Source organism: Schaalia georgiae DSM 6843 (genome assembly GCF_000429245.1).
Classification (GTDB): domain Bacteria; phylum Actinomycetota; class Actinomycetes; order Actinomycetales; family Actinomycetaceae; genus Pauljensenia; species Pauljensenia georgiae.
The window spans coordinates 1-57,171 of the sequence record NZ_AUBM01000010.1 but is presented as its reverse complement, the minus strand read 5'-3'; the positions used below and the strand labels follow the sequence as shown (position 1 = coordinate 57,171).

Genomic DNA, 57,171 nt, shown 5'->3' with positions numbered 1-57,171 from the left:
GTACTTCGTCCTGGGCGCCTTCTCCTCGGCGTTCATGCTCATGGGCGCGGCCCTGCTCTTCGGCGCGTCGAACTCCCTGACGATCTCGGCCCTCGCCCAGGCGATCGGCGCCTCCGTGGCGATGGACCGCCTGGTCCTCATCGGCGTCCTGTGCGTCATGACCGGCCTGCTGTTCAAGGTGGGCGCGGCGCCCTTCCACGCGTGGGCCCCAGACGTGTACACCGGTGCGCCCACGCCGGTCACCGGGTTCATGGCGGCGGCCGTGAAGGTGGCGGCGTTCGGCGCGCTGCTCCGCTTCTACCAGGTGGTGGCGGGCCTGTTGTCGTGGGACCTGCTCCCCGTGTTCCTGGCCGTCGCCGCAGCCACCATCGTGGTGGGCACCTTCGTCGGGCTCGTCCAGTCGGACGTGAAGAGGATGCTCGCCTTCTCGTCGATCGCGCACGCAGGGTTCATCCTCATTGGCGTGTTCTCGCTGGTCAAGGGCAGTTCCGGCCATGTGCTGCTCTACGTGCTGTCCTACGGCCTGGCCACGGTCGGCGCCTTCGGCGTCGTGACACTGGTGCGCACGCGCGACCAGGACGGTGCGGTGGGAGGCGAGGCCAACCAGTTGTCGCGCTGGGCGGGCCTGGGGCGGACGAACCCGTGGGTGGCGGCTTCCATGCTCGTGTTCCTGCTGTCCTTCGCGGGCATCCCGCTCACGGGCGGTTTCATCGGCAAGTTCGTGGTCTTCTCCGACGGCGCCGCCGGGGGCCTCGCCTGGCTGGTCGTCGTGGCCCTGGTCGCCTCGGCGATCACGGCCTTCTACTACTTCCGCCTCGTGCGCCTCATGTTCTTCACCGAGCCGGAGGGGGACGCGGTGGTGGTGCGCAGTGAGGGACTGACGGGGATCGCGGTCGCGATCTGCGCTGTGGCGACCATCGCACTCGGCGTATTCCCGGGCCCCGTGTTGTCCCAGCTGTCGAAGATCGTCATACTTCTTCCGTGAGCGTTTCAGCAGCAGATCTTCATGTTCCCGGCCTCGAGTCCCGCATTTCCCCGGGGCTCGAGGCCGTTGAACGCCAGCTGACCGGGGCGGTCTCCTCGTCCCGGGGCCTCGTCGACGAACTGACCGCCCACTTGTCGGCGGCGGGGGGCAAGCGGCTGCGCCCGCTGCTCACCCTGGTGTGCGCCCAGCTGGGACGCCCCGAACTGGCGCTCGGCGAGCGCGTCATCACAGGCGCCACGGCGGTGGAGCTCACGCATCTGGCGTCCCTGTACCACGACGACGTCATGGATTCGGCGCCCACACGGCGCGGCGTCCCCTCCGCCCAGCGGCTGTGGGGGAACAACAGGGCGATCCTGGCGGGGGACGTGCTTTTCGCGAGGGCGTCGAAACTGGTCGCTTCGCTGGGCCCGGAGATGGTCACGCGCCACGCCGTGACTTTCGAGCGCCTGTGCGCGGGGCAGCTGAACGAGACCTTCGGCCCGGTCCCAGGGGAGGATCCAGTGGAGTTCTACCTGCGTGTCCTCGCCGACAAGACGGGGTCCCTGGTGTCCTCGGCGGCCGCCTTCGGGGCGCTGCTGGCGGACGCGGGGGCTTTCGTGGGCGATGTGGTCGCCGAGTTCGGCGAACGGGTGGGAGTGGCGTTCCAGATCGCCGACGACGTCCTGGACCTGGCGTCCTCTGGGGGCCAGTCGGGCAAGACCCCGGGAACGGATCTGCGCGAGGGCGTGGACACGCTGCCGGTGCTGCTGCTGCGCAGGCGCGAGGCGGAGGGCTCCCTCGACGACGCGGGCAGGCGCATCCTGGAGGGCCTGGGCTCGGATCTGTCGTCCGACGAGACGCTGGGCGACGTGGTGTCGATGCTGCGCGTCCACGATGTGCTCGACGAGACCCGCTCTTTGGCGCGCGCCTGGGCCGCTGACGCCATCGACTGCCTCGAGGCGCTGCCCAAGGGCGAGCCGAAGGCGGCACTGGCCGCTTTCGCGCACCTGATGGTGGACAGACTCGTCTGAACGCGAGTGGGGCTCGTCTCAGATGGGCCAGCCCCTCTCCTCGGTGGATACACTTGCGTGGGGCGCCCAACGGTGCGCCCGCCCCGCGCCCGCATCGGGGCGCGACGCCCCTGGGCACTGTGCCCTGGGAACATAGAAGGAGGAACTGGGGTGGCCCCACTCAATGTTGCCGTCATCGGCGCCGGCCCCGCTGGAATCTACGCGTCCGACATCCTGGCGAAGTCGGGGCTCGAGGTGAGCATCGACCTGTTCGAGCGCCTCCCCGCGCCCTACGGGCTGGTCCGTTACGGGGTTGCCCCCGACCACCCGCGCATCAAGCAGATCATCGTCGCCCTGTACAAGATCCTCCAGCGCGGGGATATCCGCCTGCTGGGCAATGTCGAGGTCGGCCGCGACGTCACCATTGAGGATCTGCGCGACCACTACGACGCGATCATCATCGCCACGGGCGCCGACAGGGACGCGCCCCTGCCGATCCCCGGCATCGACCTGCCCGAGTCATACGGCGCCGCGGACTTCGTGTCCTGGTACGACGGCAACCCCGACTACCCGCGCACCTGGCCGTTGGAGGCCAAGGAGGTCGCCGTGATCGGCGTGGGCAATGTTGCCCTCGACATCTCCCGCGTCCTGGCCAAGCACGCGCCCGACATGCTGCGCACCGAGGTCCCCGCCAACGTCGCCGAGGCACTGGCCGAGAACCCGGTCACAGATATCCACATCTTCGGCCGGCGCGGTCCCGCCCAGGTGAAGTTCACGCCGCTGGAACTGCGCGAGCTGGGCAAGGTCCCCGACGTGGACGTCATCGTCTCGGAGGAGGACTTCGACTTCGACGACGGCTCGCAGCGGGCGCTGCGCGAGTCCAACCAGCAGCGCCAAGTGGTCAAGGCACTCACGAACTACGCGATGGCGGACCCGGATGAGCGCACGGCGTCGCGGCGCATCCACATCCACCTCTTCCAGTCGCCCGTGGAGGTCGTCGCTGACGGAGACGGGCACGTCAAGGCGCTGCGCACCGAGCGCACGCAGCTCAACGGCGACGGCACGGTGTCGGGCACGGGAGTCATCACGACGTGGCCCGTGCAGGCCGTGTACCGCGCGGTCGGCTACTACTCGTCGCCGATCCGGGGCCTGCCCTTCGACACGCGGGCGGGCGTCGTGCCGAACGTGGAGGGCCGCGTCATCGATTCGGCGACCACGAAGGACCAGTCCGCCCCCGTGGTCCCCGGCGTCTACGCGACCGGGTGGATCAAGCGCGGGCCCGTGGGCCTGATCGGCTCCACGAAGTCCGACGCGCAGCAGACCATCGCCCACCTCGTGGAGGACGCGGGCGAGGGGCGCCTGCACGCCGCCACGCGGGCCGTCGGCCACGAGGCGATGGTCGCGCTGCTGGAGGAGCGCGGCATCGAGTACACCACCTGGGAGGGCTGGGAGCTGCTGGACGCCTACGAGCAGGCGCTCGGGACGGCCTACGGCGAGCTCCCCGGCGGCCGGGGGCTGCGCGAGCGCGTCAAGGTGGTGTCCCGGCGCGCCATGACGGATATCTCGAGGGGCCATGACGTCGATGCCGCGGGGGCGGACCTCATCGGGCAGATGGGGGAGATGGGCGTGCCCACGGCCCCCGAGCGCTTCGACGACTACACGGGGCCCGGCCGTCGCCACTGAGCGCCTCGGCGCGGCCTGCGCGGCGCCGCTCGCCCGGTGGCCGGACCGGGTGCGGTGCCAGGCTGCGGCCGCCCGGCGCCGCCCCTGCGGGCCAGCGTCGGCGGGCGTCGGAGATTCCAGCCGGGTATCCGGGTTCTCCCAGGAGCTTTACAGGTAACCTCCGTAGGCTGGCGCGCATGAGCCACCGGAGTTATCACAACGGACTGAAGACAGTCCTGTTGCTCGGAGGCATGTGGGCCCTGTTGCTCGCCGTCGGCGCTGTTATCGTGGCGGGCACCGGCAACCGGCTCTGGATCTTCGTGTTCGCGGTCATCGGCCTCGTCCAGACGGGATTCTCCTACTGGAACTCGGCGTCGGTCGCGCTGCGTTCGATGGACGCCTACCAGGTGGACGAGGCCGAGCAGCCCGTCCTCCACGCCATCGTCCGCGAGCTGGCCGAGCGGGCCGACCAGCCGATGCCGACGATCTGGGTGGCCCCTACGCGCACACCGAACGCTTTCGCGACGGGGCGGGATCCAGAGCACGCCGCGGTGTGCTGCACGGAGGGGATCTTGGAGATCCTGGGGGAGCGGGAGCTGCGCGGCGTGCTGGGGCACGAGCTCATGCACGTGTACAACCGCGACATCCTGACCTCGTCGGTGGCAGCGGCCATGGCGGGGATCGTCACCTCGATCGCCCAGTTCTTCATGTTCTTCGGCGGCTCGCGCAGGGACGGCGAGGAGGGGGGCCTCGGTTTCCTCGGCGCCATCGCGATCGCGCTCCTGGCCCCCGTCGCCGCCTTCCTCATCCAGTTCTCGCTGTCGCGCACGCGCGAGTACGACGCCGACGAGGACGGGGCGGAGCTCACCCACGATCCGCTGGCCCTCGCCTCGGCGCTGCGCAAGCTGGAGGCGGCGACGGACCGCGTGCCCATGGCGCCGACCCCGGCGAACCAGAACGTCGCGGCGATGATGATCGCGAACCCCTTCCGGGCCGGGGGGCTCGCGAACCTGTTCTCCACCCATCCGCCGATGGAGGAGCGCATAGCCCGCCTGGAGCGGATGGCGGGCTACTAGCGCCGTCGACTCCCGTCGGCTCAGCGGTAGTTGACGAACTGGAGGGCGACGTCGAAGGCCTCCCCTTCGGGGCCCTTGAGCAGGGCGATCACGGTCTGCAGGTCGTCGCGGGACTTCGAGGACACTCGGAGCGCGTCGCCCTGGATCTGGGGCTTGACGCCCTTGGGGGCCTCGTCGCGGATGAGTTTGGCGATCTTCTTCGCGGTGTCCTGGGGGATGCCCTCCTTGAGGGGGCACGTGAGCGTGAAGAGCTTGCCCGAGGCCTTGGGTTCGCGGCCCGCGTAGTCGAGGACCTTGAGGGACAGGCCCCTGCGGATGAGCTTGCTCTGGAGCACGTCGAGGACCGCCAGGACCCGGGAGGCCGAGTTCGCTGTCATGGTGATGGAGTCCCCGGACAGGGCGATGGAGGCGTCGACGCCCCGGAAGTCGTAGCGGTTGGCGATCTCCTTGGCGGTCTGGTTGACGGCGTTGTCGACCTCTTGGCGGTCGAGGGTGGAGACGATGTCGAAGGAGGAATCTGCCATGATGATGCCTTTCGTTGGAATCCTGCCGTTCCCCGTGCCGATTGGCGTTGCGGGGACCTTTGGTGCTATTCTTCCACGGCACCGCAAAACGGTGCATGGCAGGTTACCAAAGCGGCCAAATGGATCTGACTGTAAATCAGACGCTTCGTGCTTCGGGGGTTCGAATCCCTCACCTGCCACTCTCCCGGCGGCCAGTCGTCGGGAGGCGCGTGTGAGTTCCTTCTCAGGGAATCGGATTGCCCGCAGCGTCCGCCTTGGGATAGAGTTTCCGGCGTTGCCCCGATAGCTCAGTAGGCAGAGCGTCTCCATGGTAAGGAGAAGGTCAAGGGTTCGATTCCCTTTCGGGGCTCTGGTCGCGGCCCAGGCCGCAACCGCTGCGGCGGGGTAGCTCAGCTGGTCAGAGCGCACGACTCATAATCGTGAGGTCGCGGGTTCGAGCCCCGCCCCCGCTACCGATAACCGACAGGTCGCTCGCGACACCAACAGCAAACGAGGGAAGTACCGTGGCAAGCAAGTCCCAGGACGTTCGCCCCAAGATCACTCTGGCGTGCTCGGAGTGCAAAGAGCGCAACTACATCACGAAGAAGAACCGCCGCAACACGCCCGACAGGCTCGAGCTGGCGAAGTTCTGCCCGCGCTGCAGGAAGTCGACGCGCCACCGCGAGACCCGCTGAGCGCGTCGTGCACCGCCCCGAGGAGTGATTCTCCTCGGGGTTCTTTTATCGGAGGATCGTGGGGCGTCTCATTTCCTCTGCTTCTGCCTGTCGGTCCTCCGGCTGTGTCCGCGGCGCTGGGGCGAGGGGTCCGGGCCGTCGGCCGTTGGGGGCGGCGTCGGTGAGGGAGAGGAGAGCGGGAGGTAGTGGTCGTCGATAGCCTCTTTGTAGGCGTCGTCGTCCCCCGACTCGCAGGCGCGCAGGATCGCCGCGTGCGCCTCGGCGCTGGCCAGGAGGTGCTCCTTGCTGGCCGTGTCCAGTCGCGGGGCGCGCGCCTGGTGGATCAGCCACATCGCCGAGACGAGCTGCGACATCAGCGGGTTGTGCAGGGGCTCGAGCAGAGCGGAGTGGAAGGCGATGTCCTCGGCCGGGCAGGTCCTGCCCGCTTGTGCTTTAATGCGCATGGCATCGACGAGGTCCCACAACCGGGGGTCGCGGTTGCCCTTCATGGCGGCCAGGAGCCCGGGCGCGATGCCGAGGTCCAGGGCGCGGCGGGTGTCGATGATCGAGCGCAGGGACTGGATCCCGTTGATCTCGTCGAGGGCGGAGCGCAGGACCAGTGTCTCGACCAGGGGCTGCAGGGACATGGCGCCGACGTAGGAGCCCGAGCCCTGCCGCACTGTGACGATGTCGAGGGCCTCCAGTTTGCGCAGGGCCTCGCGCACGGAGGAGCGCGATACGCCGAGGTCGGCGCACAGGGAGGCCTCGGTGGGCAGTCGGTCCCCGGTGCGCAGGCCGTGCTGCAGGATGTAGGCCTTGATCGCGTCCATCGTCGCGGTCGAACGCGTGTCCGCCGCAGGGGCGTTATCGTTCTGCAACCGTATCGACGCGATTGCGGCCTCTATGGCTTGCGTTGATTTGTCTGACAACATACGATCATCCTAACGGAGCGGGAACGCCGCACATCCACCTTTCTCGAAGATGAGGAGAGAAAATGCGAATCCGCAAGTCCCTCGCATCAGGTGCGGCCGTCGCGGCAGCGGCGGCGCTGGTGCTCACTGCCTGCGGTGGCGGACAGACTTCGTCCACGCCTCAGAGTAGCGGTGGAGGGCCTACCGGCGAAATCAACGTCGGCGTCGCCTACGCGACCAACGACTACGGGCCGGTCACCACATCGGCCCTGGCGCTGGGCACCAACTGGCACGTGCTGGAGGGGCTCTACGCGTTCAACATGGTCGACTACTCGATCCGGCCGGCCCTGGCCAAGGGCGATCCCGTGGAGGTCTCCCCCACCGAGTACGAGGTCGCCCTCCGCGACGGGGCGAAGTTCTCCGACGGGACCGCAGTCACGGCCAACGACGTCGTCGTCTCCTACGAGAGGGCCGTGGATCCCACCTCCATCTACAAGCAGTTCTTCACCTTCGTCGACTCCGTCACCGCCAAGGACAGCGCCACGGTCACCATCAAGCTGAAGCACCCCTTCTCAATGCTCAAGGACCGCTTCGCCAATGTGCGCGTCGCCCCCTCCTCCATGGACGCGAACACGCTCAAGAAGCAGCCGATTGGCTCGGGCCCCTACAAGTACGAGAGCGTCTCGCCGACCGAGGTCACCGCTGTCCCCAACGACCAGTACAACGGGTCCGTGCCCGCCACCGCCGCCAGACTCCGCTGGCACGTGCTCAAGGACGACTCCGCGAGGCTCTCCGCGGCCGTTGACGGCACGGTGGACATCATCGAGGCCGTCCCCGCCAGCGCCGCCCACCAGCTCAGGGCGGCCGGGTGGACCGTCGAAGCGGTCCCCGGGTACAACAACCCCTTCCTCATGTTCAACACAACGAAGGCCCCCTTCGACAAGCCCGAGGTGCGCCAGGCGGTCCTCAGGGCCATCGACCGCCAGAAGCTGGTCGATGGCCCGATGGAGGGCCAGGCCGACGTCGCCACGTCCTTCCTGCCCGAGTCCAGTCCCGCCCACAAGAAGCCCTCCACTGACCTGGGCTACGACCCGCAGTCGGCCATGAAGCAGCTGGCCGACGTGGGCGCCGTGGGAACCGAGATCACCCTCACCACCACCGATCACCCATGGATCGCGAACCTCGTCCCGCAGGTGAAGGCGGACCTGGAGGCCCTCGGCCTGACCGTCAAGGTCGACCCCCTCGCTGACCTCTACAGCAGCGTGACCGACGTCGACGAACCCAGTTACGACATCGTCATGGCCCCCGGCGACCCGTCCGTGTTCGGCATGGACCCCGGCGTCATCATGTCCTGGTGGAACGGCGACAACATTTGGACCCAGAAGCGCGATTCCTGGGCGAAGACCGCGCCCGACGCCTTCAGGTCCTTCCAGGCCATCGTCGACGAGACGGTGCAGCTGAAGCCCGACGACCCCGCCGCGCTCGCCAAGTGGGGCCAGGCCCAGGACCTCCTGGCGGAGCAGGCCGTCATCTACCCCCTGTTCCACCGCAAGATGCTCACGGCCTACAAACCGAACAAAGTGGCGGACTTCAGCCCCATCGCCGCCACCGGCCTGCAGCTGCTCGGTGTGAGCGCCAAGTGACGCCGCTCGAAACCCGTGCCCGCGAGTTCCGGGGCGTGTTCGACACGAATGAGATGCCCCGCCTGGTTGCCGCCCTGGACGGCGGGTGGAAACAGCGAGTGGGCCGCCCCAGTGCTCCGGGGTGCGGGGCTGTTGGCCGGTTGACGAAGTCGGGGCGGGGGCAGTGCCGCCCCTCGCCCCAGGAGCACAGGAGGAAGCAGTGATGGAGGCCAGTGGAGGCGCCCCGCCGGCGCGGGGGCCGTGGGAACTGGAGGACGAGGCGAGGGGGCCCGCAGAGCGCCAGCTGCTCGCCCTCGACATAGGGGGGACGAAAGTGGCGTGGGGCCTGGTCCGGGTCCGCGCCCGCCGCCTCAGCGCCTCCCAGCGGGGCGCGGTCCCCACCTCGGCCTGGGAAGGGGGCCCCGGGGTGGCGCGCCGCGTCACAGAGCTGGCCCAGCGCCTCGTCGCGGACAACCCGGGCATCGATGGGATCGGCGTGGCCAGCGCGGGGGTGGTCGATCCCGCCTCGGGCGCCATCGTCTCGGCCACGGGCACGATGCCGGGCTGGGCGGGCACGCCCCTGGGGGGCGCGCTCGCCGGGGCGACGGGCCGTCCGGTGGCCGTCCTCAACGATGTGCACGCCCACGGCCTGGGGGAGGCGGTCCTGGGCGCGGGGCGAGGCTTCGGGACTGTCCTGTCCTTCGCGGTGGGGACCGGGCTGGGGGGCGCGCTGGTCCACCACGGGTCAGTGTTCCAGGGCGCCCACCACATCGCGGGCCACTTCGGGCACATCCACCACCATTTCGCGCCGGATATGGAGTGCTCCTGCGGGCGCTCGGGCCACATCGAGGCGTTCTGCTCGGGTTCCGGCATCGTCCGGTGGTACAACTCCCTGCGCGGCGGCGCCGACCCGGAGGCCTGCGACGGGCGGGGCCTGCAGGAGTTGGCCGACGGCGGCAACGCCTTGGCGGCCACGTGCTTCGAGCGCTCGGGCTACGCCCTGGGCGAGGCCATCGCCTCGTTGTCGAACTGCGTGGATCCCGGTGCCGTCGTCCTGTCGGGGTCGATGACCAGGTCGGGTCCGCGCTGGTGGGATGCGCTCCGGCTGGGTTACGCGGCGGGGGCGATGACGCCCTTGGCGGGCGTCCCGCTGCTGCCCGGCGCCCTGGGGGGAGACGCCCCCCTGCTGGGGGCGGCCCTCGAGTTGTTGTCACGTGGGCAATAGTGGCCGCAAGGCCAATCGTGGAAGAGAGAAGACCATGACACATCCGTTGATCGCTTCGCTGCGCGGCCGTTTGATCGTTTCCGTGCAGGCGTACCCCGGTGAGCCCATGCGCCACCCCGAGACGATGGCGCAGATCGCGCGCGCCGCCGAGATCGGGGGTGCCGCCGCGATCCGCTGCCAGGGGCTGTCGGACATCTCGGCCATCAAGGGCAGGGTGCAGGTGCCCGTCATCGGCCTGTGGAAGGAGGGGCGCGACGGCGTCTACATCACCCCGAGCCTGCGCCACGCGCGGGCGTGCGTGATGGCGGGCGCGGATGTTGTCGCCATCGACGCCACCGACCGCCCCCGCGCCGACGGGCGCGACTACGCCCAGACCGTCGCGGAGTTGAAGCGGGAAGGGGCCCTGGTCATGGCGGACTGCGGGTCCTTGGGGGACGCCAGGCGCGCCGTCGAGGCGGGTTCCGACATCGTTTCGACGACGCTGGCGGGTTACACGGGGGACCGCGAGAAGACCGAGGGGCCGGACTTGGAACTGCTGGCCAGCATCATCCAGGAGTTCCCCGGTGTGCCCGTGATCTGCGAGGGCCGCGTCCACACGCCCGGGGACGCCGCGGCGGCCATCGGGGCGGGCGCTTTCGCCGTCATCGTCGGCACGGCCATCACGCACCCCACGTCCATCACCGGCTGGTTCAAGGCGGCGGTCGAGGGGGCCCGGGCCTGATCCCGTGGCGGCGGTCGAGGGAGCTCGGCCCTGCCTCCGCGTCCGCCGGAAAGGGGCTGCCGCGCCACCGCCACTGCCCGTATTCGTGGGGGCGGCGGCGGTGGCGCGTATATCGCCCAGTGGAGCCTGGGTTGGGGAGCACTTGCGCGTGTGACGGTATCATTCCCGAGGCTGATGTCCTACTCGTCCGGTATGTGGGATGTGGTTCGGTTGTCGGAGTGCGGTGGGTAAGTTGGGGGCACGTGCCTGTCGGCGTCGCAGGAGCGGGTCTGGAGTGTGCCGGATCCTGCTCTTCGCGTGGTGCGGTGAGCCGCCACCTGGCATGAGGAGTATCCGATAGCGGAGAGGGAGGGCATCATGGCGGACATCTACGTGGAAGCCGGCGACTTGGAGAGGCTGCGCAGCGGAGTGGACGCGGTGGCCGACGGGCTGGCGCAGGTGCGTGTGGGGGACACGGCGGGGTACCTGCCCGCCGGAATGGTCGGCAGTGATAGCGCCTCCGTGGTGATGGGGGCGTGCAACACGATTGATGGGCTGGTTGAGGGTGTTGTCGAGGCTTTGCGGGACTATTCGTCTCACGTCGGTGAGACCATCGCGCAATTCGCCGCCACGGAGGACGCCAATACTCTGACGTTCCAGAACGTCGCTAACTCTGCGGGGGTGAACTGATGGTCGCGTGGAGTGACGTCCTGCTTTGGCGTGCGGCGCACATCGAAACGGTCCAGGACGACGCTTCTGCTGCTAGGAAGGCGGCCAGGGAGCATGTGCGGGAGTTGGAGGTCTATTACAGCCGCATTGCTTCACAGGGATTGGCGATCGATGCTATGCGGCAGGCCCTGTCGCGTGTGCAGGACGAGCTGGATCATGCGGTCAATGCGATCAGCGCGTACATGCTGGCGTGCGCGGAGGCCATTGACGGCGTCCGCGTCGTCGAGGCGAAGGTGAGGAGCGCGTTGGAGATCTCCGAGGAGATCGGCTGCACCATACACGACGACGGCAGCGTCAGCATTCCTTACATCGATTTGAGTGACGCGGTGAGATACGGAAAGGCAGATGTTCTGCTGGGTAAGTACTCCGACTTGCGCATGTGCATTGCTGCTGCTCTGTCGGTCGCCCGCAAGGTGGACGAGGAACTGCGCAGGAAGCTGCAGGAGTTGGCCGAGGACAAGTTCGAGCAGAACGGTCCCAAAGAGGGGCGCCACTCGGCGTCCCCGGGCCTGCCCGACGACGCGGACGAGTCGTGGTCCCCATCCGAGGTGAGCGCGTGGTGGGCTGCCCTGACCGATGAGGAGCGCCAGGCGTGCATCGAGCGCGATCCTTTGAAGTACGGCAACTTGGACGGGATCGACATGGCGTCGCGGGACAAGGCGAACCGGATGGCCTTGTACGGCTATGACACGGGCGGGAACGCCAGCATCCGGTTGGGGAGCACGGGGCTGTTGCAGCAGGCGCAGGACAAGTTCGACCAGGCGCAGGCCGCGTACGATGATTGCGTGGGCGCGCACGGCGAGGACAGTGACGAGGCCAAGGCCCTCAAGGCGGAGCGGGACCGCGCCGAGCGGGATCTGAAGGATTTGCAGAAGATCGACGAGCGATTGCGCAAAGGCGCCGGGAAGGACGGGGAGCCCGTGTCTCTGCTCGCCTTGGACACGTCGGGGGAGCAGGTGAAGGCGGCTGTGGCTGTGGGGGATGTGGACCACGCCCAGCACGTCGCGAACTTCACCCCGGGCATGGGCACGAATGTGCGCGACTCGTTGGACAACTACGTGGATGTCGCCGACCGCATGCGCGACAACACAGCGGATAAGGTCGGCATAGGAAAGTCTGATGTCGCTGTGGTGGCGTGGTTGAACTACGACGCCCCGACGGACGTCACGAAGACCTGGGACTTGGATGTGGCCAGTACGGAGAAGGCGCACGCGGGGGCCGACCGTTTGGCGGGGTTCCTCACGGGTGTGCGTTCGTGGCGCGATGAGCAGGGTGGGTCTTTGCATTTGACCAGTGTGTCCCACTCCTACGGGTCCACCACTGCTGGGCTGGCGATGCGGCAGATGGGTGAGGGGGTTGTGGACGACCACGTCTACCTGGCTTCCCCGGGCAGTGGGGCGTATTCGGTGGGGGCGTTGGGGGTTGATCCCTCCCACGTGTGGGTCTCCGCCGTGCCCGAGGGCGACATGGTGCAGGGGATGGGCCCCGATGGCACATTCGGGCGGGATCCCCAGGAGTTGGAGGGCATCCAGCACCTGTCGGGGGACGCCACGGGGGCACAGGGGTACGATCCCCAGCCTTCGTCGCCTGTCGCGAACCATTCCTCCTACTTCGCTCCGCCCAAGCCGGGGGAGGAGAATGAGGCGTTCAACGACGTCTGCCGGGTCGTGGGGGGCGCGAAGTGAGTGGTCGTGTGTTCGCCAGGGCCGCTGGCGTGCTTGTGTGTGCGGTTCTGTTGGTGTCGGGGTGTGGGTTGGTTCCTCGGTCGCAGAGCCCGCAGGAGGCGTTGGGTTTGCCGCAGGCGGAGACGCCGTTTGCCCAGCGTGAGCCGATTGAGGAGTATCTGCGCACGGTGGAGCCTGTGATGAGGCGGTTCGTGCACGCGCTGGCGGAGAAAGGCGGCGGGGTGATCGGGGTCGATGATCGGCGGTACTTCAATGCGTGCACTGACCTGGGTCCTGGTAAGGAGGAGGGCTGGGCGTTCGGGACCGAGCGGCTATTCATTTCATCGTTGACGGATGAGGACATTGAGGACGCTGCGTCGCAGTACTTGTCGGTGTTGCCGTCGTACAAGGGTGGGCGTGGGAAGACCCAGAAGGACGGGTCGCGGGAGTACCGCAGTGACGATGGTGCCAATGGCGGTGAATTGCAGGTGGACTACTTTCCGGATGATCGTTCCTCCATGCACTATGAGTCTGGGTGTGTGCCGTCGGATGGGTCGATGGGGGACCTCAACGAGTACGTGCTGCCGTCGGTCGAGGAGGCGTTCCCCGATATGGTGGTCTACCCGGCGTTCGACAAGGACACGAAGCAGCCGAACACGCCCCCGCCGCCCCGAAATGCTTCCGGCCAGTCCGGGCAGTCGGGCCAGCCAGCCCAGTCCGGCGACGGGTCGGGGGAGGGCCAGTGAGCGCGCGCTGGATACGAGGGCGCGGAGGGCCGTTGCTAGCCGCCGCACGGACTTCCGGCCGCTGTGCTTCCGTCCGCGCCGCAGCGCTCGAGCTGCTGTGTTTCCGCCCGAGCCGTGTTCTGGTGAGAGGAAGCGCGAAGTGAGTGGCCGTGTGTTCGCCAGGGCCGCTGGTGTGCTTGTGTGTGGGGTTCTGTTGGTGTCGGGGTGTGGGTTGGTTCCTCGGTCGCAGAGCCCGCAGGAGGCGTTGGGTTTGCCGCAGGCGGAGACGCCGTTTGCCCAGCGTGAGTCGATTGAGGAGTACTTGCGCACGGTGGAGCCTGTGATGAGGCGGTTCGTGCACGCTCTCGCCGAGAAGGAGGGTGTGATCGGGGTCAATGATCGACGTTACTTCAACGCATGCACTGATAGGGGACCCGGTAAGGAGGAGGGCTGGGCGTTCGGGACTGAAGTGTTCTACATTTCATCGTTGACGGATGAGGACATTGAGGGCGCTGCGTCGCAGTACTTGTCGGTGTTGCCCTCGTACAAAGGGACGAGAGGGGATGTGCAGAAGGACGGCTCTTTCGTCCTGCGTAGCGGGGATGCTGGCAATGGCGGTGAGTTGTCGGTCTACTATTTCCCGGATGATCGGTCCTCCATCCGCTATGAGTCTGGGTGTGTGCCGTCGGATGGGTCGATGGGGGACCTCAACGAGTATGTGCTGCCCACTGTTGAGGAGGCGTTCCCCGATATGGTGGTGTACCCGGCGTTCGACAAGGACACGAAGCAGCCGAACACGCCCCCACCGCCTCGGGGCGGCTCTGGCCAGTCCGGGCAGTCGGGCCAGCCAGCCCAGTCGGGCGGGTCCGGTGACGGGTCGGGGGAGGACCAGTGAGCGCGCGCCGGAAATGGGGCGTGGTCCTCGCCACCCTGCTCCTGGTCGGGTGCGCGCCGCTCTCGCCGCACGAAGGCCCATCGACCGCGCCACCGACGACGGGGACGCCGTCCGCCTCGGGCACTGCGGGGACGGACGATGGGCAATCGGCCGGGCAGGGGGACACCACCGGGGATGTGATGCGCGGGATCACCCTCGACGGCGTCGATGACCTCGGCGCGGCGGAGCGGGCTATCGACGCGCTCCCCTTCACTGCCACGGTCCGCTTGGTCACCGACCCCGAGCGCGGCCCCGAGGACTACCGGGACGCGATCACCGCGCTGTCCTCCCGGGCGCGCCTGGTCGTGCAACTGGTCGATTCCACCGCTCTGGCCGGTCTCAGAGTCGAAGAGGCCCGGTGGAGGGCGCGTGCCTTCGTGGAGCGCTACGCCGGGCAGGTCGAGGTGTGGGAGGTCGGCAACGAGGTCAACGGCGCTTGGGCGGGCACTGGACCCCAGGAGATCAACGCGAAAGTGCTGGCGATGGCGGAGCAGGTGAGGGCCGCCGGCGAGTCTACGGCGATCACCGTGAACCTGTGGAGCCGCCCTGACTGCTACGAGCAGGAATGGGAGGGCGAGGCCGCCTACCTCGCCACGGTTCCCGCGTTTCTGGCCGGAGCCATCGACTACGCGTTCCTCAGCGCCTACGAGACTGCTTGCGACCCCGTTCAGCGCCCCAGCGCCGCTGAGGTCGGGGACGCGTTGGAGGCCCTGGGCGCCGCGTTCCCGAACGCCCGGCTCGGCATCGGCGAGATCGGAGCCCAGCGCGGCGAGGACAGTGACAGTGGGCATAGCGTCTCCGAGCCGACGCGGGACGAGAAGATCGCGGTCGCGAGGCGGTGGATCGGCATGAACGGCCAACTCGCGCAGCGCTTCGGCGACCGGTACGTGGGCGGCTGGTTCTGGTGGTACTTCCGCCAGGACGTCGCCGAGGCGCCCGCGGGCGAGTCGATAGGCGGGGAGCTGGCGGATCTGCTAGGCGCCCTGTGATTCCGTGACTCCGAGGCGCCCACCGCTCTTGTGGGCGATCCGCCGTCCCCGTTGGGCACCGGTTGTTCCTACTGGGCGGCTCGCCGTCCCGGTTCCGCACCCGGCGGCGCGCCGCTGCGCCTTGTCATGGTTGGGGTGTGGTGTCGAGGAGTGTTTGGACGAGTTGTGCTCCTTCGGGTTGTGCGAGGAGTGGGCGGTCGTGGGGGTGGGTGTTGAAGTGGTGGAGGAGACGGTCGAGTTGGGTGAGGGAGGTGGCGGGGCAGTCGAACTTGATGGTGTAGGTCAGTTTGGGGATTGAAGGATCGGGGTGTATCTCTGTGCCCGCCAGGTTCGTCGTTCCTACGCGGGCGTTGTCGGTCCAGGGGATGCGGACCTCGCCCTGCAGGGGCGAGGCGGTGATGGTCAGCGCGTGGGGCGACAGGGTGAAGGACTGTTTGGGCATCAGAAGAGTGTGCAGGCTCATGTGACGGCCATTGGCCAGAAGATACCCTGCTGACGCGGGGCCGGCCGCCCAGAGGAACGCGTGGACGGGGTAGCCGGTGATGAACCCGTAGACCATGGTCCCGGCGGCTATTGCGTAGTACGCGCAGACCATGAAGAACGTGACGAACCTTGCAGCGTTCGTTCCGGGGATCTCCACTTGGGTTGTGAACACCGCTCGGGGCCTGCGGTGGGCCACGTAGGTGAAAACGAGCGCTAAGGGGATGAAGGGGATGGTCATTGCGGCGACGAAGACGTAGCCAGTGCGCAAGTATTCGTAGTGCAGCACCCTGTGCATGCCGACCAGCAGTGCCACGCCGAATGCCATGGCGAGGACGAACCCGGCGAGAACTAGACCCGCGCGGCGTGTTCTTCGATCCGCCTCGGCGGGGATCTTCGCCTCGGGCAGGCGCACTGGGCGTTTCCTGTAGCGCATTACCAGTTGGCGAGGCCGAGGTGGTAGGGCAGGTGCCAGAAGGTGGCGTCGATGCGTTCACGCCACTCCAGGGGGACAGCCTTCTGGTAAAGCGCTCCCACGCCGGCGGCAACAGCGATTCCAGCCAATGCTCCGGTCGCTGCCCCGGCGGCTGCTCCCGCGCCCACGGCCATTTCTGAGAGTGCTGTACTTGTCGCTGCTTCTGTCACCGTTGATCCTACTGCGCTGCCGACTGCTGCGCCGGCGGCCATTCCGGCGCCTTGGGCGAGGGCGGTTTGGCCGGGGGTGTCGGATGTGGCGATGTCGTAGGCCAGGGTCGCGTAGCCGATGCCCGCCACTACTGTTCCCACGCCTTGGGCCTGGGAGCGTCCGGCGCGGAAGTCGGCTCTGGCTTCGAGGGCGTTCTTGACGGCTTCGTCCATGACGGGGCGCACCACGTGGGAGGCCCCTTTGCCCTGCCTGCCGACTTCGGCGGCAGCATTGTCCATCTGCTGCTCCAACACCTGGGCTCTTCTGGCGAACCCCTGGTCCAAGGCGTCCACGGCCAGCTGCCACGGGCGGTCGGCCACGCCCTGGGCCTCCTGGTCGAAGTAGTTCGCGAACAGCAGGGTGAAGCTCTCGACTTGCAGGGGCCGCAAGTGTTTGTTGACCCAGTCCTCCAAGTCCGACCAGACCCGTTCCACCCGGATGACCAGGGTGCGGTAGTAATCGTGATTGTTCGCCGCTGCGTCCCATTCGCGGCACGCGTCCTCCCAGGCCCACCAATCCTCGATGGGTGTTCCCTGCGGAGGCTCTTGAGGCTTGGGCGGCAGCGGGGGCGGGCACATGATGTCGTAGTCGTTCTCGATCTTCAGGCCCGCCGTCTCCGCTTGGTTGCGGATCGTCTCCATGTCCCTGTAGTGGTAGTCGAGCTGCTGGGCGTAGGCGCGCAGCACCTCGTAAGCGCGATAATGGCGGTCCGACAAGTCGTCGGCGGACTTGCGCAGTTTGTTCAGCATCTCCTCGTACACGTTGGCCGTCTCTCCCATCCAGTACTCCGGGTTCCGCAGGAGGTTGCCGCTCATCTCGACAACGGCGTCGCCAACCTTGCTGTACGCCTCGTAGAACCACGCCGCGACATCGCGGACGCTGTCGGGATTGCACGGAATGCGCGTGTCGATCGAAGTGACCGACACTTCCAGGGAGGTCCCGATCCCACCACTGTCAGCCATGCTACAGCTCCTGTTTCAGAGTCTCGAACGTCCCGGCCACGTCCTCCTCCGTTTCCAGCTGCGCCACTACCAGGGCGCGGAGGTTGTCCTCGATCCTCCTGGCGCGCGCGGCGAACAGGCCCAGATCCGTGCCCTGGGAGCCGATCAGATCGAGGATGAGGGCCTGCGCGATCCCGCCGTCGAGCTCCGTGGGCGCGCCATCGCAGCACGTTTGCGCGTCCTCGGCTATATGCCCGTACCTCGTCGCCATGTTGCTCAACAGGTCGAAGGTGATACACAGATCAGTGCTCATCGCGCCCGCCCATCCGCGCCTCAGGTTCGACGTAGTGGTCGACGCTGAGATGGTCGAAACGCAGGTCCTCCTTGATGCGGGGCAACTGGTCCGTCATGATGAGCGCCCGCCCCTGGTCTTCGCCCAGGCAATCGAGCAGGCGGTCCAAGGACGTGTACGCCAGCAGCACGCGCGTGCCGTCCTCCACGTCCGCCAAAACGACCTGCGCCTGCCCCGCACAGTCCTGCCCCACCGGTACATACAAGGCCGGAGGAGCCACATCCGGATGAGTATTGCGCGACATGTTGTTCACGCGTTCAACCTACCACCGACCAAATGGTAAAAGGAGCCCCCTCCCGAAGAACGGAACGCGGCGTCCGCCCTCCACCCCGGCTGTCCCCGCCCCGCCCGCGGCTGCGACTAGGCTTGTCCTCCATGAGCACACGCCTTTCCTCCCTGACCACGCTGCGCGTCGGCGGCCCCGTCGGCTCCTACGCCGTGGCCGATTCCCGCGAAGACCTCATCGACCGAGTGCGGGCCGCCGACGCCGGGGGCAGTCCCCTGCTGGTCATCGGCGGCGGGTCGAACCTGCTCGCCGCCGACACCCCCTTCAACGGGGCAGTCGTGCGGGACGGGCGCCACGAGGCGCGCGTCCTCGGGGAGGGCGGCCACGCCGGGCCCGCAGCACAGGACGGCGCCCCCGGCGGTGTCCTCGTGCGGGCGAGCGCCGGGACCCCCTGGGACGCTTTCGTGTCGTGGACCCTCGACCAGGGGCTGTCCGGGTTGGAGGCGCTGTCCGGGATCCCCGGCACAGTGGGGGCCTCCCCCGTGCAGAACGTCGGGGCCTACGGGCACGAGGTCGCCGAGACCCTCGACCACGTGCTCGTGTGGGACCGGCAGGAGGGGCGCGAGGCGCGCCTGAACGCTGAGGACCTGGGATTCGGCTACCGCACCTCGGTCATCAAGCGCTCCCTGTCCGCCCACCGGGGGCCGACAGGACGGTGGGTGGTCCTCGACGCCGTCTTCCGCCTCGAGCGCTCCTCCCTGTCGGCGCCGGTCCTCTACGGCGAGCTCGCGCGCCGGATCGGCGTCCGCGCGGGGGAGAGGGCGCAGGCGCGCCTCGTCCGCGACGCGGTGCTCGCCCTGAGGGCAGGCAAGGGCATGGTCCTCGACGACGCCGACCACGACACGTGGAGCGCCGGCTCCTTCTTCACGAACCCCATCCTGAGCGCCGACGAGGCGGACGCCCTGCCCGCGGAGGCCCCACGCTTCCCCACAGGCGACGGCCGAATCAAGACCAGTGCCGCGTGGCTCATCGACCACGCGGGCTTCACGAAGGGCTTCGCACTGCCCGAGGCGGGGGACCCGCCCCGAGCCTCCCTGTCCACGAAGCACGTCCTGGCCCTCACGAACAGGGGAGGGGCGGCGGCCTCGGACATCGAGGCCCTGGCCCGCGCGGTGCGCGCCGGGGTGCGCCGCGCCTACGGCGTCGACCTGGCGCCCGAACCCGTGGCGGTCGGCATCGCCTGGTAGCTTCCGGCCGCACCCGCCTGCCTGGTAGCCGCAGCCGCCGGTCGGCCTCGGCGCAGACTGCGTTAGTGCCGACGACGGCCCCCGACGCGGACGCCGACGCGCGTTGTCGACACCAGCGCGCGTTATAACCCCCTCACAGTGTCGACAACGCGCGTCCGTGTCGACGACCCCCTCACAGTGTCGACGACCCCCTCACGATGTCGACAACGCGCGTCCGTGTCGGGGCGCGTCTGCGCCAGGGCCGGGCCCCTTCGGAGGAAGCCCCTGGGCCCTTCAAGCGGCTGCGGGCTGTGCCGCCAGCCACTCCTCGATCCGGGCGAACCAGCGGAGCTTGGAGGAGGACGGGGCCAGGGAGGCCTCGATGGACTGGCGCGCCAAACCCGCCAACTCACGGTCGGACAACCCGAAGGCGTCGCGCGCCTGGGCGTACTGCTCCACCAGGCGCGAACGGAACAACAGGGGGTCGTCGGCGCCGAGGGCCACGGTCGCTCCCGCGGAGATCAACGATGGCAGCGGCACCTGCGAGAAGTCCGTGTACACCCCCAGGTGGACGTTCGAGGTGGGGCACACCTCGAAGGCCACGCCCTCGGCGACCAGGCGGTCGAGCAGCCCCGGGTCCTCGGCGGTGCGCACCCCGTGCCCGATCCTGCGGGGGTTGAGGGCGGCCACGACCTCGCGGATCGACTCCGGCCCCGCCAGCTCGCCGCCGTGGGGGACCCCCACCAGGCCCGCGCGCCTCGCGATCCTGAAGGCGGGCGCGAAGTCCGCGGTGGTCCCCACCCTCTCGTCGTTCGACAGGCCGAAGCCCACGACCTGGCCCGGCCCGTCCCCCGCGTACTGGGAGGCCAGGCGCGCCAGCACCCGCGCGTCCAGGGGGTGGCGGATCCGGGAGGCGGCGACGATCAGCCCCACGTCCACGCCGGTGTCGGACGAGGCGGCGCGCGCCTCGTCCATCACGATCTCCAGGGCCGGGGTGATTCCGCCGACCCACGGCGCGTAACTGGTCGGATCCACTTGGAGCTCGACGCGCACCGACCCTTCGGCGGCCTCGTCCTCCAAGGTCTCGCGCACGAGGCGCCGCATCGTCGCCTCCGAACGCACCAGGTGGCGCGCCGAGTCGTAGGCGCGCTGGAAGCGGAACCAGCCGCGCCCGTCGGCGGGCATGTTCATCGGGTCGATGTACAGCAGGTGCGGGGGCAGGCGCACCTGCTGCTCGCGCGCGATGTCCACCAGCGTCGAGGGGCGCATCGCCCCCGTGAAGTGCAGGTGCAGGTGCGCTTTGGGCAGTGCGGCCAGGTCGCGGCGCCCCGGGGGAGTGGGGACGGGCGCTGTGAGGTCGGGGACAGCGGGGATGTCCATTCCCTCAGTGCTCACCCAGCCACACGACGATGTCTCGGATCAAGCCGGGGCCCTCGGGCTCGTTGAGGAGCTCGTGGTACGCGCCGTCGACGATGCGCAGACGGACATCGAGGCCGGGGTTGGCGGCCTCCGCCTCGGCGACGAAGTCCCGCGACGCCGCCAGGTCGGCCATCCGGTCCGCGGAGCCGTGCATCACGAGGATCGGCGTGCGGGCCAGGTGGGCGTGGCGCAGCACCTCGTCCCCCTGGATGATCATCGTCACCCCGGTGAGCAGTTGCACGCCGCCGTGGTAGCACAGTGGATCCGCGTCGAATGCCTGCTGCACCCGCGGGTCGCGCGACAGGGGCGACTCCCCGCCCGCGGGTTGTGGGGGGCGGACCACCAGTGAGGGCAGCAGGCGCGCCAGCGGCGCCGCCTTGCGGGCCAACGAGGCGGAGGCGGGCGGCAGGGGGCGCATGGCGGGGGCGGACAGGACGGTGCCGCGCAGGCGCTCGGAGTCGATGAGCGTCGAGGCCGCGGTGACCACGCCGCCCATGGAATGGCCGAAGAGGAACAGATCCGGCGTGCGCGCCCCGGCCAGCGCCAGTCGCCGCATCGCCAGGTGGTCGCGGATCAGTGCGCCCGCGTCCACGCGCCCCCGCGGCCCCCCGGAGGTGCCGTGGCCCGTGTGGTCGTAGAAGGCGATGTCGTAGCCCGCGTCGACCAGCGCTTCCTGCAGCGGCAGGTAGCGGCCCGAGTGCTCCCCGTACCCGTGGGAGATAAGGACCGTCCCCCGGGGGCTGCCGGTGTCGGCGAGGCGGCGGACGAGCCTGCGCGCGTCGGCGGTCATGACAGCAGCTCCTGGACGCGCGTGATGCCCTCGACCAGGTCGTCGTCGGCCAGGGCGTAGGAGAAGCGCAGGAACCCGGACCGGCCGAAAGCCTCGCCGGGAACAGCGGCGACCTCGACCTCGTCCAGGATCAAGTCGGCCAGCTCCGAGGACGTGGTGGCGGTGCGGCCGCGGATCGGGCGGCCCAGTAGCCGGTCGACGCCGACGTAGGCGTAGAACGCGCCCTTGGGCGTGGGCACGTCCAGGTCGTCGATCTGGCGCAGCATATCGATGATGGTGCGGCGGCGGCGGTCGAAGGCGGCGCGCATCTCGTACACCGCGTCGAGGGGGCCCGAGACGGCCGCCAGGGCGGCGCACTGGGCGATGTTGTTGACGTTGCTGGTCAAGTGCGTCTGGAAGGAGGTGGCGGCTGCGACGACATCGGCGGGCCCCATCATCCAGCCGACGCGCCACCCGGTCATGGCGTAGGTCTTCGCCACGCCGTTGAGGATGACGGCCTGGTCGGCCAGTTCGGGCACGAGGGCCACGATGTGGGCCGTCTCGGCGTCCTCGTACAGCAGGTGCTCGTAGATCTCGTCGGAGATCACCCAGATGCCGTGCTCGAGCGCCCATTGGCCGATCGCGGTGAGCTCGGCGGGAGTGTAGACGCTGCCCGTCGGGTTCGATGGCGAGCAGATCAGGAGGACCTTGGTGCGCCCGGTGCGCGCCGCCTCGAGCTGCTCGACGGTGACCTTGTAGTCCTGGTCGGCGCCCGCGAACACCTCGACGGGCGTGGCCCCGGCCAGCTTGACGACCTCGGGGTAGGTGGTCCAGTAGGGAGTGGGCAGGATCGCCTCGTCGCCGGGCCCCAGCAAGGCGGCGAAGGCCTGGAACACCGCCTGCTTGCCGCCGTTGGTGACAACGACATCGGCGGGGGGGACTTCGTAGCCGGAGTCGCGCAGGGTCTTCGCGGCGATCGCCTCGCGCAGTGCGGGCAGGCCCGCGGCCGGGGTGTAGCGGTGCATCGCGGGGTCGCGGGCGGCGCGGACCGCGGCCTCGACAATGTAGTCGGGCGTGGGGAAGTCGGGCTCGCCGGCCCCGAAGCCGATGACGGGCCGGCCGGCGGCTTTGAGCGCCTTGGCTTTCGCGTCGACGGCCAGGGTCGCCGAGGGGGTGATGGCGGTGAAACGGGCAGATACACGGGATGCGGGCGTAGGAGTCATTTCCCCATCGTCCCACGAGGGGGCGCGCGGGAGTGGGCCGCGCTCAGAATGGACAGGTGAGCTACATCTCAACTGAGGGTGCTTTGTCGGTATTCCAGTGGAAAGGATGGCGCGCTAGCCGGGTCCGCTGGACAGTGCGAGCCCCGATCCCCTACACTCGCTCAGGCAGGTTCGCCTGCTTAGGGCAGTGGCGCAATTGGTAGCGCACCGGTCTCCAAAACCGGCGGTTGTGGGTTCGAGTCCCGCCTGCCCTGCCATACGGCTTCACCACAGGGAGGATTCAATGGCCAAGCACAGCGCCCCGGGCGCCGAGTCCTCGCGGAAGGACCGTGGGAAGGCGCGCGACGGGGAGGAGTCGGCCCGCAAGGACCGCGACAAGACCGAGGCGACCCGCGAGGACCGTGGGAAGGCGCGTGAGGGGGAGGAGTCGGCCCGCAAGGACCGCACCAAGACCCGGGCGACCCGCAAACGCGACGAGGCCGGGGCTGTGAAGCAGAAGAAGCGCGGCCTCTTCGCCCGCATATGGCTCTTCCTCACCCAGGTCGTGGCCGAGATGCGCAAGGTCACCTACCCCACCCGTTCCGAGACGTGGACCTACTTCGTCGTGGTCGTCGTCTTTGTGACCGCAATCATGGCTTTCACTGGTCTGCTCGACTTCGGATTCGGTAAACTGAGTGCACTGCTCTTCGGCTGAGACCGATGAACCCGCCCGCAGCTCCTGCAGGCGGGTTTCTTCTACGGTCCGGCCCGTGCCAACCGCCAGGAGGAACCATGAGCGACGAGAATGCCCCCGGGTCCGATGTCTTCGACGGCCCTATCGCCGACGAGGGCTTCGCCCCCGCCCCCATCGACATCGAAGCGGCCGAGGCGCGCGCCCTTGATGAGAGCGCTGTGGCTGAGGCCGACGGCGCCGCGCAGGACGTGGTGGACCGTGCTATTGACGAAGCCGCGCAGGATGTGGCCGAACAGGAAGCCGCCCCCGCCCGGGAGAGCGGCGCCAGTGCTGACGGGGAGGCCGCCCCGGACGCTGAGGGCGCGGACCCGGCGCCCGCCCCGGATGACGACCCCGTCGAGAAACTGCGCCAGCGCCTGTACATGTCCCCCGGGGACTGGTACGTCATCCACACCTACTCCGGCCACGAGCGCAAGGTGAAGGCGAACCTGGAGCAGCGCATCACCACCCAGAACATGGAGGACTCGATCTTCAGCGTCGAGGTGCCCGACGAGTACGTCATGGAGTACCGGGGCACCGCGAAGAAGCGCGTGCGCCGCGTGCGCATCCCCGGGTACGCGATCGTCTGCATGGACTTCAACGAGGAGTCCTACCGCGTCGTGAAGGAAACGCCCGCGGTCACCGGATTCGTCGGCGACCAGCACAATCCCGTCCCGCTGTCCATCGACGAGGTCGTCATGCTGCTGACGCCCAACGTTCTCGAGGAGGCCGCGGAGAAGAAGAAGGACAAGCCGGCCCCCGTGCAGGAGGTCCGCACGGCCTTCGAGGTCGGGGAGACAGTCACCGTTATCGACGGCCCCTTCGAGACCATGTCGGCCACGATCTCCGAGATCATGCCCGAGGCCCAGAAGCTCAAGGTGCTCGTCACGATCTTCGAGCGCGAGACGCCGCTCGAGCTCGGCTTCGACCAGGTCGAGAAACTCGAGCAGTGATGTCGCGCACCCGGACTTGGGAAGGTGTCCGGGTGCGCGTTACAATTCCCGTTTGTGTGCATTGGGCGCATTGTGTCCTCCTTGGGGAGGGCGGAGCGCCCCGCCGCCCCTTTGGCGGCGAGCCCGTTGGGGCGATGCGCCCCTGACCGGCGGCCGCCGGTGAGGAAAACCCGTAGAAAGACCCGTTTCAATGGCACCGAAGAAGAAGAAGGTTACCGGCCTGATCAAGCTTCAGATCCCAGCCGGCGCCGCCACCCCCGGTTCGCCCGTCGGCCCCGCTCTGGGCCAGCACGGCGTGAACATCGTCGAGTTCACCAAGGCTTACAACGCTGCGACCGAGTCGCAGCGCGGGAACATCGTTCCTGTTGAGATCACAGTTTACGAGGACCGCTCCTTCACGTTCGTCCTCAAGACCCCTCCCGCGGCGGAGCTGATCAAGAAGGCCGCAGGCGTCCAGAAGGGCTCCGGCACGCCCAACACCGCCAAGGTCGGCTCGATCACCATGGACCAGGCCCGCGAGATCGGGCAGGCCAAGATGGCCGACCTCAACGCCAACGACGTCGAGGCCGCCGCCAAGATCATCGCCGGGACTGCCCGCTCCATGGGCATCACCGTCGAGGACTGACCCCGATTTCATTTCCCGTGGTAGGGCAGGCGCTGCCCGACGCCCACGACTGCAAGGAGAAGAAGCAGAATGACGAAGCGCTCCAAGAGCTACCGCGCCGCGGCCGAGAAGGTCCACGCGGATGTGCTGTACACCCCCTTCGAGGCCATGAAGCTGGCCAAGGAGACCACTGTCACCAAGTTCGACTCGACCGTTGAGGTCGTGCTCCGACTCGGTGTCGACCCCCGCCAGGCGGACCAGATGGTCCGCGGCACCGTTTCCCTGCCGCACGGCACCGGCAAGACCGCCCGGGTCTTGGTCTTCGCCGTTGGTCCGCGCGCGCAGGCCGCAATCGACGCCGGGGCCGACGAGGTCGGCGGCGACGAGCTCATCGAGAAGGTCTCCAAGGGCTACACCGACTTCGATGTCGCCGTGGCCACCCCTGACCTCATGGGCAAGGTGGGCCGCCTCGGCCGTATCCTGGGTCCCCGCGGCCTCATGCCCAACCCGAAGACCGGCACCGTGACCATGGATGTGGCCAAGGCCGTCAAGGAGATCAAGGGCGGGCGGATCGAGTTCCGCGTCGACAAGCACGCCAACCTGGCCTTCGTCGTCGGCAAGGCGTCCTTCACCGCCGAGCAGCTCACCGAGAACTACGCCTCCGTCCTCGACGAGGTCCTGCGCCTCAAGCCGTCCAGCTCGAAGGGGCGTTACGTGCTCAAGGGCTCCGTGTCCACGACCATGGGTCCCGGCATCCCCCTCGATGTCGCCAAGGTCAAGGACCTTCTGGAGGGCTGAGCTCCTATCCGTTGGAAGCGCCGTGGGGCGCGGGCATGAGTGCCCGCGCCCCACTCGCGTCCTTCGCGCATGTGGGCGCAGTCCGGTTTCCGGCGCCAGTGCGGCTCGCCTTGCACGATGGGGCGGTGTGGTGCCGCTGCCGCTGGTGATCTTGGGCGGGGCCGGCTCGCTGTGCGCGATGGGGCGGAGTGGGCCGTGGGACGGGAGGGGCGGCAGTAGTGCTGTGCGGCCAGTCGTGTGCGGCGCGTGTTCCGTGAAGCAGGGTCCTTGTGTGTGTAACCGGGGGCGGCGGAGAACGTCACCGGCATGCGGGTAAACCCGCTCCCCGCCCGACATGTTCAAGAGACGTGCTCAAGGGCAAGGCCCAGAATGTCAAGATAGGCTATCCTAACTACGAAGTGCATTCGATGTTAGTGGAGGCCGTCTCGTGACATCCGATCAACACACAGCCGCACCCGCGGACCCGGGCGCGAAGTACCGGGAGGGGCAGGCCGCATTCAAACGCCTCACCCGCCCCATCGCCGCGCCGATGGCGATCAGCAGAGTCCTCGGAGTGGTGTACGGCGCGCTCGCTGTCGTCCCCTACGTCATCCTCGTCCACCTGGGTGGAGTGCTCCTCGAGGCGTGGGACCGTGGGGATGGCCCCGACGCCGGACGGGTCGGCACCATCCTCGCCTGGCTGATCGGCGCGTTCTGCGCCCGCCTCGGCATCTACTACGTCGCACTGCTCGTCACCCACATCGCGGACATCCGATTCGGGCACTACGTGCGCGAGCAGATCGTCCGCACGTTGTCCCGGGCGCCGCTCGCGTGGTTCTCGGCCACGGCCTCGGGCAGGATCCGAAAAGCCGTCCAGGACGACACCCACGAGATCCACACAGTCATCGCCCATGCCCCCGTCGAGTCGACGGCGGCCGTTGTCAGCCCGCTGTCACTGGTGGTCTACGCCTTCGTCATCGACTGGCGCCTGGGACTGCTCTCCATCGCGACTCTACCCGTCTACGCGCTCATCACATGGTGGATGACCAAGGACATGGGCCCCAAGACCGCCGAGATGGACCAGCACCTGGCCGAGGTCTCGGCCACCATGGTCGAGTTCGTCACCGGGATCACCGTCGTCAAAGCGTTCGGCCGCGTCGGCGACACCCACGGGCGCTTCCGCCGGGCCGCCGAGGCGTTCTCCAGTTTCTACGTCGCCTGGTGCCAGCCCCTGCTGACGGGCTCGGCGCTGGCTGCCTCCGTGGTCTCCCCTGCGGTGCTGCTCCTGGTCAACCTGGGCGGGGGCGCCCTTCTGGTCGGCGCGGGATGCGTCACGCCCGTCCAAGTAATCGCGTGCTCGCTCATTGCCCTGGTCATCCCCCAGGCCATCGAGGTCCTCACCTCGACCGCCTGGGCCTATCAACTGGCGGGAGCCGCTGCCCTGCGCCTCGTCGAGATCCTCGACATCCCCGCCCTGGAGGACACGGGGAACCGGGTGCCTAACGGCCACGACATCGTCCTCGACCACGTCTCCTTCTCCTACGGGGACCTGCTGGCACTCGACGACGTGAGCCTGACGATGCGCGAGGGCACGGTCACGGCCCTGGTCGGCCCCTCCGGTTCGGGAAAGTCCACGCTGGCGACCCTGATCGCCCGCTTCGCCGATCCCGACTCCGGCAGCGTCGCCCTGGGCGGGGTGGACCTGCGCGACATCCCCGTCAAGGAGCTCTACCGCCACGTCGCCTTCGTGCTCCAGGACCCCCAACTGCTCGACATCCCGATCCGGGACAATATCGCCCTCGGCAGGCCCGGTGCCACCGACGAGGAGATCATGCGCTGCGCGGCTCATGCGGGCATCGCCGACTTCATCGAGTCGCTCCCCGCGGGCCTGGGCACCGTCGTGGGCGCCGACACGGGTCTGTCGGGCGGGCAAGCGCAGCGCCTGTCCATCGCCAGGGCGCTGCTGATGGACGCCCCGGTCCTGATCCTCGACGAGGCGACGGCTTTCACGGACCCGGAGTCCGAGGCGGAGATCCAGGACGCCCTGTCCGAACTGGTCAAGGGCCGGACCGTCGTCGTCATCGCCCACAGGGCGGCCCCCGTGGTGGGGGCCGACCAGATCGTCGTCCTCGAACGGGGCAGGATCACAGGGAAGGGAACCAGTGACGAGCTGGCCGACCACCCCTACTACCACGCCCTCGCGGGAACGCGCACTGAAGGAAGGAAGTGACAGGCGCATGGGATCGTTCGTCGCCAACCTCAAGGAGACGCTTTCCGAGAAGGGCAGAGAGTCCTTCCGCTGGGTCGTCGTCCTCTCCGTCGTCGTCGGCCTCATCCGGGGAGGGGCGCTCATCGCCTTCATCCCGGCTTCCAGCGCCCTCGTGTCCGGCCGGGCCGTGTGGGGCCTGACCACTGGGGGCTGGGTCGGGGTCGTCGGTGTCTCCGCCGCCGCCGCTTTCGTCATCGAGTACGCGCTGTCCCTGAAGAACTACTCGGTCGCCTTCGATTTCCTGCGCTTCCTCCACATCGCGATCGGCCGCAAGGTCGCCGCCATGCCCCTGGGGGCCTTCACCCCGGACACCGCGGGCAAGACGTCCCGCCTTGTGAGCCGCGAACTCATGCTGCTCGGTGAAATCTTCGCGCATATGTTCTCCCCGGCCCTCATCGACGTCGTCACCTCGTTGACGATGCTGGTGGGGATCTGCGTGTGGAATCCGCCGCTGGGACTCGCATGCCTCCTGGCGATCCCCTTCATGTGGGCGGCCATCTGGGCGTCGCGCCGGGCCGCGGCGCACGAGGCGCGGCTGACCGAGCCCGCCGCCAACGAACTGGCCGGCCGCCTCGTCGAGTACGCCCAGAAGCAGGGCGCCTTGCGGGCGTGCGGGCGGGGTGACTCCTTCGACGCGCTCACCGCCGCCGAGGACGCCTACCAGCGGCGCGCCACCAAGGGCCTGTGGTGGGCCACCGCAGGGCAAGTCGTCAACGGCATGGCGGCCCAGGTCGTCGTCGTCTCCGTCGTCTACGCCATCGGGGTCATTGCCGCGGGCGGATCCCTCTCGCCCCTGGAGGCGGTCGTCGCCATCGGCGTGCTTCTGCGCTTCATGCAGATACTGGTCAATATCGGCGCCCTGGTCTCTTCCTTCGAGACCCGCAAGCCCGTCCTCGAGCTCGCCCACGAGGTCCTGTCGACCCCCGAACTCCCCGAACCCGCCGAGTCCGCGCCCGTGACCGTTCCCGGGGAGGTCGTCGTCGACTCGGTGGACTTCGGGTACGAGGCGGGGGCCGGCGTCCTCCACGGCGTGTCCTTCAGGGCCGCCCCCGGTACGATGACCGCCATCGTTGGGCCGAGCGGTTGTGGGAAGACCACGATCGCGCGCCTCATCTGCCGTTTCTACGACGTGGACTCCGGGGCGGTGAGGGTTGGGGGGAGCGACGTGCGCGACTACTCCACCGAGGACCTCATGGAGCAGTTGTCCATGGTCTTCCAAGATGTTTACCTCTTCGACGACACCCTCATCGCCAACATCCGCGTTGGGCGCGAGGAAGCCACCGACGAACAGGTCATGGCCGCAGCGCGCATGGCGGGGGCCGAGGAGATCGCCGACCGCCTTCCCCTGGGGTGGGGCACTCCGGTCGGCGAGGGCGGGCGCGCCCTGTCCGGGGGCGAGCGCCAGCGCGTCTCCGTGGCCCGGGCCCTGCTCAAGGGATCGCCCATCGTGCTCTTCGACGAGGCGACCAGCGCCCTCGACCCGGAGAACGAGTCGCACATCGTGGAGGCGATGGAGGAGCTGAGGCGCTCGTCGACCCTGGTAGTCATCGCGCACAAACTCGACACGATCGCCTCGGCGGACCAGATCGTCGTGCTGGACGAGAACGGGCGCGTCGTCCAGATCGGCGCGCACCAGGAGCTCTACGATGCCGGTGGTCCCTACAGGCGGTTCTGGCGGGCGCGCGAGCGCGCCAAGGGATGGCGCCTGGTCTGAGACGACGCGGAAAGGGGAATCCGATGGGGCGCAGAACTGGACCCAAACCCTCTTTCAACGCCGACGACGTCGTGGACGCTGCCTTCGCCGAGGGGCTGCACGTCATGACGCTGGCGGGCGTGGCGCGTAGCCTCGGTGTCGCCCCCCAGACGCTCTACCGCGTCTACCCCTCGCGCGACGCTGTGGTGGTCGCCTGCCTCGAACGGGCCGCCGCCACACTGGCCGCCCCCGATCCCGCACTGCCCTGGAGCGACCAGCTGCGCGACTGGGCGGAGTCGGCGTGGCGGGTGTGCGAAGAGTTCCCCGGACTGGATGTCACCATCCATTCCTTCCCCTACCCTCACATCGCAGTCCTCCCCGTCATCGTGGCGTTGCGCGGGGGACTGGCGGACGCGGGCTTCCCCGGCGACGCCGACCTCGCGATCGACATGGTCGGCGACATCGCGGTCTTGGCCCATATGGGAGTCACGACCCGGGCCTCGGCTGCGCCCTGGCGGCGCAGGGCGGCTGCCAGGCGGGTGGAGGAGGCCACCGGTTCCCTGGACGCCGGTTTCAACATGAACGCCGGATGGCCGCTCCTGCGGGCCAAGGCAGCTGCGAAGCAGTGGATGGAGCGGAAAGTCGAGGTCGCCATCGCCGGGTTCGCGGCGGGGCCGCGCGCCTAGGGCGTCTTCCTCACGGAGTCATGGCGCGGGGCGTTGCGGGTGCCACGCGCCCGGATTGGCGCCCCCCTGGCCGGGGGTGCTACAGTGACCGGTGCCGAAGACCGTTGGTATCCGCTGCGCGGAGGGAAATCCAACGCAGGTACGTGACCACCTCGGTGGGGGATCATCAGCCCGACACGCGCCTGCGTGCCGGGTTTCTCATTACCGGCGGTCACGTAACTGGAAGGAGGACCATGGCGAAGTCCGACAAGGTGGCAGCAGTCGCCGAGCTGGTGGAGCGTTTCCGCGCGGCCGACGCTGTTCTGCTGACCGAGTACCGCGGCCTGACCGTTGGCCAGCTCAAGGAGCTGCGCCGGGGCCTGGGCGAGAACGCGACCTACGCCGTGGCAAAGAACACGCTGGCGCGCCTGGCCGCCAAGGAGGTCGGACTCGACTTCCTCGCTGAGGACCTCAAGGGTCCCACGGCCATCGCATTCGTCACCGGCGAGCCCGTCGAGGCCGCCAAGACGCTGCGTGATTTTGCCAAGGACAACCCCTCCCTCGTGCTGAAGTCCGGTGCGATGGAGGGCGCCCAGCTCACCGCTGAGGCCGTCAAGAAGCTCGCCGATCTGGAGTCCCGTGAGGTCCTGCTGGCCAAGGCCGCAGGCGCCCTCAAGGCGAAGATCGCGCAGGCGGCGTACGCGTTCAACGCTCTGCCCATCAAGGCTGTGCGCACCATCGATGCCCTGCGTGAGAAGCAGGGCGAAGCGGCCTGACGAGACAGGCCCCTTCCCGCCGCCGGGCGGTGGCGCGGGAGGAACTCACCACCAATCTGCTCTCGAGCAGGCCAAATAGGAAGGATGCCACTCATGGCTAAGCTCTCCAATGACGAGCTCATCGAAGCTTTCAAGGAAATGTCCCTCATCGAGCTCTCCGACTTCGTGAAGCTCTTCGAAGAGACCTTCGACGTCGAGGCTGCGGCTCCCGTGGCCGCCGTCGCCGCGGCCCCCGTCGCTGACGCCCCCGCCGTCGAGGAGAAGGACGAGTTCGACGTCGTCCTGGACTCCTTCGGCGATAAGAAGATCGCCGTCGTCAAGGTCGTCAAGAACCTGACCGGCCTGGGCCTCAAGGAGGCCAAGGACCTCGTCGAGTCCGCGCCCTCGACCCTCTTCGAGAACGCGAAGAAGGAAGACGCCGAGAAGGCCAAGGCCGAGATCGAAGAGGCCGGCGGCAAGGTCACCCTCAAGTGACGCTCCGCGCCTGATCCACGGATCCGGCTCCCGCCCTGACGGGCGCGCGAACCCCGTCCCGCTCGCGTGGGGCGGGGTTCGCGCATGCCCCTGTCCTTCGCCGTCCTCTTCCCGGTCTCTTGCTGCGCTGCTCGGTTCCAGTCCTCCGCGTGGCCTGCCCGCCCCTCGGCCGCCGCACGTGATCCCCTGGCTCGCAATGGGCGCTCTCACAGCCCGGCAGGACCGCGGGCTTCCCAACGCTTCTGGCCGGGTGCGTGCTGGATTGGGCCATGACGCGACGTGAGGCTTCAGAATCGTTTCCATGAGCGATCACAACACTCTCTACACCGTCGGCGAGGTCGCCGAGCGGTTCTCGCTGACGGTGCGAACGCTGCACCACTGGGAGGCGCAGGGGCTCCTCGTCCCCGCCGAGCGAAGCTGGTTGAACTACCGGCTGTACTCGGCCGAGGACTGCGCGCGCGTGCAGAGGATCGTTATCTACCGCGCTACGGGCATGAAGCTGACGGACATCAAGGCGCTCCTCGAATCCGGAGAGTCGGGTGTTTCGCACCTCAGACGACAGCGGGAGAGCCTCGTTGCTCAACGTCAGCAGACGGACAGGATGATCGAGGCCATAGACATGTTGCTGGCGGATGCGATGAACGACAGTGCTCTGACCGTGGAAGAGATCGGCGCGATTCTGGGGGACGCCGACTTCGCCGCCTATCAGGCGGAAGCCGAGGAGCGCTATGGCGATTGCGACGACTGGCAGGAATGGCATCGTCGTACCGCTTCGTGGCGCGCACGGGACTGGAGGGAGAGCGTCGATCGTTTTCAGCGGGTCGAATCCCAGCTCATCGAGGCGATCCGCGCCGGCGTTGCCCCCGACAGCGAAAGGGCCGCCGACCTCGTTGCGGCGCACAGGGAGCTATTGAGCGAGTTCTTCCCCGTGACGCCTTCCAAGCACTACCTGATCTCCCGCTCCTGCCTTCAGGACGAACGATTCCGCTCGCACTACGATTCCCAGCAGGAGGGGTTCGCCCAGTGGCTGGCGATCGCGGTCGGGCACGTCGCCCGCAACTGCGGGGTGGACACGGACAACCCCGAATGGGAATGACGGGCCCTTCGCCGCGCGTCTGGTTCTGTCCCCGTCGTTCAGTGTTCGCGGGGAATGCCCCAGTGCGCGGCATTGCGCCCGGTGTGGGGTAGCAGTGCTCCTGTGCGGCGTTCCTGTCCGTCCGCAGTGACGCGCGGCATGCGGTCGCGCCAGCATCCGACTTGCCAGGTCGTGGCCCGCTCTGCTACTGTTTTCTTTTGTCGCAATCCTGCGTAGCTCAACGGCAGAGCATCCGACTGTTAATCGGACGGTTACTGGTTCGAATCCAGTCGCAGGAGCCACGCCCCGGCCCAGGCCGGGGTTTTCGCTATACGGACAAGGGGGAGCCGTGTGGGTCGATGTCGTGCTCCGGGTGGCTCTTTTCGGACTGTTCGCCACCACCGTGGTCTACGCCGCCTTCGTCCTCTGGGGGGCGTGGAAGGCGCCCCAAGAGCTGAGGGAACGCGCCCAGCGGCGCACGGACTCGGTTAACAAGAGCCGGTTCAAGGGGGCCTCCAAAGAGACAGTGCGCCGCGAACTCGGCGCCCATATGGCCGGGTGGCGCGAACCGGATGGCGCGCGTCCCCGCAAGGCGCACATCATCGCCCCGGTCGCCCACCGGTTGCCCACCCGCATCCCCGTCGGGCGCATCGGACGCTTCGTCGGCGGTGACTGGGTGCGCCCCACGTCGCCGCCGAGCCTGCTCGACACCGATCCCAGTGCCTCCGCCGGGGCCGCGGGGACCGGCGAGGCGGGCGCTCCCGGCCTGCGCCTCGACGTGTGGACGGTCCACCCGAAGACCGTGAAGTCGCCGCGTCTCATGTCCTTCACCTTCGGAACGCGCGCCTGCATGGTGGAATTGCGGCAGTACGCCACCTCCGGCTACGCCACTGCGGACCGCTCCGAGGTCCTGGGCCACGCCCGGGCCTTCATGCGGTTGCGCTCCGAGGGCGCAGATCCTGGCGGGCCGACGCACATGCCCACCGCGTTGTTCGGGCCTCCGGGCGCGCCCCTGGGGCCCACCTCGAAATACATGCGGGTCATCGGGGAGTCACTGACGCAGGAGGGGCCCTTTGCGACCGCTGTCCACGAGGACGCGTGGCACGCGATCGACATCGGCTTCCACCGCGCGGAGTCGTCCGACTGGCAGCTGGTGGGCCGCCTGCGCCTGCTGGACGCCGGTGGGCTGGTGCTGGCGTGCCCGGGTACCGATGGGACCTGCGCGATGGTGCCCGTTGATCCGGAGGATCTGTTCTGGGCGCTGGAGGGCGCTATCGCGGAATTGGACGCCGGTGCGCGCGCGACGCCCTCCAGCCCTGCCGTGCCGGGCGCCGCCGGGGCGGAAGACGTGTTCCGTCCCGCCGGACCAGGTGGTGCTGGGGCGTGTGCGGTCGATCCGGGGAAGACGGCTGTCCGTGGTGGGGCGGACGCTGCGACCGGGGCCGCCGCTGCTGGCGTGCCCGCCGCCGTGGGCGCCCTGTTGGCGGCCGGGGCGCGCTGGGCTCCTTCCCGGACCGCCTCCGACGACGGGGAGCGTGGCCGCAGTGGACGATGAGCTCGTGGAGGCGGTCTTGCTCCTCGTCGAGGCGATCCCCGAGGGCAGGGCGACCACCTACGGCCGCATTGCCGCAGCGTTCGGCACGGGCCCCCGGGTGGTCGGGCGGATCATGTCGCTGTGGGGTGGCGGCGTCCCCTGGTGGCGGGTCGTGAACGTTCACGGAACTTTCCCGACAAGCGTGCGCGGGGAAGGCGTGGAGTACTGGGAGCGCGAGGGGATGCCCGTCGATGGGGAACGGAGCCGCCTGCTCCTGGGCGCCTGTTCGGTCGAAGAGGAGTGGTTGGCGGACACGGCGGCACAAATCCTTTCCGATCTGCGGAAACGTGCCGATTCGTGAGGGGTTTCCAAGCTCGGGTCGTAACGATTGGGTAACGTGGGGCACGTTTCGAGTCGCCTCTTCGGTCCATGTGATCTATCGTTGTCCATACGCCAATGAGGGCGATCCCTCGGCCGCGATTCCGTTAGCGTTAACGAGACTGAGGGGACACGCTCCAGGAACGTAGAAGTACCTGGTCCCAAGGGGTGAGAAGTGACAAACCTACTAGAACTCAAGGGGATCTCCAAGACCTTCCCAGGTGTAAAGGCGCTGTCCGACGTGGACCTCGACCTTCGACCCGGCGAAGTCCTGGGGCTCTGCGGTGAGAACGGCGCCGGCAAGTCGACGCTCATGAAAGTCCTCACCGGTATCCACAAATCCGACCCGGGCGGCGAGATCCGGCTCCAGGGCGAGCAGGTGGACATCCAGTCCCCCGAGCACGCCCGCGACCTCGGCCTGTCCATCATCCACCAGGAACTCAACATCGTTCCTGATCTGACCGTCGCCCAGAACCTGTACCTCGGGCGCCAGGAGTCCTCGAAGTGGCTGTACGTGGACGACCGCAAACTGGTGTGCGACGCCCGTGAGCTCTTCGAGCGCCTCAACATGGACATCGACCCCACCGCGCGCTGCCGCGACCTGCCCGTCGCCCGCCTGCAGATGGTCGAGATCGCCAGGGCCCTGTCCTTCGACTCGAAGATCCTCGTGATGGACGAGCCCACGGCGCCGCTGACCACCAGTGAGACCGAAGCGCTGTTCTCACTGGTGCGCGACTTCATCACCCCCGAGACGGGCCTGATCTTCATCACGCACCGCATGCCCGAACTCACCGAGCTCACCGACCGCATCTCGGTGCTGCGCGACGGGAAGTACATCGGGACCGTCGAGACCGCCACCACCCCCATGTCCGAGGTCGTCAAGATGATGGTCGGCCGCGAGGTCCCCGCCGACGCGCGTCCCACCACCAAGCCGATTTCCGACGAGCTCGTCCTCGAGGTGGAGCACTTGTCGACCGCGAAGGTGGTGCACGATGTCTCCTTCGAAGTGAAGAAGGGCGAGATCTTCGGCTTCGCCGGCCTGGTGGGAGCCGGACGCACCGAGGTCGCCCGGGCCCTCTTCGGGGCCGACCCCCACACGGAGGGAGTCGTCCGCGTCCACGGGGAGGAAGTGGCCATCAAGAGCGCCACAGACGCCGTCGACCACGGGATCGGCTACCTCTCCGAGGACCGTAAGCAGTACGGCCTGCTGCTCGACAAGGACATCTCCTTCAACACCTCGCTGGCGACGATGGACAAGTTCACCAAGGCTGCCATCGTCAACGCCAAGAAGATCCGCACGGTCGCCCAGGAGTACGTGAAGAAGCTGCGCACCCGCACCCCCAGTGTGGACGTCGACGTCCGCAGTCTCTCGGGCGGCAACCAGCAGAAGGTCGTCGTCGCGAAATGGCTGGAGCGCGATGCGGAGATCCTCATCTTCGACGAGCCCACGCGCGGCATCGATGTCGGGGCCAAGGACGAGATCTACACGCTGCTGGAGAACCTGGCCTCGCAGGGCAAGGCGATCATCGTGATCTCCTCCGAACTCCCCGAGGTCCTGCGCCTGGCCAACCGGATCGCCGTCATGGCGCACGGCCGGATCATCGGCATCCTCGACAATGAGGAAGCCACCCAAGAGAACATTATGGAACTGGCCACCGTCGGTCAGGAAGAAGCGAACGGAGAAGTCGCGTGAGCACCGCAGTCGACAACAAGGGCCTGGAAACGCCCTCGGCTTTTGCCACTTTCCTCAAGAGGAACATGCAGTTGCTGGTCGTGACGGCCGCGCTGGTGGTCATCCTCCTGTTCTTCTCGATGGCGGCGCCCAACTTCGCGGATCCGACGATCTACCTCGACATCGTCCTCCAAGCCGCCTTCACCGGCGTCATGGCCCTGGGCGCGACCTTCGTGATCGCGACATCGGGCATCGACCTCTCCGTGGGCACGGGCCTCAGCTTCGTCGCCGTCATGGCAGGGATCTTCCTGGCGGGCGACAAGATGAACCTGCCGCTCGGCCTCGGCCTGCTGCTGACTATCCTGGTCGGCGCTGCCGTCGGCCTGGTGAACGGCTTCAACGTGTCGGTCCTGGGCCTGCCCCCCTTCATCGCCACACTCGCGATGATGATGGTCGCCCGTGGCCTGGCGCTGGTCATCTCGCAAACCCAGTCCATCACCATTAAGAACGCCGCGTACAAGAAACTGGCGACCGGCGAACTGATCCCCCACGTCGCCAACTCGGCGCTCATCTTCGTCGTCCTCACGATCATCGCCACCTTCCTCATGAACAAGACCCTGCTCGGCCGCTACGCCCTGGCCATCGGGTCGAACGAGGAAGCCACCCGTCTGTCGGGCGTCAACGTCCGCCTGTGGAAGATCATCATCTACGTCGTCGCCGGCGTGTTCATGGCCATCGGTGCCATCCTCTACTCGGCGCGCTCGGGCTTGGTCCAGCCCGCCGAGGGCGTGGGCATGGAGCTCAATGTCATCGCCGCGGCCGTTATCGGCGGCACCTCGCTGTCCGGCGGCCGCGCCTCGATCCCCGGCGCGCTGGTCGGCGCGCTCATCATGGAGACCCTGAAGAAGGGCCTCATCATGATGAGCATCGCGCAGGACTACCAGTACGTTGTGACCGGTATCGCGATCCTCCTCGCGGTCGCCGTGGACAATATCCGCCGCGCTCGTGAGAACGCGGCCTGACCCATCAACTTTCGATCCAATGAACTCGGACAGAGATGTCCACCGTCCTTTGGCCGGGGCGTCCCCGACCAAACCCATGAAAGGAAAACCAATGCGACCCATCGGACGTATCGTCGCCGCCGCCGCCGTCGGCACCATGGCCCTGGGCCTCACGGCGTGCTCGCGGTCGGAAGACACCTCGTCGACCAGTGACTCGTCGGGCTCCAACGCCCCGGCGGCGAAGGTCGAGTGCGCCTCGGACAGCGGCGAGGAGTGGGAGAAGTCGGTCACGAAAGGCGACGGCTCCCAGACCATCTACCTCGTGTCCAAGGGGTTCCAGCACCGCTTCTGGCAGGCCGTGAAGGAGGGCGCCGAGGAAGCGGGCAAGGCCTGCGGTTACAAGATCCAGTTCGTCGGCCCCCAGAACGAGAAGGCCGTCACCGAGCAGACCGACCAGCTGAACACGGCGTTCGCGTCCAAGCCCGCGGCCATCGGCTTCGCGGCGCTCGATTCGGCTGCCGCGGCTGAAACTCTGGACAAGATCAAGGCGGAGGGCATCCCCGTCGTCGCCTTCGACTCCGGCGTCGACTCGGACATTCCCGTCACCACCGTCCAGACGGACAACTACGCCGCGGCCGGAGAGGCCGCGAAGCACATGATCGAAATCCTCGGCGACAAGCAAGGATCGGTCGGCATGGTGTGCCACGACCAGACCTCCACCACCGGCAAGCAGCGTTGCGCGGGCTTCAAGGACTACTTCGAGAAGAACGCCCCGTCCAACCTCACGCTGGTCCAGGAGCAATACGCGGGTGAGGTCGGCCTGGCCGCCGACACCGCCAAGGGCATCATCCAGGCGAACTCGGACATTGTCGGCATGTACGGCTCCAACGAGGCGGCCGCCTCGGGCGTGGTCCAGGGCGTGTCCGAGTCCGGCAAGTCCGACGTCACGATCGTCGGCTTCGACTCCGGCAAGCCGCAGCAGGACGCCATCAAGGACGGCTCCGAGGCCGGTGCGATCACCCAGTCGCCCAAGCGGATGGGCGAACTGACCGTGAAGGCCGCGATCGCGGCGATCAACAAGGGTGGACTGCCCAACGTGATCGATTCCGGTTTCGCCTGGTACACGAAGGACAACATCGCGGACTCCGCGATCGCCCCCAACCTTTACGAGTGACGGCTCCCGCCGTCCGCGTGGGACGAGGCCGGGGCTGAGCGCGGCCCAGCCCGGTCCCCCTGGGGCCCGCCGCAGTGCGGGCCCCAGGACTGGCCGAACGAACCGCCACCAATGGATCCGAGGGGGCGCGCGCCCCCGCAGACCACAATGACAACTTCATGGAGGAATGAAGGGACATGACGCAACACCCCCGTATCGGAATCCGACCCACTATCGACGGGCGCCGCAAGGGCGTCCGGGAGAGCCTCGAAGACCAGACCATGGGCATGGCCCGCGCGGTCGCCGGGCTCTTCACCGAGAACCTGCGCTACCCGGACGGCGAGCCCGTCGAGGTCGTCATCGCCGACACCACGATCGGGCGCGTCCACGAGGCGCAGGCCTGCGCCGCGAAGTTCAAGGAGAACAACGTCGGCCTGACCGTCACGGTCACCCCCTGCTGGTGCTACGGCACGGAGACCACGGACATGGACCCGGCCATGCCCCACGCCATCTGGGGCTTCAACGGCACCGAGCGCCCCGGCGCCGTGTACTTGGCGGCCGCGCTGGCCGGGCACGCCCAGATCGGCATCCCAGCCTTCGGCATCTACGGCGAACACGTGCAGGACGCCGACGACGCCTCGATCCCCGAGGACGTGCGCACGCGCCTGCTGGACTACGCGACCGCAGGCCTGGCCGTCGCCCAGATGAAGGGCGAGGCCTACCTGTCCATGGGCTCGGTGTCGATGGGCATCGCCGGCTCCGTCGTCAACCCCGAGTTCTTCGGCGCCTACCTGGGCATGCGCAACGAGTACATCGACATGAGCGAGTTCACGCGCCGCATTGACGAGGGCATCTACGACCACGAGGAGTACGAACGGGCCTACAAGTGGATCCGCGAGAACTTCAAGCAGGGCAAGGACTGGAACCCGCCGGAGTGGCAGTACCCCGACAAGCACGAGGACTGGTGGAAGTTCGTCACGAAGATGACGCTCATCGGCCGGGACCTCATGCACGGCAACCCGCGCCTGGCCGAGCTGGGCTTCGAGGAGGAGGCGGGTGGCCACGGCGCCATCGCCGCGGGCTTCCAGGGCCAGCGCCAGTGGACCGACCACTTCCCCAACGGCGACGTGCTCGAGACCATCTTGAACACGAACTTCGACTGGACCGGCATCCGCCAGCCCTCGGTGGTCGCCACGGAGAACGACTCCCTCAACGGCGCGTCCATGCTCTTCGGCTACCTGCTGACCAACACGCCGCAGATCTTCTCCGACGTGCGCACCTACTGGAGTCCGGAGGCCATTGAGAAGGCGACGGGCTGGAAGCCCGAGGGCCTGGCTGCAGCCGGTCTGCTCGACCTGCGCAACTCCGGTTCGACCACGCTCGACGGCGCCGGGAAGGCGCTGCGCGACGGCGAGCCCGTCATCAAGCCCTGGTACGAGCTGACCGAGGAGGACCGCGAGGCCACCCTCGGGGCCACGACCTTCCACCCGGCCTCCACCGGCTACTTCCGCGGCGGTGGCTTCTCCACCCACTTCCGCACCTCCGGCGGCATGCCCATGACCATGTGCCGCATCAACCTGGTGCGCGGCCTGGGCCCGGTCATGCAGATCGCCGAGGGGTACTCCGTGGAGCTGCCCGACGAGGTCGCCTACACGATCGAGGAGCGCACTAACATCGAGTGGCCCACGACCTGGTTCGTCCCGAACCTCACGGGCGAGGGCGCGTTCAAGAGCGTCTACGACGTGATGAACAACTGGGGCGCGAACCACGGCGCCATCAGCTACGGCCACATCGGCGGCCAGCTGATCACCCTGGCGTCCATGCTGCGCATCCCGGTCAACATGCACAACGTGCCCGAGGAACGGGTCTTCCGCCCCAAGGCATGGTCGCTGTTCGGCACCGAGTCCCCGGAGGGCGCCGACTTCCGCGCCTGCCAGACCTTCGGCCCGATGTACCGCTGAGAGTGGGGGACTCCCCCGATCTGAATGCTGCGGCGCGGAGCGCCACGGCTCCGCGCCGCAGCACCCGGCCCCCGCGCACGCGCGGGGCACCGGCCCGACCAAGGGCCGCCTCCGCACGGAGTACCCGGACACAGGGGGTCCGGGAGCATAATGGCATTCCCGCCCTCGCCGCACGGGTGGTGGCGGGTGAGAAAGGGAACCCAGGATGACCACCGTACTTGCCGTAGACCTCGGATCCGCGTCGGGGCGCGTACTCGCCGGCACTTTCGCCGATGGGCGCGTGGAGGTCGCCGACGTCCACCGTTTCAAGCACCAGGCCCTGCGCGACGGCGCCTCCCTGACATGGGACGTCGAGACCATGTGGGAGCAGACCGTCATCGGGCTGCGCGAAGCCGTCGAGGCCCACCCCGACGCCGTCTCCGTCTCCATCGACACGTGGGGCGTGGACTTCGCCCCACTCGACGCCGACGACGAATTGGTCGGCCCGGTCCGCGCCTACCGCGACGAGCGCACATCCCGCACACTCGGGGAGTTCCGCTCCCGCCTGGGCGACCGGGAGGTCTTCGACCTCACGGGTCTGCAGCCCGCCACCATCAACACCGCGAACCAACTGGTCGCCATGCTCGTCGAGGAGCCGGAGCTGGCCGCCAGGGTCGCGTCGGTCCTCTACCTGCCCGACTACTTCGCATGGCGCCTCACCGGCGTCAAGGGCTGGTCGCGCACCATCGCCTCCACGTCGGGCCTGGCCGAGCCAGGAGCCGGGCGGTTCTCCGACGAGGTCTTCGAACGCCTCGGCATCCCCCGGCAATGGGTGGGGGGCATCAGCGCCGACCGCACCGTCGTGGGGCAGTGCTCCGTCCCCGGCCTGGAGGGGCTCACCGTCGTGCGCGGCGGCGCCCACGACAGCGCCTGCGCGGTCCACGGCCTGCCCATCGACGAGGGGAAGCGGGCCTACTTCCTCTCCTGCGGCTCCTGGTCGGTCCTGGGCGCCATCGAGGACGCGCCCCTGATGTCGGACGCGGCCTTCGACCTGGGGATCACCAACGAAGCGCGCACCGACGGGGGCGTGCGGCCGCTGTTCAACATCACCGGGATGTGGATCCTCCAGGAGATCCAGCGCCAGTGGGAGCGCGAGGGGACGCCGACCGACACCGACGAACTGGTCGCCCAGGCCCGCCAGTGCCCGCCCGCCGCCGCCTACTTCAACCCCGACGACCCCCGCTTCGCCGAACCCGGCGACATGCAGCGCAAGATCGACCAGGCCCTGGCCGCCCAGGGCGCCCCCCTTCCCCAGTCGATGCCCGAGTACGTGCGCGTCATCATCGAGTCCTTCGCCCACCGCTACGCCCGCGCCGTCGGCGAGTTGACGGAGGCGACGGGGCAGGCCCCCGACCAGCTCAACCTGGTTGGCGGCGGCGCCCGCAACCGGCTGCTGTGCGACCTCACCGCCTCCCTCGCGGGGGTCACGGTCGTGGCGGGGCCCATCGAGGCGTCCACCTTCGGCTCGTTGCTCGCCCAACTCGAGGCCCTGGGGGAGCTCGACCCCGCCGACCGCCCGGCTGTGATCGCGGCGAGCGCCTCCACCCGTGTCCATGTCCCGCAAGCCCGCTAAGAAAGTATCCCTGGCGGATATCGCGGCGTTGGCGGGGGTGTCGACGAACACCGTGTCCCGCGTGGTGCGCGGCGACCCCGAGGTGGCGGACAAGACCCGCAAGCGCATCGCCGCCCTCATCGACGAGACGGGGTACGTGCCGAACTACGCGGCGCGGGCGCTGGCCTCGAACCGCACGGGGGTCCTCCACGTGCTGCTGGCCGCACCGATGTTCCACGGGCACGGGCGGGTGCTGCTGGCGGTGCTCAACGCCTCCAGCCAGGCGGGGTACCACGTGTCCCTTTCCTACGCGTACTCGCCCGATGGGCGGCTGCGCTCGGACATCGCGCCCTTCGACGTCGATGGCGTCGTGATCCTGGGGGGCCAGGATCCCACTGTGGAGATGGCAGCCGCCGTCGGTCAGAGGGTCCCCACAGTGCTGGTCCTCACTTCGGAGAAGGGGCTCGACGGGGTTTCCACCGTCGCCATCGACAATGTCCGTGGCGCGCGGATCGCCACGGAGCACCTGCTGGACCAGGGACTCACCGACGTCGTGCACATCTGCGGGCCCGAGGGCTGGTCGGACGCGGTCATGCGCCGCATCGGGTACCAGCGGGCCTGCGCCGAGGCGGGGGTGCGCCCGCGCGTCCTGGTGCCGGACTCGTGGGACTCCCGCGACGGCTACGACGCGATGCGCGCGCTGGACCGCCTGCCGCAGGGCATCCAGACGGCGAACGACCAGCTCGCCCTGGGGGCGATGCGCTTCATCCACGAGAAAGGGGGGACGGTGCCCGGGGACGTGCGCGTCGTCGGCTTCGACGACATCGACGGCGCGGACTCCTACGCGCCGCCGCTCACAACGATCCACCAGCCCTTCGACAGGCTGGGGCGCACAGCCGTGCGCCTGGTCCGCTCCATGATCGACGGGGGCAGGCCGCAGGACATCACGATCGACCCCGAGTTGGTCATCCGGGCCAGCTCCATACTATGAAAGGAACCACAGTGCTGTACGGACCCATGACCCATCCGCAGTTCCTGCGCGCCCTGGCCACTGCCGGCCACGGCTCGAAGATCCTGCTGGCGGACGCGAACTACCCCCACAAGACTGGAGTGGGACCCTCCTGCGAGTTGGTCTCGCTCAACTACGCTCCCGGCATGCTGGACGTGATCGAAGTGCTCCGGGTCCTCAAGAGGACGATCCCGATCGAGAGCGTGGAGATCATGGTCCCCGACCCCACTGCCGAGCCGGTGGGGATCCCGATCCACGACGAGTTCAAGGAGGAGTTGCCCGACGTGGAGTTCTCCTCCCTCACGCGCTTCGACTTCTACGACGCGGCCCGCTCCGAGGATGTGGGGATCGTCGTGGCGACGGGGGAGCAGCGCCTGTACGGGAACCTGCTGATCACGGTCGGGGTGCGCCAGCCGGACGAGTGAGCATTTTCGTTTGAGTTTCGTTTTTCCGTGTGGGTGGCGCTACGGGCGCTGCTGTGCGGGCAGACGTGCGGCGGGCGGGGTCCGAATCGGATCCCGCCCGCCTTTTCTGCGTATTGTCCAGGCAAAGCGCGCTTCTGCGCCCCCTTGGCCCGCGTGTGGGCCGCGCATGCCCTGCCGCTGCGGAAGTGGTGTCCGAATGATGTTGCGCACTTTCGTTTCCTTGTCTATTATAGACGCAAGGGAAAGCAAAATGACGGATTTTCGTCCACGAAGAGGTGATGGACATGGATCGGGCGGCGCGCACCGGCTATATCCTCGACCGCCTCGCCGCCGAGGGGGAGGTGAGCGTCACGGCACTGGCCGCCGACCTCGGCGTCTCGCCCGTCACCGTGCGCACCACGCTCAGGGCCCTCGAAGTCGAGGGCTACCTCGTGCGCACCCACGGGGGAGCGCGGCCGACCGCTTTCCGCAATATCCACCTGCGCCAACTCGACCGCGTCGAACAGAAGGAGCGCATTGCGCGCGCCGCCGCCGACATGGTCCGCGACGACGACCGCATCATGATCGAGGCCGGCACCTCGTGCGCCCTCATCGTCAAGTTCCTCACCCGCAAGCGCGGCGTCCAGATCCTCACCAACTCCGTGCTCGTCTTCGCGAACGCGCGCTCGAACCCCAACCTCAACATCACTCTCACAGGAGGGCAGTTCCGCGCCGAGTCCGAGTCCCTGGTCGGACCGGTCGCCGAACGCTCCATCAACGACTTCAACGCCCGCATCGCCTTCCTCGGAACCGATGGCTTCAGCGTTGACCGCGGCCTGACCACACAGCTCATCGAGGGCGGCCAGGTCGGTGCCGTCATGCGCACCCGCGCAGAAGAGACGTGGCTGCTGGCCGACTCGTCCAAGTACGGGTGCGCCGGTTTCGTCAGCTTCATGGGGATCGACGAGGTCACCGGAATCATCACCGACGATGAGATCCCCACCCAATCCACAAAGGAACTTTCCGAGCGCACGAAGTTGCGCATCGTCTAGGAGGAAATACATGGCCACCATCGTGGTGATGCCCCAGCTGGGCAACTCTGTGGAGTCCTGCATCATCGTGGAGTGGACGGTCGCCGAGGGCGACGCCGTCTCCCTCGACCAGACCCTCTGCTCCATCGAGACCGACAAGTCGACGATGGAGGTGCCATCGACCGCCGAGGGCACTGTTCTCAAGCTCCTGTGGGACGAGGGGGACGAGGTCCCCGTCAAGGATCCCCTCATCATCGTCGGCGCCCCCGGCGAGGACGTCTCCGGCCTCGTCCCCGGGGGTGGGGCCGCCGAGGCCGGACCCGCGCCCGACGAGGAGGCCCCCGCCAGCGCCGTGCCCGCGCCCTCCCTCGCGACCACCGCGGCCAGTGGCGCCGTCTCCCCGCGCGCCCGCGCGCTCGCGTCCGCCAAGGGCATCGACGCCTCGGCCATCACCGAGGGCTCCGGGCCCCACGGGCGCGTCATCGAGCGCGATGTCGCCGCGGCGATCGCCGCCGGCCCTGTCCTCACCTCCGCCGCGCGCGCCGCCGGTGTGAGCGCCGCAGAGGGCACCGGAATCGGGGGCCGCGTCAGCGTCGCCGACGCGAACCGCGCCCCCGGGGCACCGGCCGCACCCGCCGCCCCGGCTGCCGCTCCGGCCGCCGACTTCCCCGGCGCCTCCGCATCCTCACCGCTCAAGGGCGTGCGCAAGGTCGTCGCCAAGCGCATGATGGAGTCCCTGACCACGACCGCCCAGCTGACCCTGAACACCACGGCGAACGCGGCCGGCATCCTCGCCCTGCGCAAGAAAGTCAAGAACGCCGACGAGGCCCTGGGGCTGAACAAGATCACTCTCAACGACCTCGTCTGCTTCGCGGTGTCGCGCACCCTGCCGAAGTACCCCGTCTTCAACGCGCACCTCGAAGACGGCGTCCTCACCCAGTTCGAGCAGGTGCACCTCGGCTTCGCGTGCGACACCCCGCGCGGCCTCCTGGTCCCCGTCATCCGCTCCGCGCAGTCCCTGGGCCTCAAGGCGTTCTCCGACGAGGCCAAGCGCCTGGCCGGCGGCGCCATCGACGGCACCCTGTCGCCCGACTACCTGGGCGGCGGGACCTTCACGGTCTCCAACATCGGATCCTTCGGGATCGAGACCTTCACCCCCGTCATCAACCTGCCCCAGACGGCGATCCTCGGCGTCGGCGCGATCACTCCGCGCCCGGCCCTCGCCCCCGACGGCACCGTCGGCGTCGAGCAGCGCCTCAACCTGTCGCTCACGATCGACCACCAGGTCATCGACGGCGCGGACGGCGCGCGCTTCCTGCGCGACCTCGTCGCCGCCATCGAGAACATCGACGTGACAGTCCTGGCCTGAGGAAAGAGGAACACACATGAGCGAGACACACTTCGACGTCATCGTCCTGGGGGCCGGCCCCGGGGGCTACCTGGCCGCCGAGCGCCTGGGGAACGCGGGCAAGAAGGTCGCGCTGGTCGAAGAGCAGTACCTGGGCGGCACCTGCCTGAACGTGGGCTGCATCCCCACGAAGACCCTGCTCAACGGCGCCAAGAACTACCTGCACGCCAAGGAAGCCAGCCAATTCGGCGTCGACGCCCAGGGCGTGTCCGTCAACTGGAGGCAGATGCAGGACTGGAAGGACCAGGTCGTGCGCGGACTGGTCGCGGGCGTGGCCGCCACCGAGCGCAAGGCGGGAGTCGCGGTCATCAACGGACGGGGCCGCCTCGACGCCCCCGGACGCGTCACCGTGGAGGGCACGGCCTACACCTCGGACCACGTCATCATCGCCACCGGCTCAGTCCCGGCCATGCCCCCGCTGCCCGGCACGCAGGACAACCCCGCCCTCGTGGACTCCACGGGCATCCTGTCCCTGCCCGAGGTGCCCGAGCGCCTGGCCGTCATCGGCGGCGGTGTCATCGGCGTCGAGTTCGCCTCCCTCTACTCCACGCTCGGCTCGAAGGTCACCGTCATCGAGATGGCGCCTGAGATCCTGCCCTTCATGGACGACGACCTGGCCGCCAAGGCGCGCGCCGCCATGAGGGACGTGGCCTTCGAGCTCGGCTGCCGGGTCGAATCCCTCGACGGGGGCACCGTCCACTACTCCAAGGACGGGGAGAGCAAGAGCGTCGATGCCGACGTGGTCCTCATGGCCGTCGGCCGCCGCCCCGCGACTGACGGCTGGGGCGCCGAAGAGAGTGGCCTCGAGATCAACCGCGGCGTCGTCGTCGACGACACGATGCGCACGAACCTGCCGAACGTGTGGGCCATCGGCGATGTCACCGGGCGGTCGCTGCTGGCGCACGCCGCTTACCGCATGGCTGAGATCGCCGCGGCGAACATCCTCGACCCGGACGCCAAGAAGCGCGGCGAGGTCATGCGCTGGCACACCGTGCCGTGGGCCGTGTTCTCGATCCCCGAGGCCGCCGGCGTCGGCCTGACCGAATCGGCCGCCAAGCGCGAGGGGCGCCCCGTCCTGGTCGCCAAGGTCCCCGCCCTCATGTCCGGCCGCTTCATCGCCGAGAACGGCTTCAAGGCCCCCGGCGAGGCGAAGATCCTCGTCGACCCCGACACCCACCAGGTCCTCGGCATCCACGTGCTCGGCGCGTACGCCGCCGAGATGATCTGGGGCGCGCAGGCCGTCCTCGAGATGGAGCTCACCGTCGAGGACCTGCGCCAGGTCGTCTTCCCCCACCCCACGGTCTCCGAGGTCATCCGCGAGGCCGCCTGGGCCGTCAAGCTCTGAACACCCGCTACTCAAGGAAGAAGTAGAAAACCCATGACCAAGTCACTCATCGTCGATCCCTCGGAGGTGCGCGCGCCCGGGCACGTCGCCTTCCCGGACGTTCCCGTGAACCAGTACTCCTTCGACCTCGGCACCGAGGTGGCGCGCCACGGCGAGGACGGCCTCGTGCGCATGCTCCACGACATGATCGTCGTGCGCACCTTCGAGTCGATGCTTGACTCCATCAAGAAGACCGGCGAGTGGCAGGGCGTCGCGTACAACCACAAGGGCCCCGCCCACCTCGGCATCGGCCAGGAGTCCGCCTACGTCGGCCAGAGCGCCGTACTGGCCCCGGACGACTTCATCTTCGGCTCCCACCGCTCCCACGGGGAGATCCTCGCCAAGTGCTATTCGGCGATGCACCAGATGGACGAGGGCGACCTCGAGGCCATCATGAAGGGCTTCCTGGGCGGCGAGACCCTGTCCTACGCCGAGCGGATCGACTACAAGGACACCAAGGACCTCACTGAGAACTTCATCCTCTTCGGGGCGCTCGCCGAGATCTTCGCCCGCAAGTCCGGCTTCAACCGCGGCCTGGGCGGCTCCATGCACACCTTCTTCCTGCCGTTCGGCTCATACCCGAACAACGCGATCGTCGGTGGGAGCGCCCCCATCGCCAACGGCGCGGCCCTGTTCAAGCGCATCAACCGCAAGCCCGGCATCGTCATCTCCAACGTCGGCGACGCCGCCCTGGCCTGCGGCCCCGTGTGGGAGGCCCTCACCTTCGCGTCGATGGACCAGTTCCGCTCCCTGTGGCGCGCGGAGGACGGCGGCAACCCGCCGATCCTGTTCAACTTCTTCAACAACTTCTACGGCATGGGCGGCCAGACCTACGGCGAGACCATGGGCTACGAGGTCCTCGCCCGCGTGGGCGCCGCCCTCAACCCCGAGGCCATGCACGCCGAGCGCGTCGACGGCATCAACCCCCTCGCCGTCGCCGATGCCACCGCCCGCAAGAAGAAGATCCTCGAGGAGGGGCGCGGCCCCGTCCTCATGGACACCATCACCTACCGCTTCTCGGGCCACTCGCCGTCGGACGCCTCGTCGTACCGCACGAAGGAGGAGGTCGAGCTGTGGGAGCAGGTCGACTGCATCAAGGAGTACTCCGAGCTGCTCATCTCCAACGGCCTCACCACCCAGTCCGCCATCGACGACTACACGGCGGGCCTGACCGGCAAACTCGTCAAGGTCCTCAAGCTCGCCATCGACGACCAGACCACCCCGCGCGTGGCCGACGGCTACATCGACTCCGTCATGTACTCCAACGAGAAGGTCGAGTCCTTCGACGATGCCACCCCCGAGATCGACCTGGCGGACAACCCGCGCGTGAAGGCCCTGGCCAAGAAGGTGCGCACCAGCGTCGACGAGTCCGGCAAGCCCGTCTCCAAGATGCGCATGTACCAGTTCCGCGACGGCCTCTTCGAGGCGATGCTGCACCGCTTCAAGACCGACCCGACGATGGCCGCCTGGGGCGAGGAGAACCGCGACTGGGGCGGCGCCTTCGCCGTCTACCGCGGCCTCACCGAGGCACTGCCCTACCGCCGCCTCTTCAACTCGCCCATCGCCGAGGCCTCCATCGTCGGCGCGGGCGTCGGCTACGCCATGGCAGGCGGGCGCGCGGTCGTCGAACTCATGTACTGCGACTTCCTGGGACGCGCTGGCGACGAGGTCTTCAACCAGATGGCCAAGTGGCAGTCCATGAGCGCCGGCCTGCTCAAGATGCCCCTCGTCCTGCGCGTCTCCGTGGGAGCCAAGTACGGCGCCCAGCACAGCCAGGACTGGAGCGCTCTGACAGCCCACATCCCCGGCCTCAAGGTCTACTTCCCGACCACGCCCACCGACGCCAAGGGCATGCTCAACCTGGCGCTGTCCGGCACCGACCCCGTCGTCTTCTTCGAATCCCAGAAGCTCTACGACAAGGGCGAGGACTTCGAGCCCGGCGGCGTCCCCGAGGGCTACTACGAGACCGAAGAGGGCGAGCCCGCGATCCGCCGCGAGGGCAGCGACATCACGATCGCGGCATACGGAGCCACCGTCTACAAGGCCCTCGAGGCCGCGGACGTGCTGGCTGAGAAGTACGGCATGAGCGCCGAGGTCATCGACCTGCGCTTCGTGGCGCCCCTGAACTACGACAAGCTCATCGCCTCCGTCAAGAAGACCGGCCGCCTGCTGCTCACCTCGGACGCGGTCGAACGCGGATCCTTCCTCAACACGGTCGCCACCAACGTGCAGACCCTCGCCTTCGACGCGCTCGACGCGCCGGTGGCCGTCGTGGGCTCGCGCAACGGCATCACACCCGGCCCTGAGATGGAATCTTTCTTCTTCCCGCAGGTATCCTGGATCATAGACGCGATCCATGAGCGCATCGTCCCATTGCCCGGCCACGTGCCCACCACGAAGCACGCGACCGAGGCCGAGATCGCCCGCCTCAACAGGGCGGGCCTGTAAAAGCCATGGGGCGGGCCGTGCTCCCCTTTCCGGCCCGCCCCCTGCCGGTCCGCCAAGCGGACCAGCGACGGGGCCGGGGCACCCTCCACGCCAACACCGCCCCGGCCCCGTCGCCACACTTCATCGCAACCCAATGACCGTGATGCGAGGACCAACAATGGACGCCACGAACGACGCGACCCTCAGCCAGGATGAGCGCACAGCAGCGCTCCGGGAAGCCATCCGCGGGGAAGCGTTCCCCGAATGGGTCCCCGAGTCCAACAACCACATCCACACCTGCTACTCCTTCAGCCCCTACACCCCCACGCACGCCGCCCTGCTGGCGCGCCGGGCAGGATTGCGGGTGGTGGGCTCCGTCGACCACGACTCCATCGCCGCCGCGGCGGAGATGACGGCCGCCACCCGTGCCCTGGGAATGGGCTCCGTGACGGGTTTCGAGATCCGCGCGCGCTTCGACCCGGACGGCCCGCTCGACGGGCGCAAACTCAACAACCCCGACTCCGCGGGAATCGCCTACATGACCGTTCAGGGAGTGCCCGAGCCCGCGCGCGCCGCAGTGGACGCGTGGCTGGCCCCCAAGCGGCAGGCGCGGCTGCGCCGCACCCTGGCGATGGCCGACGAGGCGAACACCATCCTGGCCGGCCTGGGCCTGGAACCCTTCGACCCGCAGGCCGACATGGTCGGCGCCTCCCAGTACGCCCACGGGGGAGGCATCACCGAGCGCCACCTCCTGGCCGCCATGGCCTCGGCCCTGATCAGGGGATTCGGACGCGGCCCCGCCCTGGTGGCAGGCCTGGGGACGATGGGCGTCCGCGTGCCCGCCGCTCTTTGCGGCGCCCTGGCCGACCCCGGCAATCCCCACCTCGTGTTCGACCTGCTCGGCGTCCTCAAGGCCGAGTACCTCGACCGCGTCTACATCCAACCCACCGACGAGCTGGCCACCGCCGACGAGGTCGTCGCGTTCGCCGACTCCGTGGGGGCGATCGCCACCTACGCCTACCTGGGAGACGTGTCCGCCTCGCCGACCGGTGACAAGAAGGCGGAGAAATTCGAGGACGACTTCCTCGACGAGCTCTTCGACGCCATGGAGGCCAAGGGCCTGCGCGCCGTCACCTACATGCCCCCGCGCAACACCCCCGCCCAACTCGAGCGCGTCCACCGGCTCGCCGCCGCCCACGGCATGCTGGAGATCTCCGGCGTTGACATCAACCAACCGCGCCAGGCCTTCAACTGCCCCGAACTGCGCCGCCCCGAGTTCGCCGGCCTCAACGAGGCCACGTGGGCGCTGGTCGCCCACGAGGCCCTGTCCTCCGTGGACCCGGCCCTGCACCTGCTGGGCCGGACGGGACGGCTGGGCCCCGACCGCCTCGCGCAGCGCATCGCCCAGTACGCGCCCCTGGGCAGGAGGGTCGCCGACGGCGAGGCGGCCGACCGCGTCGCCGAGGACGCCACGAGGGCCTGAAACCACAACCACACGCCCCGCCAGGCGGGGCCGAGAGAAAGACAACCGCCATGACACACGCACCGCTGGTCCGCGGACTCTTCCTGGCGGCGCTGCGCCGCCCCGTCATCGTCAGCCCCACCGACCAGGAGGCGGGAATCGTCCTCGACGAGCCCCTGGCCGACGTGGCCCCCGACTCCCTCGCGGACGTGGAGCTGCCCGTCGTCGTCTCCGCCGGGGGCGAGTCCTACCAGGTCCGGGCCACTGCCTCCGGGGAGCGCGCCATCACCGGGCGCGTCGCCCTGGTCACGGGCGGCGCCCAGGGCTTCGGCGCGGAGATCGCCAAGGGCCTGGTCGACCAGGGGTGCTTCGTGTACATCGCCGACCTCAACGGCGAGGGCGCGGCGGCCAAGGCCGCAGAACTCGGAGCCGACACCACCCACCCCATCACCGTCAACGTCGCCGACGAGGACTCCGTGGCCGCGATGGCCGCCGAGGTCGAGCGGGTCACGGGCGGCCTCGACCTGGTCGTGTCCAACGCCGGCATTGTGCGCGCGGGCTCCGTCCTGGAGCAGGACGCGTCGGCGTTCCGCCTGTCCACGGACATCAACTACGTGGCGTTCTTCCTGGTCACCAAACACCTGGGGCAGCTGCTGGCCCGCCAGCACGAGACCAGTGGCGAGTGGATGTGCGACATCATCCAGATCAATTCCAAGTCCGGCCTGGTCGGCTCGAACAAGAACGCCGCCTACGCGGGCTCCAAGTTCGGCGGCATCGGCCTGGTCCAGTCCTTCGCCCTCGAACTGGTCGCCCACGGCATCAAGGTGAACGCCATCTGCCCCGGGAACTTCTACGACGGCCCCCTGTGGTCCGACCCGGAGAAGGGCCTGTTCGTCCAGTACCTGAACTCCGGGAAGGTCCCCGGCGCCAAGACCGTCGCCGACGTCAAGGAGTTCTACGAGGCGAAGGTCCCCATGCGCCGGGGCGCCAGCGGCATCGACGTCCTGCGCGCCATCTACTACATCGTCGAGCAGGCCTACGAGACGGGCCAGGCCGTGCCCGTCACCGGGGGCCAGGTCATGCTCTCCTGACCGTTCCGCCGGGCGGGGCGGGCCGCGCCCGGCCCGTGGGCACGCCGCCGCGGGCGCTCCCGCTCCACGCCACCGCCAGTTCCGCGCTCCCCTCACGACAAGGAAGAAAACATGACTCAGGTCCCTGAAACCCAGTACGCCATCCAGATCACGGGGGTCGACCAGTTCGAGGTCAACACCGCCAAGCCCGTCGACCGCTTCGGTCCCCACCAACTGCTCCTCAAAGTGGAGGCGTGCGGCATCTGCTTCTCCGACACGAAGCTGCTGCACCAGTTCGACAGCCACCCGCGCAAGAGCGAGGTCGTCTCCGGCATCGCCCCCGAGGCGCTCGCAGAGATCCCGAACTACCGCCCGGGCAGTGCCCCCACAGTCCCCGGCCACGAGCCGGTCGTCCGCGTGATCGCGGTCGGCGACGCCGTCACCCACTTCAAGGTCGGTGACCGCCTCCTGGTCCAGGCCGACTGGAAGCACCTGCGCACCGCGAAGTCGAACGGCGCCTTCGGCTACAACTTCGACGGCGCCCTCCAGGAGTACACGGTCGTCGACGAGCGCTGCGTCGTCGCCCCCGACGGCGAGGAGTTCCTCATCCGCGTGTCCGAGGCCCCCTCCGCTGCGGCCGTCGGCCTCATCGAGCCGTGGGCGACCGTCGAGGGCTCCTACGCGTGGAAGGAACGCGGCCACCTGGCCGACGGCGGCAAGCTGCTGGTCGTCGGCGAGGGCGACGTGGACGCGCTGACGAGCGCCCACGCCCCGGCCTCGATCACCCGCGTGAGCGAGGAGGAGGCGCTGTCGGTTGAGGGCTCCTTCGACGACATCGTCTACTTCGGCGCGAACGCCGGGGTCATCGAGAAGATCGCGCAGCTTCTGGCCTCCCGAGGCGTCCTCAACGTCGTCCTGGGCGGGCGCCGGATCGAGCGCAAGGTGTCCCTGGACATCGGGCGCGTCCACTACGACTTCATCCGCTTCGTGGGCACCACCGGGGACGACCCGGCCGAGGGCTACGCGTGGATCCCCGACACAGGCGACCTGCGGGTGGGCGACAAGATCGCCATCGTCGGCGCGGCGGGCCCGATGGGCCAGATGCACACGATGCGCGCCGTCACCTCCGGTGTCCCCGGCATCAGCGTCGTCGGCACGGACCTGTCCGACGAGCGCCTCGCGGGCCTGAAGGCCGTTGTTGGCCCAGTCGCCGAGAAGAACGGCGTGCCCCTGTCGATCGTCAACACCTCCGCGACCCCCCTGGAATACGGATACACCCACATCACGTGCCTGGTGCCCGTCCCGGCGCTCGTCGCGGGCGCGGTCGACCTGGCGGCCGAGGGCGCGATCATCAACGCCTTCGCGGGAATCCCCGCGGGTACCTTCGGCGACTTCGACCTGCAGGGAATCATCGAGCGCCACATCTTCATGCTGGGGACCTCCGGCTCGGATGTGTCCGACATGCGCACTGTCCTGCACAAGATCGAGGAGGGCATCATCGACACGTCGATTTCCCTCTACGCCGTCACCGGAATGGCCGGCTTCGGCGACGCCATCAACGCCGTCATCAACCGCACCTCGGGCGGCAAGATCATGGTCTTCCCGTCCCTGCACGACCTGGGTCTGACGCCGCTGAGCGAGCTGGGCGAGAAGTTCCCGCAGGTGGCCGCTGCCATGAAGGACGGTCTGTGGACCAAGGAGGCCGAGGAGGCGCTGCTCGCCACTGAGTGAGAGCGGTGGCCGCAGTCCTGGGGACCCGTCGTGCGTGAGCGCGGCGGGTCCCTGCCGCACGAGGCGCGGACTGCCGACTGTTCGCGCGCCCCTCCGCCGGCGCGTGCTGCTGCGGTCCGTGTCCGCGCTCCCCAGGGGCGGGGTGGTCCAAGGGGTGGGGTGGTCCAAAATGCGTCTGGGTTTCGCTGTTTTCGGAGGGCCCAGCACGGGGGTGGTCCAAAATACGTCTCAGTTTGACGGTTTTGGCCGGATTCAGGCGATTTCGGGCAGACTCAGACGCATTTTGGACCAGGCGTCCGGAAAGACCCCGGATCCGCCCGAGACTCAGACGCATTTTGGACCACCAAGCCGCCGGACCACCAAGCAGCCGGACCACCAGGCCGCTGGACGATCAGGTTGTTGGGGCACCAAGCCGTTGTTCCGCAAGGCCCCCTCCCCACCGGGCTCTCGGGGCGGTTGGGCGATCACCAAGCGCTGTGGGAGCGCCGCAAGGCCGCTGCCCCACCGGGCTCCTGGGGCAGCTGGGCGGCCGATAGCGCGTCCTTTCCGCCTGCGGGCACTCTGCCGGGTTGCGTATGCGGGTCTGGCAAGAGGATCGCGCCAGGTAGAGCACTCCAGTGCGGATTCCCCAGCGGGGGAGCCTCCCCGTGGGATCTGGACCCGCATATCGAAAAAGGCCCCGGTCCCGTCGAATCACATCAACGGGACCGGGGCCTTTGGCGCGTTGGCGCCCCCTACGCGTTCACCGGAACGGCGGAGGCGGCGGCCACCGGGGCGGCCGCGTCCTGCCAGTAGTCCAGCTCCCCGGGGTCGAGCCCGATGGAGGAGGCGACGAACTGCGGGTTCTTGCCGGCCTTGCGCTGCGCCTGGTAATCCTTCAAGCAGTCCACGGCCTTCTTGCCCAGGATGACGATCACGGGCAGATTGATCAGGGCGAGGAGGCCCATGAGGATGTCGCCCAGGTTCCACGCGACCTCGAACTCCAGCAGGGCGCCCGCGAACACCAGCAGGGCCGCAGTGGCGCGGAACGCGGTGAGCATCCAGTGCTTGAAGTCGATGTCGCGCAGCAGGAAGCGGAAGTTCACCTCCGCGTAGTAGAAATTGCCGATCAGGGTGGTGAAGGCGAAGAGGAAGAGCGCTGTGGAGACGAAGGGCTGCGCGAATCCGCCCAGGACGGTCGCGATGGAGGCTGTGACCAGCGGCGCCCCTTTGAGGAGATCGGTTCCTTCGACGCCTGAGGCGAGCACGACGAATGCGGTGAGGGTGCAGATGACCATGGTGTCGATGAAGACGGAGAGCATCTGGACCAGGCCCTGTTTCACGGGGTGCGACACGGAGGCGGAGGCCGCGGCGTTGGGGGCGGAGCCGACGCCCGCCTCGTTGGAGTACAGACCGCGCTTGATGCCGTGCATCATGGCCGAGCCCGCGAAGCCGCCAGCCACCGTCTCGAAGCGGAAGTCGAAGGCCCCGGAGACGATCGCTTTGAACATGGTGGGGATGTTCTGGTAGTTGAGCACGATGACGACAACGCCGACGCCCAGGTAGACGAGCGCCATGATCGGCACCAGGACCCCGGTGACATCAGTGAGGCGGCGGGTGCCGCCGAAGATGGAGGCGGCCATGAGGACGGCCAGGACCGCGCCGACGATCCACGGCGTCCACTCGTTCGCCCACGAGTAGGCGCTGAAGGCGTCCGCGACGTTGAAGGAGGCGAGCAGGTTGAAGCCGCCCATGTAGGTGAGGATCAACATGACGGCGAAGGACGAGGCGAGCCAGTTCTTCTTGAGGGCGGTCTGGATGTAGTAGGCGGGGCCGCCGTAGGAGTGGTGAGGCCCCTTCTTCTTGTAGATCTGCGCCAGGGTGGACTCGATGAACGCGGAGGCGCCGCCGAGCGTGGCGATGAGCCACATCCAGAACACTGAGCCGGCGCCTCCCAAGCCCACGGCCGTGGCGACGCCGGCGATGTTGCCGACGCCGACGCGCGAGGCGGTGGACACCATGAGCGCCCTGAAGGACGAGACCTCGCCCTCTTTCTCCGGGGGCTCGGCGACGACCCGAAGGGACTCCTTGAACATCCGCAGGGGCAGGGCCGCGGTGCGGATGAAGAAGTAGAGGCCGACGCCGATGAGCACAGCGATGAGGATGTAGCTGTACAGGGTGTCGGAAACGGCATTCAGGAATGTCTTGATCGTCTCGTTGCTCATCGGATCCTCCGCGTTCTGTTCGGGGGACAGGGCTGCGGGCCTCCCGAGTGCAGGACCGCCAGGGGGTGCGCAGCCGTGTTCTTGGGGGGAAGCATAACCCAAGGTCAAAAAATGGCAAAGTCGCTTGGTAATAACCTTACTGAACAGGCGGGTGTCCCAGCGGACCGGGTGTGCGGTGCGCGGGGCGGTTCGTGATCTGCCGACTGTTGCGATTCCGGTTCAGCCGGATCTGTTGCTCGGTTGAGTGGGGTCGTTGCGCGCGGGCTGTCCGCGAGCTCTGGGCCCGGTCCACGAGGTGTGGGCCGGGCCCGGCATTATCGCCGCGGGGCCGGTGGCGCGGGTGGCCTCCTTAATGTGTTGGGGACTGCTCTGCGTGTGGGGCGTTCGTGGGGCGGGCCTGTTCTGCGAGGTGTGGGCCGGGCCGTGGGGTGCGGGTCGGTCCTGTCCGATACGGCGATGGCGATTGTGTTGTAGGACATTTTTTGGACGAATCGCGGCTCGAAGGCAGTCGTGTTGGGTGGAAAAGCCTGGAAATTCACTGTTTGTGGGGTCTGTGAGGGGGTTCGTGCGGATCGGCGCTCTGATTTGACGGCGGGGGGTGGGGTGGGTATTGTTTTCTTCGTTGCGCCGAGAGGTTGCCGCCCGGAGGTTCGGGATGGTGGGCTTCTCTGCGGCCCCTCCTCCTTATCTGTGTTCACGGATTTTTCTGTGCGTGTGGGTTTGTGTGGGTGTTGTTTGTGAACTCGATAGTGTGTTTGTTTGTCTACAGTTTTTGTTTTGTTTTTGTGCCTGTTTTTGTTTTTGAGTTTTTTGGTTGGGGTCGCCTGCTTGTTCCTGGTTGGTTCTGGGGGTGGGTGGGTGGTTCTCTTCCGGGCTGTTTTGTTTTTGTTCGGAGAGTTTGATCCTGGCTCAGGACGAACGCTGGCGGCGTGCTTAACACATGCAAGTCGAACGCTGAAGCCTGGCTTTGTGTTGGGTGGATGAGTGGCGAACGGGTGAGTAACACGTGAGTAACCTGCCCTCTTCTTCGGGATAACGGTCTGA

General features: G+C 68.3%; 50 protein-coding genes, 5 tRNA genes and 1 rRNA gene (1 of these 56 only partly in view). 46 read left to right on the top strand and 10 right to left on the bottom strand.

The window, feature by feature from the left end; genetic code table 11:
- The 4 genes from nuoN to htpX form a co-directional block, all read left to right on the top strand.
- Positions 1-985: the 3' portion of an NADH-quinone oxidoreductase subunit NuoN gene (nuoN, locus tag G447_RS0105785; protein WP_005870495.1), read on the top strand. 584 nt of this gene lie to the left of the window's left edge; only the last 985 of its 1,569 coding nucleotides appear in the window; the start codon falls outside the window, past its left edge; its stop codon occupies positions 983-985.
- Positions 982-1,995 (top strand): polyprenyl synthetase family protein, encoded by a 1,014-nt coding sequence (locus G447_RS0105780; protein WP_005870490.1) that lies wholly within the window; start codon positions 982-984, stop codon positions 1,993-1,995. The genes nuoN and G447_RS0105780 overlap by 4 nt, the downstream gene beginning before the upstream one ends.
- Before the next feature lie 150 nt (positions 1,996-2,145).
- Positions 2,146-3,657, top strand: a complete 1,512-nt coding sequence (locus tag G447_RS0105775) for an FAD-dependent oxidoreductase (RefSeq protein WP_005870461.1) — start codon at positions 2,146-2,148, stop codon at positions 3,655-3,657.
- A gap of 176 nt (positions 3,658-3,833) precedes the next feature.
- Entirely contained in the window at positions 3,834-4,712 is an 879-nt protein-coding gene (gene htpX, locus G447_RS0105770) for a zinc metalloprotease HtpX (protein ID WP_026430378.1), read from the top strand.
- A 20-nt stretch (positions 4,713-4,732) separates the two neighbouring features.
- On the opposite strand, the gene G447_RS0105765 is transcribed toward htpX, so the two are convergent.
- Positions 4,733-5,236 carry a YajQ family cyclic di-GMP-binding protein gene (locus G447_RS0105765; RefSeq protein ID WP_005870492.1) on the bottom strand — a complete coding sequence of 168 codons (504 nt, stop codon included), beginning with the start codon at positions 5,234-5,236 and terminating at the stop codon, positions 4,733-4,735.
- 97 nt (positions 5,237-5,333) lie between these two features.
- Here G447_RS0105765 and G447_RS0105760 point away from each other — a divergent pair.
- The 4 genes from G447_RS0105760 (at position 5,334) to rpmG (ending at position 5,910) form a co-directional block, all read left to right on the top strand.
- A tRNA-Tyr gene (locus G447_RS0105760) sits at positions 5,334-5,415 on the top strand.
- Positions 5,416-5,512: 97 nt separating this feature from the next.
- A tRNA-Thr gene (locus G447_RS0105755) sits at positions 5,513-5,585 on the top strand.
- Between the two features lie 29 nt (positions 5,586-5,614).
- Positions 5,615-5,688: transfer RNA gene (locus tag G447_RS0105750), tRNA-Met, on the top strand.
- Between the two features lie 51 nt (positions 5,689-5,739).
- The gene (gene rpmG / locus G447_RS0105745) at positions 5,740-5,910 is read left to right on the top strand and encodes a 50S ribosomal protein L33 (protein ID WP_005870485.1); all 171 of its coding nucleotides are present in this window, start codon (positions 5,740-5,742) and stop codon (positions 5,908-5,910) included.
- Positions 5,911-5,978: 68 nt separating this feature from the next.
- Here rpmG and G447_RS11720 read toward each other — a convergent pair whose 3' ends face one another.
- Positions 5,979-6,821: a FadR/GntR family transcriptional regulator gene (locus G447_RS11720; protein ID WP_026430377.1), complete on the bottom strand. Its 843-nt coding sequence runs from the start codon at positions 6,819-6,821 to the stop codon at positions 5,979-5,981.
- Between the two features lie 62 nt (positions 6,822-6,883).
- Here G447_RS11720 and G447_RS0105735 point away from each other — a divergent pair, with 62 nt between their 5' ends.
- From G447_RS0105735 to G447_RS0105700, 8 genes are all read left to right on the top strand, one after another.
- Positions 6,884-8,443, top strand: coding sequence for an ABC transporter substrate-binding protein (locus G447_RS0105735; RefSeq protein ID WP_005870470.1), 1,560 nt, complete (start codon positions 6,884-6,886; stop codon positions 8,441-8,443).
- 202 nt (positions 8,444-8,645) lie between these two features.
- Positions 8,646-9,647, top strand: coding sequence for an ROK family protein (locus G447_RS0105730; protein ID WP_243442317.1), 1,002 nt, complete (start codon positions 8,646-8,648; stop codon positions 9,645-9,647).
- A gap of 34 nt (positions 9,648-9,681) precedes the next feature.
- Positions 9,682-10,368 (top strand): N-acetylmannosamine-6-phosphate 2-epimerase, encoded by a 687-nt coding sequence (locus tag G447_RS0105725; protein ID WP_026430375.1) that lies wholly within the window; start codon positions 9,682-9,684, stop codon positions 10,366-10,368.
- A 357-nt stretch (positions 10,369-10,725) separates the two neighbouring features.
- Positions 10,726-11,037, top strand: coding sequence for a hypothetical protein (locus tag G447_RS0105720; RefSeq protein WP_026430374.1), 312 nt, complete (start codon positions 10,726-10,728; stop codon positions 11,035-11,037).
- The gene (locus G447_RS0105715; RefSeq protein WP_026430373.1) at positions 11,037-12,761 is read left to right on the top strand and encodes an alpha/beta hydrolase; all 1,725 of its coding nucleotides are present in this window, start codon (positions 11,037-11,039) and stop codon (positions 12,759-12,761) included. The genes G447_RS0105720 and G447_RS0105715 overlap by 1 nt, the downstream gene beginning before the upstream one ends.
- Positions 12,758-13,486 carry a DUF4853 domain-containing protein gene (locus G447_RS0105710; RefSeq protein ID WP_026430372.1) on the top strand — a complete coding sequence of 243 codons (729 nt, stop codon included), beginning with the start codon at positions 12,758-12,760 and terminating at the stop codon, positions 13,484-13,486. The genes G447_RS0105715 and G447_RS0105710 overlap by 4 nt, the downstream gene beginning before the upstream one ends.
- Positions 13,416-14,360 carry a DUF4853 domain-containing protein gene (locus G447_RS12770; RefSeq protein WP_279378479.1) on the top strand — a complete coding sequence of 315 codons (945 nt, stop codon included), beginning with the start codon at positions 13,416-13,418 and terminating at the stop codon, positions 14,358-14,360. Before G447_RS0105710 ends, G447_RS12770 begins: the two co-directional genes overlap by 71 nt.
- Complete coding sequence (locus tag G447_RS0105700; protein WP_243442314.1) at positions 14,357-15,388, top strand: glycoside hydrolase 5 family protein; 1,032 nt, start codon at positions 14,357-14,359, stop codon at positions 15,386-15,388. Before G447_RS12770 ends, G447_RS0105700 begins: the two co-directional genes overlap by 4 nt.
- Positions 15,389-15,512: 124 nt before the next feature.
- Here G447_RS0105700 and G447_RS0105695 read toward each other — a convergent pair whose 3' ends face one another.
- From G447_RS0105695 to G447_RS0105680, 4 genes are read right to left on the bottom strand one after another with little or no spacing between them, the layout of a single operon-like run.
- Positions 15,513-16,304, bottom strand: a complete 792-nt coding sequence (locus tag G447_RS0105695) for a hypothetical protein (RefSeq protein ID WP_026430369.1) — start codon at positions 16,302-16,304, stop codon at positions 15,513-15,515.
- Positions 16,304-17,515: a hypothetical protein gene (locus G447_RS0105690; protein ID WP_026430368.1), complete on the bottom strand. Its 1,212-nt coding sequence runs from the start codon at positions 17,513-17,515 to the stop codon at positions 16,304-16,306. The genes G447_RS0105695 and G447_RS0105690 overlap by 1 nt, the downstream gene beginning before the upstream one ends.
- Before the next feature lies 1 nt (position 17,516).
- Positions 17,517-17,807: a hypothetical protein gene (locus tag G447_RS0105685; RefSeq protein ID WP_026430367.1), complete on the bottom strand. Its 291-nt coding sequence runs from the start codon at positions 17,805-17,807 to the stop codon at positions 17,517-17,519.
- A complete protein-coding gene (locus G447_RS0105680) occupies positions 17,797-18,039 on the bottom strand; it encodes an SAV_915 family protein (RefSeq protein WP_243442313.1) in 243 nt (80 codons plus the stop codon). The genes G447_RS0105685 and G447_RS0105680 overlap by 11 nt, the downstream gene beginning before the upstream one ends.
- A 182-nt stretch (positions 18,040-18,221) precedes the next feature.
- On the opposite strand from G447_RS0105680, the gene G447_RS0105675 reads away from it, so the two are divergent.
- Positions 18,222-19,319, top strand: a complete 1,098-nt coding sequence (locus G447_RS0105675; RefSeq protein WP_026430365.1) for a UDP-N-acetylmuramate dehydrogenase — start codon at positions 18,222-18,224, stop codon at positions 19,317-19,319.
- 273 nt (positions 19,320-19,592) lie between these two features.
- Here G447_RS0105675 and G447_RS0105670 read toward each other — a convergent pair whose 3' ends face one another.
- Genes G447_RS0105670 through G447_RS0105660 form a run of 3 tightly spaced genes read right to left on the bottom strand, consistent with a single transcriptional unit; the run spans position 19,593 to position 22,709 of the window.
- Positions 19,593-20,678, bottom strand: a complete 1,086-nt coding sequence (locus G447_RS0105670; protein ID WP_026430364.1) for an adenosine deaminase — start codon at positions 20,676-20,678, stop codon at positions 19,593-19,595.
- Between the two features lie 4 nt (positions 20,679-20,682).
- Positions 20,683-21,507 carry an alpha/beta hydrolase gene (locus tag G447_RS0105665; RefSeq protein ID WP_026430363.1) on the bottom strand — a complete coding sequence of 275 codons (825 nt, stop codon included), beginning with the start codon at positions 21,505-21,507 and terminating at the stop codon, positions 20,683-20,685.
- On the bottom strand, positions 21,504-22,709 hold the full coding sequence (locus G447_RS0105660) for a pyridoxal phosphate-dependent aminotransferase (RefSeq protein ID WP_026430362.1): 1,206 nt from the start codon (positions 22,707-22,709) through the stop codon (positions 21,504-21,506). Before G447_RS0105660 ends, G447_RS0105665 begins: the two co-directional genes overlap by 4 nt.
- Before the next feature lie 181 nt (positions 22,710-22,890).
- On the opposite strand from G447_RS0105660, the gene G447_RS0105655 reads away from it, so the two are divergent.
- The 28 genes from G447_RS0105655 to G447_RS0105520 all read left to right on the top strand — a co-directional run bounded on the left by G447_RS0105655 (position 22,891) and on the right by G447_RS0105520 (position 53,923).
- Positions 22,891-22,966 (top strand) — tRNA-Trp (locus G447_RS0105655).
- A gap of 26 nt (positions 22,967-22,992) precedes the next feature.
- Complete coding sequence (gene secE / locus G447_RS0105650) at positions 22,993-23,403, top strand: preprotein translocase subunit SecE (protein ID WP_026430361.1); 411 nt, start codon at positions 22,993-22,995, stop codon at positions 23,401-23,403.
- Between the two features lie 77 nt (positions 23,404-23,480).
- A complete protein-coding gene (gene nusG / locus G447_RS0105645) occupies positions 23,481-24,374 on the top strand; it encodes a transcription termination/antitermination protein NusG (RefSeq protein ID WP_026430360.1) in 894 nt (297 codons plus the stop codon).
- Positions 24,375-24,564: 190 nt separating this feature from the next.
- Positions 24,565-24,999 (top strand): 50S ribosomal protein L11, encoded by a 435-nt coding sequence (gene rplK, locus G447_RS0105640; RefSeq protein ID WP_005869121.1) that lies wholly within the window; start codon positions 24,565-24,567, stop codon positions 24,997-24,999.
- A gap of 69 nt (positions 25,000-25,068) precedes the next feature.
- Complete coding sequence (gene rplA, locus G447_RS0105635; protein ID WP_026430359.1) at positions 25,069-25,776, top strand: 50S ribosomal protein L1; 708 nt, start codon at positions 25,069-25,071, stop codon at positions 25,774-25,776.
- A 427-nt stretch (positions 25,777-26,203) separates the two neighbouring features.
- Positions 26,204-27,985, top strand: a complete 1,782-nt coding sequence (locus tag G447_RS0105630) for an ABC transporter ATP-binding protein (RefSeq protein WP_026430358.1) — start codon at positions 26,204-26,206, stop codon at positions 27,983-27,985.
- 7 nt (positions 27,986-27,992) lie between these two features.
- Complete coding sequence (locus G447_RS0105625; RefSeq protein WP_026430357.1) at positions 27,993-29,738, top strand: ABC transporter ATP-binding protein; 1,746 nt, start codon at positions 27,993-27,995, stop codon at positions 29,736-29,738.
- A gap of 23 nt (positions 29,739-29,761) precedes the next feature.
- On the top strand, positions 29,762-30,403 hold the full coding sequence (locus tag G447_RS0105620; RefSeq protein WP_026430356.1) for a TetR/AcrR family transcriptional regulator: 642 nt from the start codon (positions 29,762-29,764) through the stop codon (positions 30,401-30,403).
- A 233-nt stretch (positions 30,404-30,636) separates the two neighbouring features.
- Entirely contained in the window at positions 30,637-31,158 is a 522-nt protein-coding gene (gene rplJ / locus G447_RS0105615) for a 50S ribosomal protein L10 (RefSeq protein ID WP_005869144.1), read from the top strand.
- 93 nt (positions 31,159-31,251) lie between these two features.
- On the top strand, positions 31,252-31,632 hold the full coding sequence (rplL, locus tag G447_RS0105610; protein ID WP_005869139.1) for a 50S ribosomal protein L7/L12: 381 nt from the start codon (positions 31,252-31,254) through the stop codon (positions 31,630-31,632).
- Between the two features lie 301 nt (positions 31,633-31,933).
- On the top strand, positions 31,934-32,728 hold the full coding sequence (locus G447_RS0105605; RefSeq protein ID WP_026430355.1) for a MerR family transcriptional regulator: 795 nt from the start codon (positions 31,934-31,936) through the stop codon (positions 32,726-32,728).
- Positions 32,729-32,934: 206 nt separating this feature from the next.
- A tRNA-Asn gene (locus tag G447_RS0105600) sits at positions 32,935-33,009 on the top strand.
- Between the two features lie 47 nt (positions 33,010-33,056).
- Positions 33,057-34,262: a hypothetical protein gene (locus tag G447_RS0105595; RefSeq protein ID WP_026430354.1), complete on the top strand. Its 1,206-nt coding sequence runs from the start codon at positions 33,057-33,059 to the stop codon at positions 34,260-34,262.
- On the top strand, positions 34,252-34,602 hold the full coding sequence (locus G447_RS0105590; protein WP_034476509.1) for an MGMT family protein: 351 nt from the start codon (positions 34,252-34,254) through the stop codon (positions 34,600-34,602). Before G447_RS0105595 ends, G447_RS0105590 begins: the two co-directional genes overlap by 11 nt.
- A 192-nt stretch (positions 34,603-34,794) precedes the next feature.
- Positions 34,795-36,312 carry a sugar ABC transporter ATP-binding protein gene (locus G447_RS0105585; protein ID WP_026430352.1) on the top strand — a complete coding sequence of 506 codons (1,518 nt, stop codon included), beginning with the start codon at positions 34,795-34,797 and terminating at the stop codon, positions 36,310-36,312.
- Complete coding sequence (locus tag G447_RS0105580; RefSeq protein WP_026430351.1) at positions 36,309-37,313, top strand: ABC transporter permease; 1,005 nt, start codon at positions 36,309-36,311, stop codon at positions 37,311-37,313. Before G447_RS0105585 ends, G447_RS0105580 begins: the two co-directional genes overlap by 4 nt.
- Before the next feature lie 91 nt (positions 37,314-37,404).
- A complete protein-coding gene (locus G447_RS0105575) occupies positions 37,405-38,466 on the top strand; it encodes an ABC transporter substrate-binding protein (protein WP_005869132.1) in 1,062 nt (353 codons plus the stop codon).
- 176 nt (positions 38,467-38,642) lie between these two features.
- Positions 38,643-40,406 carry an L-fucose isomerase gene (locus G447_RS0105570; protein ID WP_026430350.1) on the top strand — a complete coding sequence of 588 codons (1,764 nt, stop codon included), beginning with the start codon at positions 38,643-38,645 and terminating at the stop codon, positions 40,404-40,406.
- A gap of 205 nt (positions 40,407-40,611) precedes the next feature.
- Positions 40,612-42,018: a rhamnulokinase gene (locus G447_RS0105565; protein WP_026430349.1), complete on the top strand. Its 1,407-nt coding sequence runs from the start codon at positions 40,612-40,614 to the stop codon at positions 42,016-42,018.
- On the top strand, positions 41,993-42,988 hold the full coding sequence (locus tag G447_RS0105560; RefSeq protein WP_026430348.1) for a substrate-binding domain-containing protein: 996 nt from the start codon (positions 41,993-41,995) through the stop codon (positions 42,986-42,988). The genes G447_RS0105565 and G447_RS0105560 overlap by 26 nt, the downstream gene beginning before the upstream one ends.
- Positions 42,989-42,999: 11 nt before the next feature.
- Entirely contained in the window at positions 43,000-43,431 is a 432-nt protein-coding gene (locus G447_RS0105555; protein ID WP_005869149.1) for an RbsD/FucU family protein, read from the top strand.
- 284 nt (positions 43,432-43,715) lie between these two features.
- On the top strand, positions 43,716-44,462 hold the full coding sequence (locus G447_RS0105550; RefSeq protein WP_026430347.1) for a DeoR/GlpR family DNA-binding transcription regulator: 747 nt from the start codon (positions 43,716-43,718) through the stop codon (positions 44,460-44,462).
- Between the two features lie 10 nt (positions 44,463-44,472).
- Entirely contained in the window at positions 44,473-45,810 is a 1,338-nt protein-coding gene (locus G447_RS0105545) for a dihydrolipoamide acetyltransferase family protein (RefSeq protein ID WP_026430346.1), read from the top strand.
- Positions 45,811-45,826: 16 nt separating this feature from the next.
- The gene (gene lpdA, locus G447_RS0105540; protein WP_026430345.1) at positions 45,827-47,194 is read left to right on the top strand and encodes a dihydrolipoyl dehydrogenase; all 1,368 of its coding nucleotides are present in this window, start codon (positions 45,827-45,829) and stop codon (positions 47,192-47,194) included.
- 33 nt (positions 47,195-47,227) lie between these two features.
- Positions 47,228-49,681 carry an alpha-ketoacid dehydrogenase subunit alpha/beta gene (locus G447_RS0105535; protein WP_005869463.1) on the top strand — a complete coding sequence of 818 codons (2,454 nt, stop codon included), beginning with the start codon at positions 47,228-47,230 and terminating at the stop codon, positions 49,679-49,681.
- A gap of 157 nt (positions 49,682-49,838) precedes the next feature.
- The gene (locus tag G447_RS0105530) at positions 49,839-51,143 is read left to right on the top strand and encodes a PHP domain-containing protein (RefSeq protein WP_026430344.1); all 1,305 of its coding nucleotides are present in this window, start codon (positions 49,839-49,841) and stop codon (positions 51,141-51,143) included.
- A 50-nt stretch (positions 51,144-51,193) separates the two neighbouring features.
- On the top strand, positions 51,194-52,213 hold the full coding sequence (locus G447_RS0105525) for an SDR family NAD(P)-dependent oxidoreductase (RefSeq protein WP_005869462.1): 1,020 nt from the start codon (positions 51,194-51,196) through the stop codon (positions 52,211-52,213).
- 111 nt (positions 52,214-52,324) lie between these two features.
- A complete protein-coding gene (locus G447_RS0105520; RefSeq protein WP_005869465.1) occupies positions 52,325-53,923 on the top strand; it encodes an alcohol dehydrogenase catalytic domain-containing protein in 1,599 nt (532 codons plus the stop codon).
- Between the two features lie 734 nt (positions 53,924-54,657).
- Here the strand turns inward: G447_RS0105520 and G447_RS0105515 are convergent.
- Positions 54,658-56,127: an alanine/glycine:cation symporter family protein gene (locus G447_RS0105515; protein ID WP_026430343.1), complete on the bottom strand. Its 1,470-nt coding sequence runs from the start codon at positions 56,125-56,127 to the stop codon at positions 54,658-54,660.
- An 886-nt stretch (positions 56,128-57,013) separates the two neighbouring features.
- Between G447_RS0105515 and G447_RS0105510 the strand changes: the two genes are divergently transcribed.
- A 16S ribosomal RNA gene (locus G447_RS0105510) occupies positions 57,014-57,171 on the top strand; the annotation flags it as partial.

What these genes read in the sequence shown, in the direction of transcription:
- htpX (WP_026430378.1), top strand. Translation starts at nt 3,834, where the DNA reads ATGAGCCACCGGAGTTATCACAACGGACTGAAGACAGTCCTGTTGCTC.
- G447_RS0105765 (WP_005870492.1), bottom strand. Translation starts at nt 5,236, where the DNA reads ATGGCAGATTCCTCCTTCGACATCGTCTCCACCCTCGACCGCCAAGAG.
- G447_RS11720 (WP_026430377.1), bottom strand. Translation starts at nt 6,821, where the DNA reads ATGTTGTCAGACAAATCAACGCAAGCCATAGAGGCCGCAATCGCGTCG.
- G447_RS0105735 (WP_005870470.1), top strand. Translation starts at nt 6,884, where the DNA reads ATGCGAATCCGCAAGTCCCTCGCATCAGGTGCGGCCGTCGCGGCAGCG.
- G447_RS0105730 (WP_243442317.1), top strand. Translation starts at nt 8,646, where the DNA reads ATGGAGGCCAGTGGAGGCGCCCCGCCGGCGCGGGGGCCGTGGGAACTG.
- G447_RS0105725 (WP_026430375.1), top strand. Translation starts at nt 9,682, where the DNA reads ATGACACATCCGTTGATCGCTTCGCTGCGCGGCCGTTTGATCGTTTCC.
- G447_RS0105720 (WP_026430374.1), top strand. Translation starts at nt 10,726, where the DNA reads ATGGCGGACATCTACGTGGAAGCCGGCGACTTGGAGAGGCTGCGCAGC.
- G447_RS0105715 (WP_026430373.1), top strand. Translation starts at nt 11,037, where the DNA reads ATGGTCGCGTGGAGTGACGTCCTGCTTTGGCGTGCGGCGCACATCGAA.
- G447_RS12770 (WP_279378479.1), top strand. Translation starts at nt 13,416, where the DNA reads ATGCTTCCGGCCAGTCCGGGCAGTCGGGCCAGCCAGCCCAGTCCGGCG.
- G447_RS0105695 (WP_026430369.1), bottom strand. Translation starts at nt 16,304, where the DNA reads ATGCGCTACAGGAAACGCCCAGTGCGCCTGCCCGAGGCGAAGATCCCC.
- G447_RS0105690 (WP_026430368.1), bottom strand. Translation starts at nt 17,515, where the DNA reads ATGGCTGACAGTGGTGGGATCGGGACCTCCCTGGAAGTGTCGGTCACT.
- G447_RS0105685 (WP_026430367.1), bottom strand. Translation starts at nt 17,807, where the DNA reads ATGAGCACTGATCTGTGTATCACCTTCGACCTGTTGAGCAACATGGCG.
- G447_RS0105675 (WP_026430365.1), top strand. Translation starts at nt 18,222, where the DNA reads ATGAGCACACGCCTTTCCTCCCTGACCACGCTGCGCGTCGGCGGCCCC.
- G447_RS0105670 (WP_026430364.1), bottom strand. Translation starts at nt 20,678, where the DNA reads ATGGACATCCCCGCTGTCCCCGACCTCACAGCGCCCGTCCCCACTCCC.
- G447_RS0105665 (WP_026430363.1), bottom strand. Translation starts at nt 21,507, where the DNA reads ATGACCGCCGACGCGCGCAGGCTCGTCCGCCGCCTCGCCGACACCGGC.
- G447_RS0105660 (WP_026430362.1), bottom strand. Translation starts at nt 22,709, where the DNA reads ATGACTCCTACGCCCGCATCCCGTGTATCTGCCCGTTTCACCGCCATC.
- secE (WP_026430361.1), top strand. Translation starts at nt 22,993, where the DNA reads ATGGCCAAGCACAGCGCCCCGGGCGCCGAGTCCTCGCGGAAGGACCGT.
- nusG (WP_026430360.1), top strand. Translation starts at nt 23,481, where the DNA reads ATGAGCGACGAGAATGCCCCCGGGTCCGATGTCTTCGACGGCCCTATC.
- rplK (WP_005869121.1), top strand. Translation starts at nt 24,565, where the DNA reads ATGGCACCGAAGAAGAAGAAGGTTACCGGCCTGATCAAGCTTCAGATC.
- rplA (WP_026430359.1), top strand. Translation starts at nt 25,069, where the DNA reads ATGACGAAGCGCTCCAAGAGCTACCGCGCCGCGGCCGAGAAGGTCCAC.
- G447_RS0105625 (WP_026430357.1), top strand. Translation starts at nt 27,993, where the DNA reads ATGGGATCGTTCGTCGCCAACCTCAAGGAGACGCTTTCCGAGAAGGGC.
- G447_RS0105620 (WP_026430356.1), top strand. Translation starts at nt 29,762, where the DNA reads ATGGGGCGCAGAACTGGACCCAAACCCTCTTTCAACGCCGACGACGTC.
- rplJ (WP_005869144.1), top strand. Translation starts at nt 30,637, where the DNA reads ATGGCGAAGTCCGACAAGGTGGCAGCAGTCGCCGAGCTGGTGGAGCGT.
- rplL (WP_005869139.1), top strand. Translation starts at nt 31,252, where the DNA reads ATGGCTAAGCTCTCCAATGACGAGCTCATCGAAGCTTTCAAGGAAATG.
- G447_RS0105605 (WP_026430355.1), top strand. Translation starts at nt 31,934, where the DNA reads ATGAGCGATCACAACACTCTCTACACCGTCGGCGAGGTCGCCGAGCGG.
- G447_RS0105575 (WP_005869132.1), top strand. Translation starts at nt 37,405, where the DNA reads ATGCGACCCATCGGACGTATCGTCGCCGCCGCCGCCGTCGGCACCATG.
- G447_RS0105570 (WP_026430350.1), top strand. Translation starts at nt 38,643, where the DNA reads ATGACGCAACACCCCCGTATCGGAATCCGACCCACTATCGACGGGCGC.
- G447_RS0105565 (WP_026430349.1), top strand. Translation starts at nt 40,612, where the DNA reads ATGACCACCGTACTTGCCGTAGACCTCGGATCCGCGTCGGGGCGCGTA.
- G447_RS0105550 (WP_026430347.1), top strand. Translation starts at nt 43,716, where the DNA reads ATGGATCGGGCGGCGCGCACCGGCTATATCCTCGACCGCCTCGCCGCC.
- G447_RS0105545 (WP_026430346.1), top strand. Translation starts at nt 44,473, where the DNA reads ATGGCCACCATCGTGGTGATGCCCCAGCTGGGCAACTCTGTGGAGTCC.
- lpdA (WP_026430345.1), top strand. Translation starts at nt 45,827, where the DNA reads ATGAGCGAGACACACTTCGACGTCATCGTCCTGGGGGCCGGCCCCGGG.
- G447_RS0105535 (WP_005869463.1), top strand. Translation starts at nt 47,228, where the DNA reads ATGACCAAGTCACTCATCGTCGATCCCTCGGAGGTGCGCGCGCCCGGG.
- G447_RS0105530 (WP_026430344.1), top strand. Translation starts at nt 49,839, where the DNA reads ATGGACGCCACGAACGACGCGACCCTCAGCCAGGATGAGCGCACAGCA.
- G447_RS0105525 (WP_005869462.1), top strand. Translation starts at nt 51,194, where the DNA reads ATGACACACGCACCGCTGGTCCGCGGACTCTTCCTGGCGGCGCTGCGC.
- G447_RS0105520 (WP_005869465.1), top strand. Translation starts at nt 52,325, where the DNA reads ATGACTCAGGTCCCTGAAACCCAGTACGCCATCCAGATCACGGGGGTC.
- G447_RS0105515 (WP_026430343.1), bottom strand. Translation starts at nt 56,127, where the DNA reads ATGAGCAACGAGACGATCAAGACATTCCTGAATGCCGTTTCCGACACC.